Origin of the sequence: Apibacter sp. B2912, from assembly GCF_009827835.1 — a bacterium.
Classification (GTDB): Bacteria; Bacteroidota; Bacteroidia; order Flavobacteriales; family Weeksellaceae; genus Apibacter.
On sequence record NZ_WINV01000007.1, the window covers coordinates 1 to 42,059 of the forward strand.

Annotated in this window: 41 protein-coding genes and 1 other RNA gene; 18 read left to right on the top strand and 24 right to left on the bottom strand. The window is 31.2% G+C overall.

Annotated elements, in window-relative coordinates; translation table 11 throughout:
• Positions 1 to 26: 26 nt before the first annotated feature.
• The 3 genes from GFV01_RS09600 to ssrA form a co-directional block, all read right to left on the bottom strand.
• Positions 27 to 1,256, bottom strand: coding sequence for a hypothetical protein (locus GFV01_RS09600; RefSeq protein WP_160567030.1), 1,230 nt, complete (start codon positions 1,254 to 1,256; stop codon positions 27 to 29).
• Positions 1,253 to 3,160, bottom strand: a complete 1,908-nt coding sequence (locus GFV01_RS09605) for a type VI secretion system Vgr family protein (protein WP_160567033.1) — start codon at positions 3,158 to 3,160, stop codon at positions 1,253 to 1,255. Before GFV01_RS09605 ends, GFV01_RS09600 begins: the two co-directional genes overlap by 4 nt.
• Positions 3,161 to 3,583: 423 nt before the next feature.
• Positions 3,584 to 3,984, bottom strand: a transfer-messenger RNA (tmRNA) gene (gene ssrA / locus GFV01_RS09610).
• A 448-nt stretch (positions 3,985 to 4,432) separates the two neighbouring features.
• On the opposite strand from ssrA, the gene dnaN reads away from it, so the two are divergent.
• From dnaN to trpS, 9 genes are all read left to right on the top strand, one after another.
• Positions 4,433 to 5,548, top strand: coding sequence for a DNA polymerase III subunit beta (dnaN, locus tag GFV01_RS09615; protein WP_105297308.1), 1,116 nt, complete (start codon positions 4,433 to 4,435; stop codon positions 5,546 to 5,548).
• Positions 5,549 to 5,636: 88 nt separating this feature from the next.
• Positions 5,637 to 8,057 carry a phenylalanine--tRNA ligase subunit beta gene (pheT, locus tag GFV01_RS09620; protein WP_160567036.1) on the top strand — a complete coding sequence of 807 codons (2,421 nt, stop codon included), beginning with the start codon at positions 5,637 to 5,639 and terminating at the stop codon, positions 8,055 to 8,057.
• 10 nt (positions 8,058 to 8,067) lie between these two features.
• Positions 8,068 to 8,844, top strand: coding sequence for a Rossmann-like and DUF2520 domain-containing protein (locus GFV01_RS09625; protein ID WP_160567039.1), 777 nt, complete (start codon positions 8,068 to 8,070; stop codon positions 8,842 to 8,844).
• Positions 8,834 to 9,361, top strand: a complete 528-nt coding sequence (locus GFV01_RS09630) for an HAD-IIIA family hydrolase (protein WP_160567120.1) — start codon at positions 8,834 to 8,836, stop codon at positions 9,359 to 9,361. Before GFV01_RS09625 ends, GFV01_RS09630 begins: the two co-directional genes overlap by 11 nt.
• 345 nt (positions 9,362 to 9,706) lie before the next feature.
• Positions 9,707 to 11,206, top strand: coding sequence for a cardiolipin synthase (cls, locus tag GFV01_RS09635; protein ID WP_160567042.1), 1,500 nt, complete (start codon positions 9,707 to 9,709; stop codon positions 11,204 to 11,206).
• A 232-nt stretch (positions 11,207 to 11,438) separates the two neighbouring features.
• Positions 11,439 to 14,834: an isoleucine--tRNA ligase gene (gene ileS, locus GFV01_RS09640; RefSeq protein WP_160567045.1), complete on the top strand. Its 3,396-nt coding sequence runs from the start codon at positions 11,439 to 11,441 to the stop codon at positions 14,832 to 14,834.
• 2 nt (positions 14,835 to 14,836) lie between these two features.
• Positions 14,837 to 15,214: a TraR/DksA C4-type zinc finger protein gene (locus tag GFV01_RS09645; RefSeq protein WP_105297303.1), complete on the top strand. Its 378-nt coding sequence runs from the start codon at positions 14,837 to 14,839 to the stop codon at positions 15,212 to 15,214.
• Positions 15,215 to 15,219: 5 nt separating this feature from the next.
• A complete protein-coding gene (locus GFV01_RS09650) occupies positions 15,220 to 15,861 on the top strand; it encodes a lipoprotein signal peptidase (RefSeq protein ID WP_160557437.1) in 642 nt (213 codons plus the stop codon).
• Between the two features lie 133 nt (positions 15,862 to 15,994).
• Positions 15,995 to 16,960: a tryptophan--tRNA ligase gene (trpS, locus tag GFV01_RS09655; protein WP_160567048.1), complete on the top strand. Its 966-nt coding sequence runs from the start codon at positions 15,995 to 15,997 to the stop codon at positions 16,958 to 16,960.
• A gap of 180 nt (positions 16,961 to 17,140) precedes the next feature.
• Here the strand turns inward: trpS and GFV01_RS09660 are convergent, their stop codons facing one another.
• The 7 genes from GFV01_RS09660 to GFV01_RS09685 form a co-directional block, all read right to left on the bottom strand.
• Complete coding sequence (locus GFV01_RS09660) at positions 17,141 to 17,809, bottom strand: GIN domain-containing protein (RefSeq protein ID WP_160567051.1); 669 nt, start codon at positions 17,807 to 17,809, stop codon at positions 17,141 to 17,143.
• A gap of 99 nt (positions 17,810 to 17,908) precedes the next feature.
• The gene (locus GFV01_RS09665; RefSeq protein WP_160567054.1) at positions 17,909 to 18,268 is read right to left on the bottom strand and encodes an arsenate reductase family protein; all 360 of its coding nucleotides are present in this window, start codon (positions 18,266 to 18,268) and stop codon (positions 17,909 to 17,911) included.
• 436 nt (positions 18,269 to 18,704) lie between these two features.
• Positions 18,705 to 18,866, bottom strand: a complete 162-nt coding sequence (locus GFV01_RS09670) for a hypothetical protein (RefSeq protein WP_160567057.1) — start codon at positions 18,864 to 18,866, stop codon at positions 18,705 to 18,707.
• A gap of 423 nt (positions 18,867 to 19,289) precedes the next feature.
• Positions 19,290 to 19,592: a hypothetical protein gene (locus tag GFV01_RS09675; protein WP_160567060.1), complete on the bottom strand. Its 303-nt coding sequence runs from the start codon at positions 19,590 to 19,592 to the stop codon at positions 19,290 to 19,292.
• Between the two features lie 416 nt (positions 19,593 to 20,008).
• Positions 20,009 to 20,917, bottom strand: coding sequence for a hypothetical protein (locus tag GFV01_RS09680; protein ID WP_160567064.1), 909 nt, complete (start codon positions 20,915 to 20,917; stop codon positions 20,009 to 20,011).
• Positions 20,918 to 21,209: 292 nt separating this feature from the next.
• The gene (locus GFV01_RS10090; protein WP_185150349.1) at positions 21,210 to 21,383 is read right to left on the bottom strand and encodes a hypothetical protein; all 174 of its coding nucleotides are present in this window, start codon (positions 21,381 to 21,383) and stop codon (positions 21,210 to 21,212) included.
• 175 nt (positions 21,384 to 21,558) lie between these two features.
• Complete coding sequence (locus GFV01_RS09685; RefSeq protein ID WP_160567068.1) at positions 21,559 to 21,747, bottom strand: hypothetical protein; 189 nt, start codon at positions 21,745 to 21,747, stop codon at positions 21,559 to 21,561.
• Between the two features lie 103 nt (positions 21,748 to 21,850).
• Here GFV01_RS09685 and GFV01_RS09690 point away from each other — a divergent pair, with 103 nt between their 5' ends.
• From GFV01_RS09690 to GFV01_RS09700, 3 genes are read left to right on the top strand one after another with little or no spacing between them, the layout of a single operon-like run.
• Positions 21,851 to 22,453 carry a sigma-70 family RNA polymerase sigma factor gene (locus GFV01_RS09690; protein ID WP_160567071.1) on the top strand — a complete coding sequence of 201 codons (603 nt, stop codon included), beginning with the start codon at positions 21,851 to 21,853 and terminating at the stop codon, positions 22,451 to 22,453.
• Positions 22,443 to 22,844, top strand: coding sequence for a hypothetical protein (locus tag GFV01_RS09695; protein ID WP_160567074.1), 402 nt, complete (start codon positions 22,443 to 22,445; stop codon positions 22,842 to 22,844). The genes GFV01_RS09690 and GFV01_RS09695 overlap by 11 nt, the downstream gene beginning before the upstream one ends.
• The gene (locus tag GFV01_RS09700) at positions 22,834 to 23,643 is read left to right on the top strand and encodes an ImmA/IrrE family metallo-endopeptidase (RefSeq protein WP_160567077.1); all 810 of its coding nucleotides are present in this window, start codon (positions 22,834 to 22,836) and stop codon (positions 23,641 to 23,643) included. Before GFV01_RS09695 ends, GFV01_RS09700 begins: the two co-directional genes overlap by 11 nt.
• An 18-nt stretch (positions 23,644 to 23,661) precedes the next feature.
• Here the strand turns inward: GFV01_RS09700 and GFV01_RS09705 are convergent, their stop codons facing one another.
• From GFV01_RS09705 to GFV01_RS09725, 5 genes are all read right to left on the bottom strand, one after another.
• Positions 23,662 to 24,096: a hypothetical protein gene (locus GFV01_RS09705; protein WP_160567079.1), complete on the bottom strand. Its 435-nt coding sequence runs from the start codon at positions 24,094 to 24,096 to the stop codon at positions 23,662 to 23,664.
• 507 nt (positions 24,097 to 24,603) lie between these two features.
• Complete coding sequence (locus tag GFV01_RS09710; RefSeq protein ID WP_160567082.1) at positions 24,604 to 25,287, bottom strand: hypothetical protein; 684 nt, start codon at positions 25,285 to 25,287, stop codon at positions 24,604 to 24,606.
• Positions 25,280 to 25,870, bottom strand: coding sequence for a hypothetical protein (locus GFV01_RS09715; RefSeq protein WP_160567084.1), 591 nt, complete (start codon positions 25,868 to 25,870; stop codon positions 25,280 to 25,282). Before GFV01_RS09715 ends, GFV01_RS09710 begins: the two co-directional genes overlap by 8 nt.
• A 9-nt stretch (positions 25,871 to 25,879) precedes the next feature.
• Entirely contained in the window at positions 25,880 to 26,794 is a 915-nt protein-coding gene (locus GFV01_RS09720) for a hypothetical protein (RefSeq protein WP_160567087.1), read from the bottom strand.
• 100 nt (positions 26,795 to 26,894) lie between these two features.
• Positions 26,895 to 27,071 (bottom strand): hypothetical protein, encoded by a 177-nt coding sequence (locus GFV01_RS09725; RefSeq protein WP_160567090.1) that lies wholly within the window; start codon positions 27,069 to 27,071, stop codon positions 26,895 to 26,897.
• A gap of 323 nt (positions 27,072 to 27,394) precedes the next feature.
• Between GFV01_RS09725 and GFV01_RS09730 the strand changes: the two genes are divergently transcribed.
• Positions 27,395 to 27,862: a hypothetical protein gene (locus GFV01_RS09730; protein ID WP_160567093.1), complete on the top strand. Its 468-nt coding sequence runs from the start codon at positions 27,395 to 27,397 to the stop codon at positions 27,860 to 27,862.
• Positions 27,863 to 28,334: 472 nt separating this feature from the next.
• Here GFV01_RS09730 and mnmE read toward each other — a convergent pair whose 3' ends face one another.
• The 8 genes from mnmE to lnt all read right to left on the bottom strand — a co-directional run bounded on the left by mnmE (position 28,335) and on the right by lnt (position 34,231).
• Positions 28,335 to 29,708: a tRNA uridine-5-carboxymethylaminomethyl(34) synthesis GTPase MnmE gene (mnmE, locus tag GFV01_RS09735; RefSeq protein WP_160567096.1), complete on the bottom strand. Its 1,374-nt coding sequence runs from the start codon at positions 29,706 to 29,708 to the stop codon at positions 28,335 to 28,337.
• A gap of 20 nt (positions 29,709 to 29,728) precedes the next feature.
• On the bottom strand, positions 29,729 to 30,325 hold the full coding sequence (gene def, locus GFV01_RS09740; protein WP_160542724.1) for a peptide deformylase: 597 nt from the start codon (positions 30,323 to 30,325) through the stop codon (positions 29,729 to 29,731).
• A 4-nt stretch (positions 30,326 to 30,329) separates the two neighbouring features.
• Positions 30,330 to 30,812, bottom strand: a complete 483-nt coding sequence (locus GFV01_RS09745; protein ID WP_160567099.1) for a hypothetical protein — start codon at positions 30,810 to 30,812, stop codon at positions 30,330 to 30,332.
• 23 nt (positions 30,813 to 30,835) lie between these two features.
• On the bottom strand, positions 30,836 to 31,792 hold the full coding sequence (ftsY, locus tag GFV01_RS09750) for a signal recognition particle-docking protein FtsY (protein WP_105297294.1): 957 nt from the start codon (positions 31,790 to 31,792) through the stop codon (positions 30,836 to 30,838).
• Positions 31,793 to 31,884: 92 nt separating this feature from the next.
• Entirely contained in the window at positions 31,885 to 32,037 is a 153-nt protein-coding gene (locus tag GFV01_RS09755; RefSeq protein WP_105297293.1) for a DUF4295 domain-containing protein, read from the bottom strand.
• Positions 32,038 to 32,049: 12 nt separating this feature from the next.
• The gene (gene rpmG / locus GFV01_RS09760; RefSeq protein WP_055425117.1) at positions 32,050 to 32,232 is read right to left on the bottom strand and encodes a 50S ribosomal protein L33; all 183 of its coding nucleotides are present in this window, start codon (positions 32,230 to 32,232) and stop codon (positions 32,050 to 32,052) included.
• 14 nt (positions 32,233 to 32,246) lie between these two features.
• Positions 32,247 to 32,486: a 50S ribosomal protein L28 gene (rpmB, locus tag GFV01_RS09765; protein WP_055425116.1), complete on the bottom strand. Its 240-nt coding sequence runs from the start codon at positions 32,484 to 32,486 to the stop codon at positions 32,247 to 32,249.
• Positions 32,487 to 32,572: 86 nt separating this feature from the next.
• The gene (lnt, locus tag GFV01_RS09770) at positions 32,573 to 34,231 is read right to left on the bottom strand and encodes an apolipoprotein N-acyltransferase (protein WP_160567102.1); all 1,659 of its coding nucleotides are present in this window, start codon (positions 34,229 to 34,231) and stop codon (positions 32,573 to 32,575) included.
• A 47-nt stretch (positions 34,232 to 34,278) separates the two neighbouring features.
• Between lnt and GFV01_RS09775 the strand changes: the two genes are divergently transcribed.
• The 4 genes from GFV01_RS09775 (at position 34,279) to mgtE (ending at position 38,451) form a co-directional block, all read left to right on the top strand.
• On the top strand, positions 34,279 to 34,857 hold the full coding sequence (locus tag GFV01_RS09775) for a rhodanese-like domain-containing protein (RefSeq protein ID WP_160567105.1): 579 nt from the start codon (positions 34,279 to 34,281) through the stop codon (positions 34,855 to 34,857).
• A gap of 24 nt (positions 34,858 to 34,881) precedes the next feature.
• A complete protein-coding gene (locus GFV01_RS09780; protein ID WP_160567108.1) occupies positions 34,882 to 35,589 on the top strand; it encodes a hypothetical protein in 708 nt (235 codons plus the stop codon).
• A gap of 163 nt (positions 35,590 to 35,752) precedes the next feature.
• Positions 35,753 to 37,018, top strand: coding sequence for a DUF2130 domain-containing protein (locus GFV01_RS09785; RefSeq protein ID WP_160567111.1), 1,266 nt, complete (start codon positions 35,753 to 35,755; stop codon positions 37,016 to 37,018).
• Between the two features lie 95 nt (positions 37,019 to 37,113).
• Positions 37,114 to 38,451: a magnesium transporter gene (gene mgtE, locus GFV01_RS09790; protein ID WP_160542736.1), complete on the top strand. Its 1,338-nt coding sequence runs from the start codon at positions 37,114 to 37,116 to the stop codon at positions 38,449 to 38,451.
• 2 nt (positions 38,452 to 38,453) lie between these two features.
• Here the strand turns inward: mgtE and GFV01_RS09795 are convergent, their stop codons facing one another.
• Positions 38,454 to 39,500 carry an ABC transporter substrate-binding protein gene (locus GFV01_RS09795; protein ID WP_160567114.1) on the bottom strand — a complete coding sequence of 349 codons (1,047 nt, stop codon included), beginning with the start codon at positions 39,498 to 39,500 and terminating at the stop codon, positions 38,454 to 38,456.
• Positions 39,501 to 39,930: 430 nt separating this feature from the next.
• On the opposite strand from GFV01_RS09795, the gene GFV01_RS09800 reads away from it, so the two are divergent.
• A partial coding sequence (locus GFV01_RS09800) for a leucine-rich repeat domain-containing protein (protein ID WP_160567117.1) occupies positions 39,931 to 42,059 on the top strand: 2,129 nt, incomplete at its 3' end.

The following is a 42,059-nucleotide window of genomic DNA, read 5'->3' on the forward strand; positions in this document are numbered from 1 at the left end:
GTAAAATAAGAAAAATTTTATTTTTTTCATAATGTTAAATAATCTAACGATTGGTAAATAATTTCAGTTTCAAAAGGCTGATAACCGTAATGGTGTTGTAACCAAAAAAATGCTGATAGGCTATGCACGCTCCCTTTTATGACTCCATTAACGTCATCCCAATCTGCTCCGTACCAATCGCCTATATACATTTTTGTTTTTACCAAACATATCCCCGGCTTATCTTCTTCAATTTCCAAGTCTACCTTTATGGTTTGAGTTCCTCCCATCAATCCATAATAGTCATAACCTATAATATGCCAAGGTTGATTGAAATTAGGAAGAGCTTTAAATTTAATCATATCTTGAAATATTTTCATAATTTCATTACCATTTTTTGTATATAAGGTACGCTCTTTAATCAAATATTTAATTACTTCTAAATATTTATCAAAATATTCCCTAAAGGGTCCGTATTCTTTTAAGTCTTTGGAAATTTTAGAGTTTTCATCAAAGCTTAGTTTTTTTCCTTTGCCATTATAAAAGTTATTAATTACCTTATCCGCTACCTCTTTCGATAGAACCCTGCGGGTTCCTAATAATAAATTTTCATAACTTTCTTTTATACTTTTCAGAGACTTATTCCTTACACTATTTATATTCACCCAACCCAATCTATTTGCATGTTTTTTAATCTGTTCTTCTGTTATTTTTCCATACTCTGTAGCAAATCCGGATTGCAATTTACCCCAATTCTTTATTCCTTTATAATAAAATTTCTCTATTCCAATTTTTAGAGATGATTGTTCCAATCCCACATGACCTATATTATAGTAAGCATAAACTATTATGTATGAAGATTTAATATTTCGATCAACATTAATTATAATTTCTTCCTTTCCGTTGACTTGCGGATAATTCCAAAATATTGACTGATTTTCATACTGTGTTGCCCAACGGATTTGATGCCGTTCTATCGAAGTTGGAGAACGATTGTATTTTACTATTTTAAATTTATAATAAATTCCTTTTTTAATGCAAGAAACTTTCTGTCCATTTTCATCAAAAGGTCCGTCCAGTTTTACCACGCGCAAAGGTAGTGGAGGGGTATAATCATTTAGATATTCAACTCCGCCCTGCTCTCCTATCATTTCTACTTTTTTGGCGGAATATAAAGTCAAATTATCATGGGTTGCCTCTAATATAAGAGATTTTTTTGCCCTTTTTATACTCTCTCCCCCTATTTTGCGTACGATATTTCCTCCTCTAATTGTCATTTTAAATCAACTTGTTGTGCACTATTTGATTGTACTGTTTTTCCACTTCTTAAACGCAATTTTTCATCTTCGCTTCCGTATATTCCTTTTTTTGAAGTTTCTTCAATATTTAAAGCATCTGAAGTTCTACTTTGTCCTGCAGCTTCATAAATATTAGCGGCGGTCAAACTATAATCTTCTCCCACCATCAGGGATACATTTTCTCCTGCATTCATGGTTATATTTTGAGAAGCATTTACCGATATATTCCTGGCGTCCATATACAAAGTTTCTGGGGCATATACTTTGATATTCCCTTTTCCATCCAAAAAAATTCTATTTCCGCTTGGATCTTCCATTAGTATCGTTCCCTCGGAATCATTAAATATTATCTTAGTCCCGCTTCGGGTTTGTATCACTTTAATATCATTTCCTTCACTATAATAGGCGGCTATTTCTCCTCCATTATAAGCCGTTCCTAATACTACGGGTGCTTCGGCATTTCCTCCTTGAAAGGCACACAAAACGGTCTCTCCTTTCTCCGGATTCATATAGGTACCTTTTCCTCCTCCCGCATGAAGCTGTATTACCTGTATCCACGGGGTTTGACTGTTGCTTTCTTTCTGCCAACTAAACTGCACGCGCACTCTTCCCATTTTCAACGGATCTTGATTATCTGTAACCGTAGCATGTTGTATTGAAGCTTTCGGATAGGCTCTTCCGTTGTAAAACGGTGGAACGGTCATGTCCTTGGGAATGCCTGTAAAGGTATTTTCATAGCCCTCTCCGTCTGCAAAGCGGTGTTCAATTTCGATGATCTTATATGATTCAATCGGTATTCGACCGTCTTTAAATATTTCATGTTCAGGTATCCACACCATCATCTTGGCTACATCTCCGATCCGCAATTGGGGATTGTTACTCACTCCTTCTACATAAACTAAATTTTGTCTTTTCTTTTTTTCAACCTCCATTGAATCTTCTATTTCCTTTGAACCGTTTGGTAATAAGCTTTGTTCATAATGGAATTGAGGTACTGTGTGATACAGGTTTTTTGAATAGGCTAAGGCATGTTGTTGAAAGGGATTGGTTGAACCGGGATGAGATTTAGGATTAGCGGTTAAAATATGCTCTGTTTTCTGTAGGGAATCATAGGCCGTAAATTTAAAATTCTGAGGTCCGATTCCCAGTTTTAACTCATATTCAAATACGTCTTCACCTTCCATTAATTCTATGACCCTTCCCCCCCATGAACTATAGCAATATTCTTCACCATTGTAATAAAAATATTCACCATAGCGTTCGCTAAGTTGTTGGATAAAGGCTAAATCCGTACAATTGTACTGTACGGTATAAGGTAATCGTTCTTTTTTATTGGGATTGAATTGAAAGTTTATTAAGTTTCGGGAATAGGGTTTTATTATTTCTTTTATAATTTCTTCCTGGGTTTGGTTTTCAAAACTTCTGCATTGTAATCCGCTTTCCATCAATACCTCGGGAGACGTACCCCGAAATACCAGCTGACGTATGCCTTGTTTTTTGGGTAGAGATATTTGTGTAATCAGGCCCGTAAAAAGAGAGGCTGTTTTTCCATACTGGCGAAATTCAAAAGTTATTTTTTTTCCTAAGTATTCTTTAGTATTTTGGTAGATATATGTCTTTTTATTTTCTCCGAATTCGTCCGGATCACAATAGAGTGTAAAAGTGTGTAGCTGATTAAGCTTTTGCTTTAGCTCTAATTTTATACTGGTTTTGGTAAAATATTCAATTTCGTTGATACGTATTTTCACGGATACTAAATGAGTTTTTCCATAGACCTCTTCTTTAGTTCCTCCGTATTTTGCATAATATCTAACCTCTTTTTGAGGCGGGTTTAATTGAAAGGAAGGCTCTGTACCTTCTTCATAATTTGGAGTGGTTTTCATATAATAAGTAGTTTGTTTTGTTATTAAACAATAATAAACAAAGATACTAAATATTTAGTTATTGAAATAAATATATTTGAAAAATAGAAATAAGTAGTGGTAAAAATGCCAATTATATGGTTTATGAGATAGCAATAAGATCATTTTATATGTATGTGTTTTTTAATCAAACAATCTAAAAAGTATAAAATTTAAGTATAGGATAGGATCAATATTAGTTATTCTTTAAACAAAAAGTGAAATTCAAATCTTACTTCTTTCGGTATTATAAAAAAGAACTTGACGAATACGAAAAAATCGTGAGTCTCATTGAATCTATTTAAAAATGTAAAAAATAATTAAGAATAATAGTATTCCCGAAGATGAAAAACTTATCTAAAAAACCATAAAAAACGAAAAAACCCGTTATTTAAACGGGTTAAAAAGTGGAGATGGAGGGATTCGAACCCTCGTCCAAACAAGCAATACGCAAGCTTTCTACATGCTTAGTGAATTATTAATTTTCGGCTGATTGCTGAGAATTCACACCCCACAAGCAGCTTATCATCTAAATTTTCGAACAGAACCCGATGCGTGTCCTGTTCTATCTCCGCATTCCCGTGCCTCTTAACCAAACGCCGCAGAGAAGGGCTTTTGAGAGACATTTAGCTTCCTTACCTGGTAAGGAGATCGCTTGGACTTACTATAATTCGGTCGTATTAAGCAGCTAAAGCGTATTCTTCGTTGCCAGTTATAAGTTTGTAACGGAAGTTTAACGAGATTACCTTACGTGACTCGACATGCTTACTTACCCATTGATCTTGCTGTCAAAACCGGTCATCCCCAATGGATAAATCTTCAATATTAATTGGCAAATATAATCATTTTAACTTAATTATAGGTCAAAATGGATCCCGTATTCCTTTAAGCACTATATATATTCAATTATTATTTTTAAATAAATTAAAGATTTGAAAACAAAATAAGATATAAAACCATACATCTAAGCTTTTACTAAATCAATTAAAAACAGGGAGATTGGTATTAAATTTCATCATAACAAAATTGACAGTAAAAAATAATTTTCTAAATATTTTTAAAAATAGAAATTATCTTTTTATTATAATTATAAAAATTTAAATCCCTAAAAATAAAACAATATATCATAAAGAATTTATAATTTATATATTTTTTAAAATAGATAATATGATTTTTTCAATAAAAAATAAAAAAAAAGAGTTTGATTTAGAATGAAAAAAACTAATTTTGTAACTATTAAGAAAAAATTCATATATGAAATTCATAGTTTCAAGCGGAGAATTATTAAAAGCATTACAATTAATAAGTGGAGTTACCGGAGGAAACTCATCTTTACCTGTATTGGAAAATTTTTTATTCGATCTGGATTCTGATAAATTAACCATCTATGGATCTGATGGTGAAACAACCATGAAAACCAGTATTGAAGTTCAAAGTACAGATAAAGGAAAAATTGCGGTTCCTTCAAAACTGCTTACCGATACAGTAAAAACTTTTTCCGAACAGCCGCTTTCCTTTTCACAAGAAGGAAATCAACTCGAAATTGTGGATGAAAAAGACAACTACTTCATAGCATTGGATGATGTAGACCAGTACCCTACCCTACCCGAATTAGACACAGACAGGTCTATTACCATGAAAGCCTCCGTTTTAGGAGAAGCGGTCGCCAATACTATATTTTCAACCGGTAATGACGCCATGCGTCCCGTGATGACCGGGGTATTATTCCAATTTACTAATTCGGAATGTCGATTTGTAGCAACCGATGCTCATCGATTGGTAAAATATACTCGTAAAGATGTATCGGCCAATGAAGATATAGAATTCATCATGCCTAAAAAACCGCTTACACTATTGAAAAATGCCTTGATTGCATATGATGATGAGGTTATTATTGAATTTAATGAAACCAATGCTCGGTTCACTCACAATGAAACTCAATGGGTTTGCAGGTTGATAGACGGTAAATATCCAAACTACGATGCCGTAATTCCTAAAGAGAATCCGAACGTATTGACTATAAACAGGCAATTATTTTTAAGCTCTCTAAAAAGAGCCGCCCTTTTCTCTAATAAATCAACTTCACAAGTACGTTTAGCTTTAAATGGAAATTTACTTAAGCTAAGCGCTGAAGATGTTGATTTTTCAAATAAAGCGGATATGAGCCTTCCTTGTGATTACAATGGGGAAGAATTAAAAATAGGATTTAATTCCAAATTCTTAAATGAAATGCTTAACAACATTTCTTCGGAAGACATTACTCTTGAAATGTCTACGCCCAATCGTGCGGGAATTATTAAACCTGCAGACGGATTGGATGAGAACGAAGACATATTAATGTTGGTAATGCCTGTTATGCTTAATAACTAAATAAATTTTAAAATATAAACCACTTTTCTCGCTCTTATGTAAATAAATTATTTACATAAGATTTTTTTAATATAAATAGTTAAAATCAATGAAAATTTCTTATAATTGGTTATGTAAATATATTAAGACTGATTTATCTGTTGAAAAAATAGCTTCCATACTTACAGACACAGGTTTGGAAGTGGAAGATGTTGAAGAAATTGAATCTGTCAAAGGCAGTCTAAAAGGTGTAGTTGTCGGTGAAGTCATTGAATGTGAAAAGCACCCGAATGCAGACAAGCTGAAACTAACTAAAGTGAACTTAGGGGATCAAGTCGTTCAAATTGTTTGTGGGGCACCTAATGTAGAAAAAGGCCAAAAAGTACCTGTAGCCACTATTGGTACTTCCTTATATTCCGAAGACGGAAGCGAATTTAAAATTAAGAAAAGTAAAATACGAGGGGAAGAATCTTTCGGAATGATTTGTGCCGAAGATGAATTGGGCTTAGGCAAAAGCCATGAGGGCATACTCGTACTTGATTCTAATTTAAAAGTGGGTACTCCGCTCAATGAGGTGATCCCTGTTTCTAAGGATTATTGTATTGAAATAGGGCTCACTCCCAACCGTACGGATGCTATGTCTCATTATGGGGTAGCTCGTGATTTATATGCGGCGCTTAAAAGCAGAAAAATCAAGGCTGAATTGCAACCAATCATTTTCGAAAATTTCAAATTGGATGAAGCAAAAGGAAACCCAATTAGCGTTGAAGTGGAAAATCAGCAACTCTGCCCTAGATATTCGGGTATATATTTAAAAAATATTGAAATTAAACCTTCGCCGGATTGGTTACAAAACCAGTTAAGAATCATAGGATTATCTCCTATAAATAATGCAGTAGATATAACTAATTATATATTACATTCCTACGGACTTCCTCTTCATGCATTTGATGCCGATAAAATTGGCGGTCAAAAAATAAAAGTGGGAACAGTACCGGAAGGAACTGCGTTTACTACATTAGACGGAGTAAAAAGAAATCTATCCGATTCCGAATTACTTATAAAAGACGCTCAGGATACTCCTTTATGCTTGGCCGGTGTGTATGGCGGATTAGAATCCGGAGTTTCCAATGAAACTAAAAATATTTTTTTAGAAGCTGCTTACTTTGATCCGGTTTCTATTAGGAAAACCTCTAAAAAAGAAGGGTTAAATACCGATTCATCTTTCCGTTTTGAAAGAGGTGTAGACCCTAATTATACCCTGATTGCTTTGAAAAAAGCCTGTGAGCTTTTTAAAGAGTTAACCCATGCAACCGTTGTTGGAGAAATGATAGATATATATCCCAATCCAATAAAAAACGTAAATACTATTTTAAGGTATCATAAAATCGATCGAATATTAGGAAAGAAAATCCATAGAGAACAGATCAAAGAAATCTTAAAATCATTAGAGTTTACTATCATCAGCGATACAAACGAAGTTTTGGATCTTATAGTACCGGCTTATCGTGTAGATGTGACGAGGGAAATAGATGTTATTGAAGAAATTGCACGAATCTATGGGTACAATCAAATTGACATTCCTGAAAAGTTTTCGTTTGCTTATGAAAATAAAAATGCCTTTGATGAAGAATTTCTTGAAAACACGATTGCTAACCAATTAAAATATAATGGTTTTAACGAAATCATCAACAATTCGTTAACGTCTCGTAGAGATGAAAACACCCAATACGTGGAGCTGGTTAATCCTTTAAGCACAGATTTGTGTGTAATGAGGCAATCCCTGGTATATGGCGTATTACAAAGTATTTCATTTAACAGCAATCGTAATCAGAAAGAAATTAAGTTTTATGAATTCGGAAAAACCTATTTTAAAAATTCCGCGGGAACTTATATTGAAAATAAAAAACTTTCGGTAGCTTTATTCGGAAATTTCCAGGAAAATAATTGGATTATTCCTCAAAATACTTCTACTTTTTTTCATTTAAAAGGAATTGTAAGCCAATTACTTACCGGTTTTAACATATCCATTGATGAAAAACCATTAGAGTCTTCTTCTCTGTATAAAGACGGCATCGAACTTTTTGTAAACGGATCTTCTTTAGGTAAACTAGGAAGTATCAATCCTAAGCTTTTAAAAGAATTCGGACTAAAAGGTAATGTATTTTATGCAGAATTGGAATGGGAAAAATGGGTGGATCTTGCCTCTAAGAAAAAACCTTATAAATTAGCTGAAATTCCTAAATTTCCGGGCTCAACCCGAGATTTAGCCCTTTTACTGGATAAAGATATAAAATATTTTGACTTATATAAAGCGGCCTTTGAAACAGAAAAAAAATTGCTTCAATCCGTAAATCTTTTTGATGTTTATGAGGGCAAAAATCTACCTGAAGGCAAAAAATCATACGCATTGAATTTCTTCCTTCAAGATGAAAATAAAACCCTTACGGATCAAGACATTGATAAGGTTATGAAAAAATTGTTAGATCGTTTTTCAACCCAGTTTCATGCCGAATTAAGAAATAATTAATGATGAAAATATGCATAAAAATGTTGTAATTCTAGGGGCCGGAAATGTTGCTTATCATTTAACCAGAGCCTTACTTGAAAATACGGTGAATGTCGTACAGGTTTTCAACAGAACTCTGGATAAAGCACAAAATTTTGCAGAAGATTATAATATTAATTATACAGATAAAATTTCAGAAATTGTTAAGGCAGACATCTATATTATCTGCACTTCAGATAAGGCCATTTCCGAAATATCTTATTATGTACCATTTGAAGATTGTTTAGTTGTCCATACTTCCGGATCGATCCCCTTATCTGCGCTTAAGGGTAAATACAGAAAAGGAGTCTTTTACCCTTTGCAAACCTTTTCAAAAAAAAGAGCGTTGGAATACGATAAAATTCCTTTTTTTATTGAAGCAGAAAATAAAGACGATGAAACTATTCTTTTAAATTTGGCTAAAAGAATTTCTGATGAAGCCTATGTTGTAGATTCAGAAAAGCGATTGAAAATACATATGTCGGGCGTATGGGCCAACAATTTTACCAATCATCTACTTTACATAGCCAATGAAATTTGCCGTAAACAAGATATACCTTTTGAGATTTTAAAACCTTTGATAAAGGAAACTTTTGAAAAAATAAATGATGACATTTCTCCGTATGACGCTCAAACAGGACCGGCAAAAAGAAATGACCAAGTTGTTATCCAAAAACATTTATCTATCTTAGAGTCTGATTCCAATTTATTCCAAATCTATTCTCTACTAACTAATTCCATTTTAGAAACTTACCATGATAAATTATAAAGAAAAGCTCAATCATATTAGCGCATTCGTTTTTGATGTAGACGGAGTTATGACCGACGGATCCATCATTCTCATTAATAACGAAATGATCAGAAATATGAATACTAAAGATGGATTTGCCTTACAGTTTGCTGTAAAGAAAGGTTATAAAATTGCCGTAATTACCGGAGGAAAGGATGCCTCTGTAGTGAGCCGACTCAACTATTTAGGTATAACTGACATCTATCTTGATTCTAAAGATAAATGGGATGATTTGGAAGATTTCCTTTACAAATACGGATTGAAACCGCATGAAGTTTTATATATGGGAGACGATCTGCCCGATTATGAGGTGATGAACCAAGTGGGAATTGGAGCAGCTCCCAAAGATGCTTGTCCCGAAATTCTTTCCATTGCAGACTATATTTCACCTACTAAAGGCGGAAAAGGTTGTGTGAGAGATGTGATCGAACAAGTTTTAAGAGTAAATGGCGATTGGGATTATCTCGAAACAAAAGACACTACTGCTTCTATATAAACAACTTATTTACATAAGTTTTAGGATGTAAAATTTTTTTAGATCCCTAAATAAAATAACCAATCTTGTTAATCTATTTGTTAGCAATGGATAAAATCATACGCTTTCAATCAGGTTGTTCAAATTTAATTTCCATCCTATTACCAAAATTTTTACACCACCTACCATCTCCATCAACTATGTTGTTTTAATATAATTAGATGTATTACAAATAAAATTTATCATAAAATAATTAGTATTCACCAAACATACAATCTATAAACCGCAAAATTTGAATTATAAATGTTAAAAATTATTAAATAATTATATTAATTAAATTTATAAGAAAATTTTCGTTTCAAAAATATGGATAAATTTATTGCATGGTTTAAATCTTTAAACTTTGAATATCTTTCAATACTAGGGGCTGTTCTTTATATACTTGTTATTATTTATACCATCTTTAAAATAATCAAAAATACGGAAAATCCATCCAAAGCTATCGGTTATTTACTTATAGTTATAATCCTTCCCATTATAGGGGTAATATTATATTTTTCGATTGGAATGAACTACCGATTGGAAAAATTGTATAAAAGAAAATATACACACGATCGAAACTTCTATCAGATACTCAGAAATCAAATAAATGAACATACCGAAAAGAGAATCAACAAATACAATAAATTACTGGAGGGTAAAACTCACTCAATAAGAATGTTATTAAAAGATACTTCTTCTGCTCTTTATGTAGCCGACAATACCAAGTTGCTTATCAATGGTGAAAATAAATTTAAAGAGGTTATTGAAGAATTAAAAAAAGCAACGAAACATATCCATATTGAATATTATATTTTTGCTGATGACCGTATTGGAAACGAAATTAAAGATATTTTAATACAAAAAGCCAAAGAAGGCGTAACCGTACGATTTATTTATGACGATTTTGGAAGCCATTCCTTGAACAAAAGAATGATAAAAGAACTGCGTGAAGGCGGCGTACAAGCCGCTGCTTTTTACAAAATTAAACTTTATGCTTTTGCCAACCGAATGAATTATCGCAATCACCGTAAAATAATAATCATTGATTCTAAAGTTGGTTTTATTGGTGGAATTAATGTTGACGACCGATATATTAATACTCCGAACAGCAAACTATTTTGGCGTGATACCCATTTTATGGTGAAAGGAGAAGCGGTGAACGGACTTCAATATAATTTCATAACCGATTGGAATTTTTGTTCCGGAAATGACGTCGATCCTTTTGACAAAGACTACTTTCACGCGTCTAAAGATATCACCACTAAAGACGAAAACCCCGAACTTCTTCAGATTGCTGCCAGTGGTCCGGATAGCGATCGAGCAACTATAATGCTTGTATACAACGGAATTATAATGTCCAGCCGAAAGAGGCTTTATTTAACAACGCCTTACTTGATCCCTAATGAAACTATTGTTAATGCTTTAAAGTACGCAGCTTTAAGCGGAGTGGACGTTCGGATTTTGGTTCCGTATAAATCGGACAGTATCATTGTGAATGCAGCTTCGTGCGCCTATTATAAAGAGTTATTAGCCTCGGGGGTTCGAATTTACAGGTATACGAAAGGATTTGTACATGCTAAAACCATAATTTCCGACACCAATCTTTCCGTTATAGGATCAGCCAATTTGGATATGCGGAGCTTTGATTTAAATTTTGAAATTAGCGCCTTAGTTTACAGCGAAACCATAAACCGGGAACTTTACGATGCTTTTATGGAAGACATTGAAAACAGCACGGAAGTTTCCTATAAGGAATGGTTAAAACGAAACCGATGGGTAGATTTAGGTAATTCCATAGCTAAACTTATATCACCCCTTTTATAAAAAAATGATTAGTTAATTCTTCAAGGTTAACAAATATTTTAGGGTATAACAATCCCTATATACGGTAATTTAATTGATCTGTATTTTTAAAAAATATGAGTTTTTTTTTAGTTATAAATCGCTGATTGTAATACAATAAATTAGTTTTACTATACAATTAAAGTCCATTTAAGATAGACTTTTTTTTCGTATATTCGCAAATCAATTTTTTTCGCATTTGTTTTAAAAGAAAATGAGCAATAAATTTCAAGAATATAAAGAATTAAATCTAAATAAATTTGCAGACGAAATTTTAGAATTTTGGAAAAAAAATAATATTTTCCAAGAGAGTATAAAATCTCGTGAAGGCAATCCCCAATTCGTATTTTTTGAAGGACCTCCTTCAGCTAACGGAATGCCGGGCATTCACCATGTAATGGCTCGTACCATTAAAGATATTTTCTGCCGATACCAAACATTAAAAGGAAAACAGGTCAATAGAAAAGCCGGTTGGGATACCCACGGTTTGCCCGTTGAACTTGGAGTTGAAAAGGAATTAGGTATTACCAAAGAAGATATTGGTAAAAAAATAACTGTTGAAGAATACAACAAGGCTTGTAAAGAAGCAGTTATGCGATATACCGGTGCTTGGAACGAACTAACTCAAAAAATAGGTTATTGGGTAGATTTAAATCATCCTTATATTACTTACGATCCCAAATATATGGAAAGTGTTTGGTGGTTGTTGAAACAAATTTACGATAAAAATTTACTTTATAAGGGTTATACCATTCAACCCTATTCTCCTAAAGCTGGAACAGGGCTTTCCAGTCATGAGTTGAGTTTACCCGGTGCATATAAAGATATTACAGACACGACCATTGTTGCTCAATTTAAAGCAATTAAGGAAAGCACTACTTTATTTAACGATATTCAGGGCGATGTATATTTCTTGGCTTGGACTACCACACCGTGGACTTTACCTTCCAATACGGCGTTGACTGTAGGAGGATCTATTGATTATGTATTGGTAAAAACATTTAATCAATATACTTTTGAACCCATCAACGTTATACTCGCTAAAGAATTAGTAGGAAGTCAGTTTTCAGGTAAATTCGTGCCTGCTGAGTCTGATGTCGATTTTCAAGAGTATACATCTGAAAATAAAAAAATACCTTATCGAATTCTTGCCGAATACAAGGGGAAAGATTTAGTTGGAATAAAATACGAACAACTCCTTTCTTGGACATTACCGTATGTAGATGCGGATAAAGCTTTTGTAGTAATAGATGGAGACCATGTGACTACTGAAGACGGTACAGGTATTGTTCATACTGCTCCTACTTTTGGTGCAGACGATGCGAAAGTTGCAAAAGAACACGGGGTACCCGGTATGTTGGTTCTTGATGAAAATCAAAATCCTGTTCCTTTAGTGGATTTACAGGGTAAATTTATTTCAAGTTTACCTGAACCTTTTGCGGGAAAATATGTTCGCATTGAATATTATAACGATAACGAAGCTCCGGAACGTTCAACTGACGTTGAAATAGCCATACTTTTAAAGACCGAAAATAAGGCTTTTAAAGTAGAAAAATACAATCACAACTATCCTCATTGTTGGAGAACAGACAAACCTATTCTTTACTATCCTTTGGATTCTTGGTTTATAAAAATTACGGAAGTTCGTGATCGAATGACCGAATTAAATCAAAGTATCAATTGGAAACCTAAATCAACGGGAGAAGGTCGTTTCGGTAATTGGCTGGAAAATGCTAATGATTGGAATCTTTCCAGATCAAGATATTGGGGTACTCCCCTTCCTATTTGGAGAACTGAAGATGCTAAAGAAGAAATCATTATTGGTTCTATTCAGGAATTGATTGATGAAATGGAAAAATCCGTAAAAGCCGGATTTATGTCTAAAAATATTTTTGAAGATTTTATTGTAGGTGATTTTTCCGAGGAAAATTACAATAAAATAGATCTTCATAAAAATATTGTGGATCAAATAGTTCTTGTTTCAGAGAGTGGAAAGCCCATGAAGCGAGAAAGTGATTTGATTGATGTATGGTTTGATTCAGGAGCTATGCCATACGCTCAATGGCACTATCCTTTTGAAAATAAGGAATTAATAGACGAACGAAAATACTATCCGGCAGATTTTATTGCTGAAGGAGTAGACCAAACTCGCGGTTGGTTCTATACTTTACATGCAATCGGAACCATGATTTTTGACAGCGTAACTTATAAAAATGTTGTTTCCAATGGGTTGGTTTTGGATAAAAAAGGAAATAAAATGTCCAAAAGTAAAGGAAATGCTGTTGAGCCTTTTGAAACCTTAGCTATGTATGGGCCGGATGCTACTCGATGGTATATGATTTCCAATGCTCAACCTTGGGATAATTTGAAATTTGATTTGGAGGGCATTGACGAAGTACGCCGTAAAATATTCGGAACTCTATATAATACCTATTCATTCTTTGCTTTATATGCCAACGTGGATGGATTCAGTTATAAAGAGGATGATATACCTTTTAAAGAAAGAAACGAATTAGATCAATGGATCCTATCCGAACTTAATCTTTTGATAGATGAAGTGGATTCTTTCTATACCGATTATGAGCCAACCAAAGCTTTACGAGCAATTAATACTTTTGTTATAGATAATTTAAGTAATTGGTATGTGCGCTTATCAAGAAGACGTTTTTGGAAAGGAGAATATTCCAATGATAAGATTTCTGCTTACCAAACTCTTTATAAATGTTTGGATACTATTGCTAAATTAATGTCTCCGGCAGCACCTTTCTATTCCGATAGATTGTATCAGGATTTAAATGCAGTTACGGGAAAAGAACCTTATGCATCGGTTCATTTAGCTTATTTTCCGATCAAACAGGAAAATGAAATCGATTATTTATTGTTGGAAAGAACTCATTTAGCGCAAAAAGTTACCACTATGGTATTTTCTTTGCGTAAAAAAGAAAATATAAAAGTTCGCCAACCGTTGCAAAAAATTATGATTCCTGTTTTAAGTAAAAATGACAGGGAAAATTTAGAATCCATAATACCTATAATAAAACAAGAGGTCAATGTAAAAGAAGTTCAATTATTGAACCCTGAAGAAGCTTCTGATATTATTGTAAAAGCCGTAAAACCTAATTTTAAAACGTTAGGACCTAAATTAGGTAAAGACCTTAAAGCCGTTAGCCAACAGCTCCAACAATTATCTTCTTCTCAAATTGAAGAGTTGGAAAAGTACGGAACTATAACTCTGTCCGGCTACGAACTAAACTTGGATGATGTTGAAATTCGCACACAAGATATTACGGGATGGTTAGTTGCCAATGACGGCAAATTAACCGTTGCACTCGATATCACTATCACACCTGAATTAAAATCTGAGGGAATTGCTCGAGAATTGGTAAATAAAATTCAAAATCTCAGAAAAGAGAATGGATTGGAAGTTACCGATAAAATATCTTTAGAAATTCAGGCGAATGAGGAAATTGAAAAATCCGTTAACGAAAATATGGAATATATATGTTCTGAAACATTAACACAGAAATTAACTTTTGTAAGTAACACTACCGATGGGACGGAATTAGACATTAATGAAATTAAAATTAAAATCGTACTAAAAAAAGTGTAATTATGACTGAAGACAGACTTAGATATTCTGACGAAGAACTTGAAGAATTCAAGATACTTATTCTTGATAAAATTGAAAAAGCGGAAAATGATTTAACTATGCTGAAAGAAGCGTTTGTTAATGATTTAAATAACGGAACGGATGATACCTCTCCTACTTTTAAAGCTTTTGAAGAAGGTTCGGAAACCATGAGTAAAGAAAGTAACTCCCATTTGGCGGCTCGTCAAGAAAAATTTATCCGTGATTTGCGAAATGCTTTAATACGAATTGAGAATAAAACATACGGAATTTGCAGGATTTCCGGGAAATTAATAGGTAAAGAAAGATTGAAAGCGGTTCCTCATGCTACCTTAAGTATTGAGGCTAAAAACAATCAATAGTAAGAATGAAGAAAGTCTTATGGATAACATTTTTTATCCTTTTATTAGATCAAGTATCAAAAATTTACATTAAAACTCATTTTCATCTTCATGAGGAAATAAAAGTTTTCGATTGGTTTTATCTTACGTATGTTGAAAATCCTGGTATGGCTTATGGAGTGCAACTTGGAGGATTCATAGGTAAAATAGGCCTGAGCTTATTGCGTTTGGTATTAATAGGCTTAATGGCTTATTATATCAACAAATGGTCTAAAAAGGCTAATACTTGGTATTTTATCATTCCGGCAGGATTAATTTTTGCGGGTGCAATCGGGAATTTGATTGACAGTACTTTTTATGGAGTCCTTTTCGATTCGGGTACAACTTATAACTCGGTTGTGAAGGATTGGTACGGATATTCGGGAATTTCCAAGCTTAATTTTAAAGGATATGCTCCTCTATTCGGAGGATGTGTCGTGGATATGTTTCGTTTTCCTCTTATAGACACTTATTTGCCTGAATGGTTTCCTATTTGGGGAGGTGAAAGGATTCAATTTTTTAATTATATATTTAATGTTGCCGATTCTTCCATCACTCTTGGTGCGATATTTCTCATAGGTGTTTATTTCTTCAAACCCGGTATGTTTCCTAAAGAATGGATGAAATAGTCCTGTGTAAAAAATTACTCCATTTTGTATTCTCATGCGGGGTCTAATCTTTATATGGTGTAATAAAAATGCATAAGTTTTTGAACTTTATATTTTAAATGTAAATTTGCATTTTATCATATAAAATATACACATGAGAGTTTTAACAGGCATACAAAGTACGGGTACTCCACATTTAGGCAATATATTAGGAGCCATTGCACCGGCTATTAAGCTAAGCAAGGATCCTTCTAATGAATCATTTTTCTTCATTGCCAATTTGCATTCCATGACGCAAATCAAAGATGCTGAAGTCCTTAAACAAAATACGTATGAAATAGCGGCAACCTGGCTCGCATGTGGTTTGGATATTTCCAAAACTTATTTTTACAGACAATCAGACATCCCCGAAGTAACGGAACTTATGTGGTATTTGCTTTGTTATTTCCCCTATAGCCGTTTGGCTTTGGCACATGGTTTTAAAGATAAAGCCGATCGTTTGGAAGATGTAAATTCCGGGCTGTTTACTTATCCTATGCTTATGGCTGCGGACATTCTTTTATACGATGCACAAATCGTTCCGGTAGGTAAAGATCAATTGCAGCATTTGGAAATGACTAGAGACGTTGCTCAAAAATTTAACCATGTACACGGCGATGTTTTGGTAGTCCCTGAAGCCAAAATTCAAGAAAATACGATGTATGTACCCGGAACTGATGGAAATAAAATGAGTAAATCCAGAGGAAACACGATTCAAATTTTTGCTCCTGAAAAAGAGTTAAAAAAACAAATTATGTCTATTGTAACCGATTCTACTCCACTGGAAGAACCTAAAAACCCGGATACATGTAATGCGTTTTCAATATTTAAATTGGTAGCCACTCCTGAAGAAGCGGAACTTATGAGAGAAAACTACTTAGCCGGTGGTTACGGATACGGACATGCAAAAAATGAATTATTTAAAGTTCTTCTACGTGAATTTAGTGAAGCCAGGGAAAAATATAATTACTATATGAATCATATTGAGGAACTTGAGAATATTCTTAAAGAGGGAGCTGAAAAAACTAAAAGCATAGCATCTGAAACACTGAAAAGAGTTAGAAAGTCTTTACAATTTTAAAATTTTTCAAAAAAAATTGCAGCAAAAATATCTTTTGCTACAATTTAAACTAAACTAATTAAACTAATATTTAAATTCTTGTGTAAAAGGATACAATTTTAGTTTAATTATTTTTTTCCTGCAATTCTTTATAATAGATTTTATCTATAGCTGTATTTAATATTTTTATATAAGTCATATTTAGTATATATTCACATATCCGCCCTCGATATCTTTTTTAACTACTTCCGCTCCTCCATAGACATTAATATCTCCCCCATCTTTTATTTTGGTTTCAACTAATCCATTAGAATAAACAGATGCTGTTCCTCCGGAAGTAACTGCTACTGCAATTTTGTTTGAGCCCACTTCTTTTGCATCGTAGGTGCCCCCGGATGTAATTTGAATATTTTGATGGTTTGCCAATCCTGAAACTTTGATTTCTCCTCCTGATTTTAGCTTGGCATGTATTTTGTTTACTCCAACAAGAACGGTAATCTTCGAACCTTCAGTAGCCCCGATATTTAATAGATTTTCTTCTAATTTATCATGACCGGTTATTGTTGATCCTTCGTAAGCATGTATATTATTTAACTTTTTATAATATACCTTTACGTTTACCTCATCGTCGTTCTCTAATTTCAACGTATCCATTCTAATAATTAATTCTCCGCCTTTTTTAACGATTTTTACGTCATCTTTTTTTACTCCGCTGATCTCTACTTTTTCTTCCGGTGAGGAAAGTAACGTCACAGGAATTTTATCATAAACACGCAAAACGGTAAAACTTCTTAAATTTTTAACTATTGCCTGAGCAGAAACAATCTGTATAAAAATTATCCCAAATAAAACAAATAAAAATTTCTTCATATACTTTTTTGAGATAGAATTCAATAATTAAGCCATAACTTCATTATGATTACTATATTATCAATAAGTATATTCTTATAAGGGGTATTGATGATTAGTTTAGCCTAGTAATGCTTTTCTCCATTCTTCTTCTTTAAATCCTACTAAAATAATAGAATCACTTATCACTAAGGGACGTTTTACCAACATTCCGTCGGTAGATAGAAGTGATAAGAGTTCGTCTTCGCTGCTTGTTTTTACTTTTTCTTTAAGGTTTAATTCTTTATACAGTTTGCCTGATGTATTAAAAAATTTGTTAAGCGGCAATCTTGATTTTTGATACCATTCTTTTAATTCTTCTTTCGTTGGTCGTTCTTTTGCTATATTTCTTTCTTTAAATTCTATGGTATTATCTTGCAACCATTTGATTGCTTTTTTACATGTGCTGCATGTGGGATAGCATAAGATTGTTATTTTCATATCTTATATTTTTATGAAGTCAAATTTACTTTTTTTATGTGTCTAAAGTCTATTAGTAATAGTTTAAAAATTAACAAAGGGGAAATTATTTAAATTTAGCTGGATCATTAGCTTTCAATTAAACCGGCTTTAAGTATTGCTGGATTGATCAAATGAAGTAAATCTTATTAAATGAGAATTACTACAATACATAATCGGTTTTTTGTAATGTGAACATTAATGATCCGCGTTATAATTTTAAGGTAAAAAAGTTTATAAAAATTGAATGCAGGAACTTTCTTTTAAAATGTAAAATTCAATAACTAACCTTTTTCTTATCATCTATCTTCTTTTGAAAATGTGGCTCTATTTATACCAGATAATTTATCAATATTTCCTTTATTTTACCCAACCACTCATACATTCATTGTAGTAGAATTTCAACTTATTTATTAATTTAATCTAATTCAACTACTTTCATTGATTTTACCCTTATACTTCCTTCATATAATTCTATTTTATATAAAAGATATTTAGGTTTTTCCATAAAAGATTCATAAATAACAGGAATTACTATATTTGCTTTATTTAGTAAAACATTAGCTTTATAAATTTTCATCCAACTGTCTAAAGGTTCTTATATTTTGATAACATCAAAACATTATCACATATATCCTTTTGTAAATTTCTTTTGGCATATAAACTCTACATTCTTTGCAATTGAGAAACAAGTTCATACCCTTGATTTGTAATTGAGAATTTATCTTCAATGAAATAAATCCTATAGTTTTTAGATAATGAATATCTCAAGTTTAATATTGATACACTATCCTTCTCTTTTTTTATATTAAAGAAAACTATTTGACTATTTAAACCCATATTAAGAGAAGTTGGTTGTACTATAACTATATGACATTATTCATCACTTTGTAATTCTTTAGAGAAAAGAATTGATTTATAAACCTCTTCTTTAGCCTTATTTACATAAGATAATTTAAGTGTATCTATTTGCCCATATAAAAATATATTTATCAAAATAATACTAAGAAAAATTATAAATTTCATCTTTCCCATTATATTTTAGCTTTATAACGTAATTCATTTGAACTAATTTTAAGTAATTGTTTTCATTAATGATTCCTATACCTTGATTTTTTGGATATTTTTTAGGTGGACTAGGATAATTAGTATCTCGACTATCTATTTCAGATTTATATAATTCATCACTTCCATTTAAAAAACCAAATTTCATTTCAACATTTCCCGCCTGACTAACATTTACGGCACAACCAACATATGATTTTTTATCAGGAATTCCTATTTCTCTTCTTTTTACATTACACAATTTAGCTTATGTTGGTACTGGACCTAAAGTATTTTTTCTTTCTGTGTTAACATACCATATTGATCAGTTAACTTTAATAATATATGTTCAGTAAATTAATATTAATGGAAAAGTCGAAGTTATAGTATTTAGAAAATTTAACTTTCTTAATAAATCATTACATCAATCTAAAACATAATTAATCGAGCCTTTTATATTATTCGTATTTTAAAATTTATCCTACTACCTTTTCTTTTAATAAAATATGTTTCAGAAAAAATTAGTAAATACCACAAAGATTTCTTTACCTTAAAGAACTTGGATATAAAAATGAATTATAAATACAACAACTTTCATTATAAAAGTAATTGTGTAAAGCTTAAACTTTAAAACGATATATTTAAATTTGATAAATAATGCATAGAATATGGGGTTTATTATTCCAAATCGCTCAAGTCAAGTTCTGGATAATGTTCTTTTGCATATCTAACAAACTCATCAAGCGACCCTTGAAATCTTATAACAAACTCAATAAGTTCATCTTTCGGTTTTCTATATGCTTTGTAAATTTTCTTTACAATAGCTTTTTTAGTACCATCTTTCATCTGTGATATAAATTTAGCATCGGAAGGAAGTGGATTCTTATTATTCAGTATTTCAATTGAAAGATAATTTTTCGCTATAAACCAATTATATAAATTTGAATATTCACGTCCACCACTTATGATAAATTTAGGTAATAAAATAATGTATTTACCTTTGTAAAAAGGTAGATTAACACTTTTAACTTCCCATTTTTTAGTTATGGCATTATAGAATTCAATAGAAACAGAACTTACTGATATTTTATATTTTTTGCATATTTCAGAAGTGAAACTGGCAAAAATATCTCTACAAACATTTGCTATAATATCAGACATTATATCCTGTCCAATACCTTTTACTAAGAGTAGTACAAAATGAGCATCATTCGTAACGTTAACATTTTGTTTGGCAAATCGGTTATTTCTTAATGCATCAAAAATAGTGACTGCCCTTGTATTTGAAACTGCTTTTCCTTTGTTTGTTCCCGAATATCCTAAATGATATTCATTAGGCTCGTGTAAATGAGATAAGAATTCCTTACCCTCAATTGATTTATTTGGCTTTATAAAATCGCTATTTAGCTTGGATAAAAACTGGTGCATTTTCTCATAAATATCTAATGCTAATTTATTTCCTAACTTATTGTTTTCAATTAAGAAGGGACAAATAAATGCTGTTAAATCCTCATCTATTGGAATATTTACAAAATCAATATCTTGTTTCTTCAATTTTGTAAAATGACTGTTAAAAGTATTTTTCATATTAGTAATTCATTAAATTTAATTTTTATTAAAAAGGGGCGTTTCACCCCAATCATTTTTTTATTTGTTCTTGATGATACTAATAATCCGATAAATAACAACATTACAAAATCTTTGATTGCTAATAATTTTGCATTTACAACTATCAAATAAATGTAACTATATTCATATCAAAAAATTACATCATCTTTAATTTATAAAAATTTCTGTATAAACAATAATTTTTAAATTTATCAATATGCTTTTCACTTCTGGTTGAAAAACTTAACCAAACACTTTCTAAGTTGTATCACTACTTTTCTTTACGGACACCATTGAATGGTTTGTTGTTAGAAGTTTTAACATCCATAAATCTACCCGTGTTTGTGTCACGTTTTACCCAAGAATTAGTTTTTGGGTTGTAGGTTTGTGAACGTTCTCTAACAGCTCCTTTTCTTGAATTGTCCCTTGGTGGATTTGTCGCCATCGTTTACATTCTTTTTGTTAGACAATCTCCATTCAGAGTCGTGGAGTTTCACTCATGATTTCTAATATATGATATTAAGTTATCTAAATAATTTTTATCAGTTTTATTTCTGTCTTTTTTCAAATATTCAGTTATACCCTCTTTAACATAATATACATTTGCTCCTCGTTGCCATTTAGGATTCCTCCCATAAAATGGTTTTTATAGAATATCCTATTTTTAATAAATAAATCACTTCTTCTTCAGTTCCTACGCTACCCGACGAAACTGTTTCTCCATAAACAATATGAGGTAAAACTTTCATTACATTTCCATTTGAATCTCTATTTACGTGAGATATTAAATAATCAGCCCATATAGCCATAACAAATTCTTTTTTATTATGTTACATATTGTAATGCTATTTAATTTTCATAAATTGCCATATTATTGGAAATTTTTAAAGAACTTTTAGCATTATATTGTAAATGGGTATAAATAACCGAGAAATAGCTACTTCTAAAGAAATATGCGCTGCCATTGAGAAAGCTATGACAAAAGAGTTTTATGAGTTACTAGTAAAGTATTCTCTAAAAAGATTAAGTACTTTTTTCAACATTAAATATAATTTTGAAAAAGGAATAAGAGGAATTATGATTCAAGATATGATTCAAGAAACTTTAGAAAGATTAATAAAGGAAGGAGGGAGAAATTGGTATAAAGATAGATTTAAAGATATTAAACGGCAAATCATTAGTTCACTTGACAGTGTTATATATAATACTGTTTCTACACATTTAAAGAAAGATAATGAAACATTTGAAATTCTTGAAAACAGTGAAATTGAGATAACCGATAATGAAGAATATAACAATCTTCTTGAAATTTGTCATAATGAACTTAAACGATTAGATTTAACAGACCATGAAATATTACTATTTGAACCTTACATAATTCAAGGAATGAAAAGACAAGTCATATCTGAATTATTAGGAATTTCATTAAATGAACTTACAAACATTAAAAAAAGGTTAGATAGAAAATTACCATTACTAAAAAATAAATTAAAGGGATTGGGATATGAAAAGTAATTTTATAAAAAAGATAGACAAAGTAATTATTAATCAAACTTTAGAAAATGATTTCACATCTTTAGATGCTGAATTAGAGTCATTGGAATATAATATAGATGAGATAAATAATTTTTCTGAAAAGATGTATAAAAGACAATCATTTTTATTGAAAGGAATAATTAACAAGCAAAAAGATATAAATCTTTTAGATAAGGCTTCTCTTATGCTTCAACAAGCAATAGAGGAAAATATTGATAAGCCTGTGAGTTATTTAAAAAATTTAATTCAAAATAATCAATTTCAAATTCAATATAGAAATCTGGAAAGTTTAACAATTGATGAAATTAAGGAAATCATAAAAGACCAAAACTTATTAGAATTTATAGAGAAATTAGAAAATGAAGACTAATAACAGAGGAACTCTAAAAGCAAAAGAGTTACTTGAAGAAATTGGATGTGATGATATTTCTGATTTATCAATGGATATACTGGCTTCGGGTCTTGGTGCAACTTTAATTATGGAACCACTAAAAAATTCTGATGGAAAAATAATAAGAGGGAATAGTAAAACTTTAATCAAAATTAATTCTGAAATCCCTTACAAAGAAAGGATTCGGTTTACTATAGCCCACGAATTAGGTCATTTTTTACTTCATGACAAATTAAATTTAGAGGTTCACAATGATAATAATAATACATTAAACTGGTTCAAATCAACTGAACAACAAGCAAGAAAAGGAATACAGGAATGGGAAGCTAATGATTTTGCATCAGAACTATTAATGCCCGAAAAAGTGTTTAGGAAATTTGTGGAAAATAAAAAATTTTCGCCATACCTAGTAAAAGAAATAGCTTCATATTTTAAGACAAGCCTTACTTCTGTTGTTTATAGATTAGTTTCTTTAAACATTTATCCGTTATTCATCGTTTCAACTCATAATGGGAAAGTATCTTATTGGAATAAATCTGAAAATTTCTGGATTCATGTTAAAGATATTACAAAATTAGCACCTCCTAAAAATTCGGTTACACAAGAATATATTGAAGCTGATTATGATTTTATTTACAAAGACACTGAAAAAGCACAACTCATTTCAAAATCTGTATGGTTTGAATTAAAATCTTTTGAAGAGGATTCTATTTTTTATGAATATTGCATTCCTACAAAACAATACAAATCAATTATTAGTATAGTTTGGGAAGATTGATTACTTTACAGGTTTAATTTAAAGTTTATCTTCTTCTCCTTCTATCTTAATTTCATTAGTACTGTTAACTAGTTCTGACAAAACTATAAATTCATATCTTTTTATGTATTTACCTAAAGTTGAATATTTCACCTTTAAATTCTCTTTTTTTAATCTTAATGTCCCATCATTTTTTATTTTCTTCTCTATCTCATCAAATTTATATCCATATTCAGACTTATCAACATAATATATTGAACAATAAACATCATTTTTTATCCCTATTCCTTGTGTGGTAGTTTCTCCTAAACCAAAACCAACTATATATTTATTTGTTACATCTACTTTATAATCTTCACATAATTCATATATCGCATTAATATTAGAATGCCCATCTAGTTGAATCACTCCCGTTAAATCACCATACTTTGTATTAACATATTTTTTTATTAAATCTAATTTATTAGAATCCATAATTTTACAATATTTAATTTTTAATAATTTTCTATTAACAAGGTAAAAATATTATCTTATTTGAGCAAATTTTTTTTTATACTATAATATTTTATAAATTATAATTCATTCAGATTAGATGCTATCATTTTTCCTTCATAATTTTTGCCTGAATCATCGGAATAAACCATTTTTACCATAACAACAAGACTATTTCAAGAAATCACAAATTATTTCACCTTCCGATAACCTTAGAATTCTATTTATTAATTTACAAAAGAACAAACTAAGAAAAAGTAAAGCTTTCTTATTGTACATCATTTTAATCCACAACTTTTACTGATTCAATCTTTCCCTTTTTTAGAAAATGCGTCCTTATTAAGCATATATTTTTTCTATTTCTTTATTTTTTTATTCAAGTAAATAATCATAAGACTCACTTTCAATAAGTTTTTAAAAAAAATAAAAATATATAGCTTAAATTTATTAACAATTAATATAAATTATAATATATAATGAAAATGCTTTTTATCTTATTATATCTCTTTCCTCTTTTCCACCACTTATCATTTCTTTGAATATTTCTAATTTACCTTTATCGTTATATCCTATCTTAATTTTGAATAAATAATATTTTTCTTTTTCAATCGATCTATTTCCATTTGATAATATTTCATATTTCACAGGTATTAAGACTTCTGAATTATAACTTCTATCATAGTATTTTTCGTAAAAATCTATCCATTTATCAAGGGGTGCATATATTTTTATAATGTCAAAACTAAAATCACATACATCGGGTTCAAAATCAATATTTTTAGGCAAATATTCAATATTATTTTTTTTAAGATTATAAATATAATCTGCTCCAACTTGAACCCCGAAAAACCTATCCGAATCTTCAAATATCCAGTATTTTTTTGGTAATTCTTTTCTTAATTCTTTCACTGATATAGTATCCTTTGTTATATGAATATCTTTATATAAATATCCATTTGATCCCCCTGTAGCAAAACCTGCTGTATATCCGATATTTAATGAGAGTCCATTAATTCCAATTATATGACATTTTTTATTGCTTTTAAATTCTTTAGAAAGTATAATTGATTTATAAACTTCCGTTTTAAAAAAATCAATAAAACTTATAACTGCATCTTCTTCTTTACTTATTGATTGTCCGTGAAATTGGTTTATTAGAAAAATATTAATCAAAATCAAAAGTTTTTTTATGCACATCATATTTTATGGTTTTATAGTATTTTATTGTCAATAATTTGTCTACATCATTCCTATTAATTTCAAACCTTCCATGGTCTTTTGGAAATTCTGGAGGATGATTTATTGTTCTATACCCCCTTTCTTCATCAAATATTATAATAGGTTTAATATTGGGATCTGGATCATTAGAACCATTTAAATATCCAAAATTCACAGAAAGAGAATCTTCCCTTTTAGATATATAAATTATTCTATCAGGTAAATTAATTTCTCTTCTGATAATGTTTCCTAATTTTGCTTCTACAGGAACAGGACCATTTATTTCTTTTTCTTTTTCAGCTAATTCATGAGCTTTATCGCTTAATTTTAAAATAGCATGTCCTATAAATTCATGTTCTAAAATTCTAGGCAAATTAAAATAACGATCAATTTTAGGCAAATCTATTTTGCATTGTTTGTATTTGTTCTCTAATGTATATATATACTTCCAACCCTTTTGATTCAAATTATCATTAAAATCAGCTAAATCGATAAAAGCAATATCTCCTATTTTTATACCTGGAGAAGGTTCTTTCATTTTTAACTCTTATACTACTTGCATATTTACCTCAGGTACTCCCGGTACAATCCCTGAACTTACAGCTCCTTCTTCTTTTTTTAAATAAAGAACATTCCCATTATCATCGAAGTCATTAAAAGAATATTTTTTATATCCAGACCAATTATTACTGATAGGTTCAGCTCTTATTTTATACCCAAAATTATACCCAAATAACAATTTACCCTTAGATATTTGATCTCTGCTTAATTCTCTTTTCCAATGTGCAATTGCAGTTGGAGATATTTTTTCATAGGCTGGAGCAAATTCGCCCTTATAGTATAGCATTTCATTTTCTTTGTCATAGGCAATCTTGATACCGTATTCTTCATTAAATGCTTTTTGTAATTTCTTAGGTATGTCATATATCTGTTGCCCCTGTTCATCATAAAATCGGGTATGTATTCCTCCTTGTTTGGTACTTACATTTACTTCACATTTCCCTTCTTTTTTCCAATTGGAAATATAAGCATATATAGTAATTTTATCCAAAGAATCAGTTTTCGAAATGTCTAATGTTACTTCTTGTTTTTCTAAAGTTTTAGCCGATAATTGTACTGCATCTTCATTGAGCTGTAACGACCATTTAATTTTCATGAGTTCTGCCGGCGATTTCAATTCCCTATTAAATTGAGTAATTTTAATTTTATAGGATTTTCCTTTTTCCACTGTTGAAACCTTTTCTCCTTCTTCATTTAAAGGGCCCTCTATATGAATTACTTGCAAAGGCTCAGGCGGTTTATAATCATTCAAATATTCTACCCCACCTTGCTCCCCTGACATAACCACTTGCTTGGCGGAATAAAAGATCAAGTTATCATGGGTTGACTCTAATATAAGAGATTTTTTAGCTCTTTTAATACTTTCTCCGCCTATTCTACGTACAATGTTACCGCCTTCCATTTTTTACTCTTTTTTAAATTTATTATATAGCTTTTGTGTCTTAGTTATGAATTTTTGTGTCGAAATACTATCAACTGATTTTAAAGTCTGATCTATTTAATCAGCTTTTCAAACGGATGTTTACTTCTGGTTTGCTTGCCGTATAGGTGGTAAAAAAGATCTTTATAAACTTAATATAAAGAGTTTGAGGTTTTAAAAATTTAAGTAAGTAATCTAAATTTTCTGCTGTTGTAAAAAGAATTTTTTCTCCATAGACAGCCTGAATGGTATATTTCATAGTACTCTGATTTAATAAATAGGCTCAACAAATATACTAGTATTTTTTATTTTATTTTATATTTTTATGCTATATATTTTGCCTGTTTTACTATAAATACAGTTTTTGTACGATTAATATAACAAATTACCTTATTTAAAAGAAATATTCAATAAATTCAAATATGTAGCATAAGTAGTGTTATGAATTTATTCTATATAGCCTTGCTTTAAAAGAATTGGATAGTAAAAATTGGAATCGACTAATCTTGGGGATACAAATAAATTTTTCTTATATAATATAATTGTTTTAGTTTTAGAATATATTATAAAAATTTAATTTATATGATTAAAATTTGGAAAGGAGTTAATTTTTTAATTGTAATATTTTTAATATTAATTTGTTTACTAGGGACATTTTATAAACATATTTCATTTGGTTTAGGATTAGGCGATATCATTTTTGGTTATATACCATTATATTTTATAACCATTACACATATATATTTAACCATTATTTTAAGAAAAAAAGGTACTAAAACATTTATTTTGCTAAGTTCTATATTTTTGACATTAACACTCTTTATCTGTTTAAAAGCAACCCTATGGAGAGGTCCTCAATATCGTTGGAATGGAAATATATTTTACATTCCATGTGGTAGCAAAATAAACATTAGAAATCAGAATATAAATAAAACTGTATTAGTTGAAATGTGCACCGGCGATTATATCTCCGAATTTACTGCTGAATGGGATGGAAAATTTATGAAAATTGTAGATGGAAATTTAAATCTTCCTAAAAAAATTAAATAAATACATAGATTATCCTATCAAACATGTTAAAATCGAAACAGAAATTTTTAAAAATTATAATGGTGTTGTTGATTATGTAAAAATAGATACCTTAAAAATAAATCATCAATATAAATTAAAAGGAAAAATAATTAAAATACAAAATAAAATTCCTGTAATTAAAGTTACTATTTATTAAAAATATAATAATACATAGTTTACTTTCTTTGTTTCAAGGATTTTAAATACTATTAGATTAAATATCATTTACTAAAAATGATTATTTTATACATATGAAATCTTTAATCAATATTCTTTAATTTAGTAATATAAATGCTAATCAAACTCCCCACTTACAAAACAGTTGGATTCTTAATAACTTAATCTATATTCATTTTTTATTTTAAAAGATAAAGAAAATATTTATAAATCCATAAATAAATCTCAATTCTTTGCACTTTAAACCTATTAAATACGTTTAACAAAATATAAATTATTTACCGATACAAAATTTACCAAAAATATTTCCTAGCAGTTCATCATTTGAAACTTGTCCCACGATTTCCCCGAGGGCTTCCAACGCACGCCGTAAATCAATGGCAATCAATTCGCTGCTTAATCCGCTTTGTAAACCTTCTTTACATAAAAGTAAAGATTCTCGTGCTCGAATCAAAGCATTCACATGACGTACATTAGTTACAATTGTTTGAGAGGTAGACTTTTGAGATTCTATATACGAATACATGTTTTCTTTAAGTTCTAAAAGATCAGGATTTTGCTTAACAGAAACCATCAGTACTGAATATCTCTGCAAAATTTCATCGGGAATTTCAGAAACAGTGAATTTACTATTCTTATCCAGCTTAGTTAAACATACAATGATAGATACGTCTGCTCTCTGAAATTTAATAAGATCAGATTTTATCTCTTCCCAATTTAACTCAGTTACATCTGCCAAATATAATATAATTGAGGCTTCTTTGGCCTTTTCCAAAGCCTTGGCTACTCCTATAGCTTCTATTTGATCTTCCGTTTCCCGTAATCCCGCCGTATCTATAAATCGAAATTGAATACCATTAATAACTAACGATTCTTCAATGGTATCTCGAGTAGTTCCCGCAATATCGCTGACGATGGCCCTTTCCTCCTGCAATAAAGCATTTAACAAGGTTGATTTTCCTGCATTTGGCTTTCCTAGAATAGTAACCGGAACCCCGTTTTTAAGAGCATTTCCGTAAGAAAATGATTCGATTAAAGGATTAATAACCCCTAAAATCTTATCCATCAATTGTACTAATTGTGAACGATCGGCAAATTCAACATCTTCCTCTGAAAAATCCAATTCCAGCTCTAAAAGTGAGGCTAAATCCAATAATTCAATTCGTAATTCCTTGAGAAGAGAGGAAAATCCCCCCCGCATTTGAGATAAGGCCATGTCGTGACTGGCTTTATTTTCGGCAGAAATTAAATCGGCAACTGCCTCGGCCTGACTTAAATCTATACGTCCATTAAGAAAAGCACGTTGTGTAAATTCACCTGCCAGAGCCAATCGACACCCTTTTTTAAGTAATAAGGAAAGGATTTGCTGTTCAATATATTGGGAACCGTGACATGAGATTTCCACCAAATTTTCTGCCGTAAAAGTTTTAGGAGCTAAAAAAACGGAAACCATCACTTCATCAATCGTTTCATTTTCATCTTTAATAAAGCCATAATGAACCGTATGAGAAGGTACCTCATTTAGATTTTTACCCTTAAAAACAGAATTAACTAAAGAAATTGAATTTTTACCGGAAACCCTGATAATTCCTAATGCCCCTGTTCCCGGTGGAGTAGCTAATGCACAAATAGTATCTTCAAACAACATTAATATAGATAATAAAAAAACTAGTTAGGTTTACAAAGTTTATCAATATAAAGCTTTCCTTGCAGGTGATCGAATTCATGTTGGAAAATAGTACCGGTATAATCTTCGGCACGACTTCCGCCTAAAAATTTATGAGTAACCTTTTTTTCATTTTGGTCCGTATATTCCACCTCAATCCAGGCATAACGTTGCGAAGTTCCATATCGGTTAGGTACGGATAAACATCCGTCATTCTGAAAACATAGTAATTCGGTGGAATGGGAAATAATCCGTGGATTAATAGCAACTTCTACCGTTTTTTCTTCCTTATCCAATCGATAAAATAAAAAAACATTTCGATTTACTCCTATTTGAGGTGCTGCAATTCCTACTCCGTTTTCTTCCAACATAGTTAAGTACAGCTTCTTTATCAGCTGCTCCAAGTCTTTATTATTGTGTATTTTTTTTATTCGTTTAGAAGGTTTTCTAACAATCAGCGAATCCTCTTTGTGATTTATCTTTAAAACTCTTGCCGGAGAATCGGGTGACTGATAAATAATTGCTTTCTCTGAAGAGGTAAAACAACTTCCACATGATGTTAGTATGACAAACAATGTCAGATATGCTATTTTATACATTTTTTTAAGGTTTGAGTTTTTTTTGGTTGTTGATTTTTATCAGTATTTTATTTTTACTATCCAGAAGTGTAGAAAAAAACTCGCTCATCTTTTGGTACTCTTCCGAATCCTGAGGATTTATAAATGAATATTCCTTACCGGAACATAAGACTATCTTGTATTTAGTATCTTTTCCATCATACAAACGTTTACTCTCACCGCTTTTAATTTTTTCAAGTAAATGAATATCTAAAGTAGATTCTAATTTTTCCCAAACGTCTTCAGGCGTTTTTTCCAGCTCTTTTGCGCTTGTGTTCGTTCTTCTGATAATTGAATGATACGAACTATTCTCTTGAGTAATCATAAAAGATTCTTCCCAACCATTCATCCCTCCGTAATTAGAATACTCAACTTTGCAAAGCTTATCCTTGCTAACCGTTTTAGGTTGCTGAGATTTACAAGCAAAGCAAGTAACCAGCATGATAACTAAATAGATAATTCTTTTCACTTTAGAATGAAATGCTTAAACTTTTAATTTTTTTTGAAAAAGCTGTCTACAAACTCATATTTATTAAAGGGTTGGAGATCTTCCATTTTTTCGCCCACTCCAATATATTTTACCGGAATTTTAAACTGGTCGGATATACCGATCACTACTCCTCCTTTGGCTGTACCGTCCAATTTAGTAACCGCTAAAGCACTAACTTCTGTGGCTGCCGTGAATTGTTTGGCCTGTTCAAATGCATTTTGTCCGGTGGAACCGTCTAATACCAATAATATTTCATGAGGAGCATCGGGAATTACTTTTTGCATAACCCTTTTTATTTTACTAAGCTCATTCATTAAATTAACCTTATTATGCAAACGTCCCGCAGTATCAATTAATACCACATCGGCACCTTGCGCTTTGGCAGATTGAACGGTATCAAAAGCCACAGACGCAGGATCTGATCCCATGCTTTGTTTAATTATTGGAACCCCTACCCTTTCAGACCATATGACTAATTGATCTACGGCTGCCGCTCGGAACGTATCCGCAGCTCCTAATATAACTTTCTTTCCTTGTTGTTTAAATTGATAAGCAAGTTTTCCTATAGTCGTTGTTTTTCCAACTCCATTAACTCCCACTACCATGATAACGTACGGTTTTTTATCCTCCGGAATTTCAAATTCAGAATCAGAACTTTTATTTTCTGCCAATAAATTCATAATTTCTTCTTTTAGAATTTGATCTAATTCCGAAGTGTTCATAAATTTATCTCTGGCAACCCGTTCTTCTATTTTTTTTATTATTTTAAGTGTGGTTTCAATCCCTACATCGGAAGAAATCAGCACTTCTTCCAATTCATCAAGAACCTCATCATCGACTTTACTTTTTCCTGCAATAGCTCTCCCAATTTTATCAAAAAAAGATCGGCTAGATTTTTCCAATCCCTTGTCTAATGTTTCTTTTTTCTCTTTTCCGAAAATTTTCTTAAACCAACTCATATAGGATATATAATATAACAAAAATAAAAAAAAAATCATTCACAATGAAGTGAATGATTTTTTTAAAACCTTAAAAACCTATGTTATGAAAACTATTTCTGTTTTAAAAATGTGTCTACGTTATCCGCATTCACAACTTTTTCTTCAAAAACGTAAGCTCCGGATTTAGGAGACTTAACCATTTTGATCACTTTGGTCATTTTTTTAGATTCTGTACGTAATGTTGCTACAACCTTCTTTGCCATGACTAAAATTTATTATTTAATTTCTTTGTGTATAGTATATTTTTTTAACACCGGATTGAATTTTTTCAATTCAATTCGTTCCGGAGTATTCTTTTTGTTCTTAGTTGTTATATAACGAGACACTCCCGGCATTCCACTCTCTTTATGCTCAGTACATTCTAAAATTACTTGTACTCTATTACCTTTCTTTGCCATTTTAATTTTAATTTTTAGTAATTGATAAGACCTTGTTTACGAGCTCTAGCTACAGCTTCTTCAATTCCTATTTTATCTATAATTCTTAAACCATGTGCAGATACTTTTAAAAATACCCAAGCATCTTCTGATGGTAAATAGAATTTTTTCTCCATCAAATTTATTTCAAAACGTCTTTTTGTTTTGTTATTGGCGTGCGACACATTATTTCCTACCATTGCACGCTTTCCTGTTATTTGACAAATTCTAGCCATTATCTTAAATCTAAATAATATTCTTTTTCCTTGAATCGGGTTGCAAATTAACAAATTATTTTTGACTCTACCAACTTTTTTACTTTTTATTTTTTGATATTGTGTTTCCTTTTTAGGGCATTCTTATTTATTTTATTTAAAAAGGTTTTGGATATCGCATAAGCCAATAATATTCCCGCCAGCAGCAATGCCAATCTGGCGATTACATCGCCGTATTTTACATAAGTTGTAAGTGAAGTATTTAAATTAATGTCCCCCCTTAAAGCCCCCCGTTTTCCATAGTCTAATTTTTCTACAATATCTCCCCGTTGGTTTATAAATGCTGAAATTCCACTATTGGCTGAGCGCCCTATATCTCTTCTGGTTTCAATGGCTCGTAATCGCGCATAAGCCAATAACTGCTTATGTCCTTGCGAATCACTCCACCAAGAGTCATTGGTCATTATAAATAATGCGTTAGCTCCTTTTTTCACGAATTCTCCGACGTATTCTCCATATATGCTTTCATAGCATATTATGGGAGCGGCTTTTAATCGGTTCTTCGAATTTGTGAATATAGTCGGATGGTCTTGTACTCCTAAACTTTCCATAGATCCGCCAAAATTCATCATATATTCTCCTAGTATAGGCTTTAATACGGATGCATAAGGGAAATGTTCTACTCCTACCACTAATTTTGACTTATTATAATATTGAACCGGATCATTCAAATTTACCTGTACGGCAGAATTATAAAGATCAATCCATTGGTTATACTGTTTGAGATAACGGGCTGTAGGAGTTTGTTGTTGGGTAAAATATTCAGCTAACGATCCCCCCGATACCAAACTTAATTGAGGGTAATTTTTCAGCCATTGCTTTATTTGAGTTATGTAGATATCGTTTTCAAGATTGTTTACCATTACAAATCCATTTCCCGGAAAAGCGGTTTCAGGAGCAACTACAAATTGTGTGGCAGGGGTTATTTCTCTATCTACTGTTTGTAATAATTCTTGAAGAATTACAGTCCCGTCCAAACGATACTTATCGGCATATGGGTCAAGTGCCGGTTGAGCTAAAACCACTTCTATTTTTTCAGAAGCTTTTTCATGATACGATTGATATCTAAGGAGGGAAATAGCCAGGGGAATTCCTATAATGGCCAGGTTATAGCATAGAGATTTCCATATATAGGTTTTATTACGCGTAACTTGATAAGCTCGTAGGTAATAAAAGAATATCAGGTTTGATGTTAATACCCATAAAGTTCCGCCCAAAGTGCCGGTTACTTCATACCATTGAATGACTTCAGGATAATTAGCAAAGGCATTTCCTAAATTAAGCCAGGGCCAGGACATTTCCCAAGTTAGATGAAATTTTTCAAAACAGATCCAAAGGGTTGGAAAGAAAATAATCCCGAAGCGAGTACCTGTTTTTCTTTTTACAAAATGAAAAAAAGTAAAAACGAAAGACATTAACAAGCTGTTTACGAAAAGAGGAAATAAAAATGCCATCCAAGAATGAGACCCGTCCGGATTTTGGGCGAAATGCAGCCATTGGGTTGCTCCCCAGTTCCAAAGGAAAAAGGCCAAATAGGACCATCCAAAAACCTTCCAATCGGAGAATTTTTCTTTTTTTACAGTAATATCATGTTCAACCAATAAAAGGGGAACAAAAGCAATAAACAGCAAAAAGGGAAAGCCATATGCAGGCCAAGACAGTGCAAGAAGCAATCCACTGACTATTGCCGGAATAAATCTTTTCATATACTTGTAAAAATAGTTATTTTTGAGTTTTTAAACGCTTCAAATCTATGAATAAATTATTTTTTATAGTTCTGCTCTCTTTGATTTTACTTTCGTGTAAAACTCATTACAGGGAATCAGTAAATACCTATACTACCCCACCCGAAGTAGGAATTCTTACTTCCGATTTACCCAGATACAGCAAACCTCCGGCATCCGTAAATTCTGTTAAATTAGATGAGTCTCTTCCTTCTTTAAAAAAAGACAGCATAGTTACTTATAAGGATACCGTTTCTTCTCCCTCCCACACAATTAATAGAGAAAATCCTTTAATTCAAACAGTTCCGGTATCCACCTTTTCATGGGAAATAGGAATACGCCAAACGCAGATTGTTGATGTACGAACACTGGTTGAATACAAAAGTGGCCATATATATGATGCAGTTAATATGAGTGTAGACGATCCCAGCTTTGAAAACCAAATTCAAGAATTAGATAAAAACAGTCCGGTAGCCGTTTATTGTAAATCCGGAATACGAAGTTTTTATGCGGCTAATGTTTTAAAAGATCATGGGTTTCAAATCATTTACAATTTAGACGGCGGGCTTAACAGCTGGTTGAAAAATGGAAAGGAACTTGTAAAGTAAAAAATAATTATAATCATTAAATATATGAAGTCTATCTCAAAAATCTTAATTCTATGTTATTCAATTGTTTTACTAATAAGTTGTTCCATACGCGAGGAAATTACGTTCAATCCTGAAGGCAATCTTACGTATTCTTATTTGATTGATGCCGGTGAATTTATGAAAATTATGCCCGATAGTCTGAATAAAGGTATTTATAAAGACACTCTAATTTCATTCAACAACTTACTTACTCAAAAAAAGGATAGCATATCAAAATTATCTCTCGAGAATCAAAAAAAGTTAGAAGCACTTAAGCCTCTATTTATCAAAGTGCACCAAGATGAAAAGAAAGGGGAATTTTATGTATTGATTTACGGAGATTTCACCAATAGTGCGTCTTTAAATTCCGCTCTCACCGCTTTAAATTCTATTGATAATTCAAAAAACAATCCTTCTAACAACATGGAATTTCTCACCAACTCAACTTTTCATTGGAAGGGCAACGTATTTAGTAAAAAATCCGTGAAATCCGAAAGTTTAAAAAATGATTCTGTGGCTCAAAGCATTCTCCCCTTATTTACCGGTGGTACTTTTAAAACCATTTATACGTTTCCCAAAGAAATAAAGAAAGTAAACAATTCTTCGGCCGTAATTTCTCAAGACAAAAAAAGTCTTTCTATGGTATTTGATGCTTCCGAGTATTTGGCTGCTCCTCAAAAAACGGATTTAAAAGTGGAGCTGGTAAAATAATTACATAAAATTAGTACTTAGTACAATTTTTATTTTATACTTCTTGCAATGAAGTAACATGAAGCCGGTTTCAGTTGTCAAATCTAAGACAGCCTCCTAATAACTCATTTACATTTATTTACATATTTTGTACCTTTGCGTTGTTAAATAGTAAATGTGTACTATGAATTCTCAAACTCAGATAAAATGCCCGAATTGTGGAAATGTAATTGATGTAAATGATATTCTTAAACATCAATTAGAGGAATCCATAAAGAAAGAATACCAAGAAAAATTTCTTTCTTCTCAGAAAGAACTTCAAGAAAAAAACAATTTATTGGAGCGGCAAAAAGAAGAATTTGAGGCCAAGAAGAAGAAAGAGAATGAAATTTTTCAGGAAAGACTCTCTAAAATAACCAAAGAAAAGACTCTTGAAATTGAAAATTATTTAAAAAAGAAAATTGAGGAAGAGAATCAAGAACGCATTTTTCTTTATGAAAAAGAATTAGCCGAAAAATCTGAAAAGCTTCAAGAGTTAAATAAGATGCAAGCGGAAATTTTCAAATTAAGTAGAGAAAAAGAAGAGTTGAAAGCCGTTTTTGAAGCAGAAGCTCAAAAAAAATTAAATGATGAACTTCTACGAGAAAGAGAAAAAATTCGCAAACAAGAAAATGAAAAAAATGAGTTAAAGTTTAAGGAGTTACTTAAACAACTGGAAGATCAGAAAAGGCTCACCGAAGAAATGAAGCGAAAACAAGAACAAGGATCTATGCAATTGCAGGGAGAAGTTCAGGAATTAGCTATTGAAGAATGGTTAGCTCAAAATTTTCCTTTAGATACTATTAACGAAATAAAAAAAGGGGTCCGTGGTGCCGACTGCCTTCAAATTGTAAATACCCGTGAAATCCAAAATTGCGGTTCAATTTATTATGAAAGTAAAAGAACAAAAGATTTTCAAAACTCATGGATTGAAAAATTTAAAAACGATATCCGTGAGAAAAAAGCAAATACCGGGGTTCTTATTACTGAAGTAATGCCTTCAGACATGGATCGAATGGGAATGAAAGAGGGCATTTGGATTTGTACCTATAATGAATTTAAGGGGTTGAGTGCCGTTTTAAGACATTCCATCATTCAATTCAGCACCATTATTAAATCCCAAGAAAATAAAGGCGATAAGATGGAAATGCTCTACGATTTTCTTACCGGAAATGAATTCCGTTTACGAATAGAGGGTATTGTTGAAGGATTTACTCAAATGCAAGATGAGCTTAGTAAAGAAAAAAGGGCTATGATGAATATATGGTCCAAACGAGAAAAGCAAATCGAAAAGGTAATTGAAAATACTATTTCCATGTACGGCTCCATTAAAGGAATAGCAGGAAATGCCATTCAAAATATACAAGCTTTAGAATTAAATACTGACGAAACCTTAGGCTTTGATGAATAAATAAAATACACAATACTAAAAAATATGCTTCTTTATATATAATTTAGAATTATATTTGCAGTACTCTTCAATAACATAACCTAAAAAAAAAGTCTATGGAAAAAAATATCTTTGAAGGCACTCCTATTGAAGATCTTCACCCAAATGACATCGCAGAACAACTTGAAGAGCTTTCCGAAAAAGATCGGATTTTAAACTTTTTTCTGCTTCCTCGTAATCAAAAAACGGATGTTTTTACGTATTTAGATCCTAAAATCCAACAAGAATTGTTGCATGGTTTAGGTAAAAAAGACATTGCCGACTTGTTAAACGAAATGGCTCCGGATGACCGTACAGAATTTTTTGTGGATCTGCCGGACGATCTTATTAAAAACACCATAAATTTATTAGACGAAAACGAGAGAAAAATTGCTTTACAGCTTTTAGGATATCCGGAAGACAGCGTAGGACGTTTAATGACGCCCAATTATATACAAGCTAAAAAATACTGGACGGTAAAACATACCTTACAACATATTAAAAAATATGGAAGGAAAGCAGAAACTCTAAATTTCATTTACATTGTCGATGAGAATGACAAGTTACTGGATGACATCAAAATAGGAAAGTTATTACTTGCCGATGATGACAGTAAATTGGAAGAATTGGGAGATGACAATTTCATTGCTTTAAAAAGCATGATGAACCAGGAGGATGCCATTCGCGTTTTTGAAGATTATGACCGAAGCACCCTTCCCGTTATTTCCGAAACCGGGGTATTGGTTGGTATAGTTACCGTGGATGATATCTTGGATATTGTTAAAGAACGAGATACGGAAGATATACAAAAATTTGGTGGTGTGGAAGCTTTGGATATTCCTTATCGTGATACTCCACTCTTAACTTTATTTAGAAAACGGGCCGGATGGTTAATCATACTTTTTCTTGGAGAAATGCTTACTGCCAGTGCCATGGTCCATTTTGAAGAGGAAATTGAAAAAGCCGTGGTTTTAGCCCTTTTTGTACCTCTAATTATCTCCAGTGGGGGAAATTCCGGATCTCAAGCAGCTACCCTGATTATACGGGCTATGGCTTTGCATGAAATCAAATTGAAAGACTGGTGGTACGTTATGAAAAAAGAGATTTTTTCGGGTCTGTTATTAGGGATCACTTTAGGAGTAATTGGTTTCATCAGAATACTTATATGGCAAAATCTTAATTTTTACGATTATGGGCCTCATTGGCTGCTCATCGGAATTACGGTAGCCACTTCACTTATCGGAATTGTATTATGGGGAACCCTTTCCGGTTCTATGATTCCTTTCATTTTACGTTTATTTAAATTAGACCCTGCTACCTCCTCCGCTCCTTTTGTGGCAACGATGGTTGACGTAACCGGATTAATTATTTATTTTACAATCGCTTCTCTTATTTTAAGCGGTGTGTTACTCTAAATTTATTCTAATTTACGTAAATACGTTAATTCGTATTCAGGAACTAGTTCGGGATGTATGATTTTAATGAGATCCGATAATACTTTATCCGCATAAATGCTACCGTATTCATAGTAGTCATTAGCGAGTGATTGGTTTTCTTTGTTATTTAATGCATAAACGTTTCCTGATTGATACGCTTTAAACCATGCATAGTTTGTATTGGAATTTAACAAATCTCTTTTAGACTTAAAATTACTGGTTCCTATCCATAAATCGGCATTTTTAGCTTTACTTAGTACTTCTTCAAAAGTCATGGGAACCGATCCTGAATTTTTATTATCCTGCCATAAATAATGAGCTCCTGCATCTCTGAAAAGAGTAGCTAGAAAGCTTTTTCCTCCTGCCATATACCAGGAATCTCCATACATAATTCCGGTAAAAACGGTGGGTTTCGTACTAATATGAGCCGATTTTTCTTTTAATTTTAAATAGTTTTCTTTTACTATAGAAAAGATGCTGTCGGCCTTTGGGAGCTTTTTAAAAACTGTTCCGAATAGTTTTAAATATTCTGTTTTTCCTAATGGATGTAATTCCATAAATTCTTCTACATAAAGAATTTTAATACCCTGCTTAGACAGTTGATTCAAAATTTTTTCATAATTGGGGTTATGTCCGGATATAATTAAATCCGGTTTTAAAGCTAAGATTTTTTCAAAATTCAACGTTCCGTCATTTCCTATATCTTCGATGGTTTTGTTTTTAATTTTTTCTATGATTTTTGGATTATAGAAATAATTGGGTGAACAAACACCTACAATGGAGTTAATCTCTCCCAATGCATCAATATAGGCCGAGGCGGAAGTAGTAGTAATTACACATCGTTTACTTTTATAATGCTGGGGGAAAACTAAACGACTGCCCGCAGATATTATAATTAGTTGATAATTTTCATTTTGAATAGAAAAATTAGTCGCATATTCGTTTTTAGAAGCAACGGATTTTTCTAAAGATTTTCTGCAAGAAAATAACACAATTGCAAATACACAAAAAATGAATATTTTCCTCATAAACTATTCATGATTTTCGTTACAAAACTACTTAAAGTAAACATTTTTTTAATTTATTATTACACATATTTTTATTTTATCAGTATATCGATTCAAATCTTATATATTATCCCAAAATTAAGACTTCCTATTTTGAACTTTCTGTTATAAACGTTTTTTATTCACTACTATTTTAAAATTTAAAATCTTTAATTATATATACATAACATAGAATTTACATTAATTGTTTAAACAAAGATTTAATGCACTTATAAACATTTTATTTATTATTAAATATTATTATTTTTTTATTCCTTATTCATTATTTTTTAACATATATTTTATGATATCAATCATTTTTAATTAAATTATACGTTATTTTTTAAATATATTTGCTTTTACAACTCTACTGTTTTTAATTTATTATTCAACGGTTTAACATTTATTTTTTATGAAGAATTTTTTACTTTTTTTATTTTATTTTTTATCCATATTTTTTTTACAGGGTCAAGTAAAGGTCATTGATATGGAAGAACCCGGTAGCTTATCTAAGCTATTAGGTAATGAGGTTAATACGATTACCAATTTAACGATTAATGGAAATATAAATCCTGATGATATAAAAACGTTAAATAATATGAAAAAATTAACGGTTTTAGATCTTTCCAATTCTTCGGTTATGGACGAAATACTTCCTACAGGTGCATTCCAAAGTAATTCCGTTCTAAAAAATATAATTCTCCCCTCCAATATTACTATTATTTCTAAAGAAGCTTTCGAATATGCGTATAATATCAACGTGGATGCTTCTAAATGCTTTAATCTTAAAAATATAGGCAAATATGCTTTTAATGGTGTTAAGGGGAAAGTAGTGCTTCCCGACCAGCTGGAAACATTATCTTACTTGTCTTTTGCTAAGTTTGATGGTATTGTTAATCTTCCTAAAAATTTAATAACTATTGGGAAAGAGGCTTTCGAATATGCATATAATATCAGCGTGGATGCTTCTAAATGCTCTAATCTTAAAAATATAGGCGAATATGCTTTTGATGGTGTTAAGGGCAAAGTGAGTCTTCCCGACCAGTTGGAAACATTACCTTACAGGTGTTTTGCTAATTTTAATGGTACAATAAGTCTTCCTAAAAATCTGAAAACTATAGGACAAGGGGCTTTTTATAAAGCCAGTATGAATACACTGGACCTTAATCATTGTCCTCTTTTGGCAACTATTTCTAAAGAAGCTTTTGAATACGCATATAATATCAGCGTAGATGCTTCTAAATGCTCTAAACTTAAAAATATAGGTGAATATGCTTTTAATGGTGTTAAGGGGAAAGTAGTGCTTCCCGACCATCTGGAATCTTTACCTTATAAATCTTTTGCTAACTTTAATGGATCTGTTATTGTTATACCTAAAAATTTAAAAACTATTGGGAAAGAGACTTTTTATAATTCAAATGTTAAAACTTTGGATCTATCACATTGTTTTCAACTGGAAAAATTAGCCGATTACGCTTTTTATGGTATTAAGGAAAAAGTGATCCTTCCAGATCATCTGGAATCATTACCTTACAGGTCTTTTGCTAACTTTAATGGATCTGTTATTGTTGTACCTAAAAATTTAAAAACTATAGGACAAGAGGCTTTTTATAATTCAAATATTAAAACTTTGGATCTATCACATTGTTTTCAACTGGAAAAATTAGCCGATTACGCTTTTTATGGTATTAAGGAAAAAGTGATCCTTCCAGATCATCTGGAATCATTACCTTACAGGTCTTTTGCTAACTTTAATGGATCTGTTATTGTTATACCTAAAAATTTAAAAACTATAGGACAAGAGGCTTTTTATAATTCAAATGTTAAATCTTTGGATCTGTCACATTGTTTTAAACTGGAAAAATTAGCCGATTACGCTTTTTATGGTATTAAGGAAAAAGTGATCCTTCCAGATCATCTGGAATCATTACCTTATAGGTCTTTTGCTAATTTTAGTGGATCTGTCATTGTTATACCTAAAAATTTAAAAACTATAGGACAAGAGGCTTTTTATAATTCAAATGTTAAATCTTTGGATCTGTCACATTGTTTTAAACTAGAAAAATTAGCCGATTACGCTTTTTATGGTATTAAGGAAGAAGTGATCCTTCCAGATCATCTGGAATCTTTACCTTACAGGTCTTTTGCTAACTTTAATGGATCTGTTATTGTTATACCTAAAAATTTAAAAACTATAGGACAAGAGGCTTTTTATAATTCAAATGTTAAAACTTTGGATCTATCACATTGTTTTCAACTGGAAAAATTAGCCGATTACGCTTTTTATGGTATTAAGGAAAAAGTGATCCTTCCAGATCATCTGGAATCATTACCTTATAGGTCTTTTGCTAATTTTAATGGATCTGTTATTGTTGTACCTAAAAATTTAAAAACTATAGGACAAGAGGCTTTTTATAATTCAAATATTAAAATTTTGGATCTGTCACATTGTTTTAAACTGGAAAAATTAGCCGATTACGCTTTTTATGGTATTAAGGAAAAAGTGATCCTTCCAGATCATCTGGAATCATTACCTTACAG

Excerpts from the sequence above, each read along its gene's own strand:
- GFV01_RS09600 (WP_160567030.1), bottom strand. The coding sequence starts at position 1,256 with ATGACAATTAGAGGAGGAAATATCGTACGCAAAATAGGGGGAGAGAGT.
- GFV01_RS09605 (WP_160567033.1), bottom strand. The coding sequence starts at position 3,160 with ATGAAAACCACTCCAAATTATGAAGAAGGTACAGAGCCTTCCTTTCAA.
- dnaN (WP_105297308.1), top strand. The coding sequence starts at position 4,433 with ATGAAATTCATAGTTTCAAGCGGAGAATTATTAAAAGCATTACAATTA.
- pheT (WP_160567036.1), top strand. The coding sequence starts at position 5,637 with ATGAAAATTTCTTATAATTGGTTATGTAAATATATTAAGACTGATTTA.
- GFV01_RS09625 (WP_160567039.1), top strand. The coding sequence starts at position 8,068 with ATGCATAAAAATGTTGTAATTCTAGGGGCCGGAAATGTTGCTTATCAT.
- cls (WP_160567042.1), top strand. The coding sequence starts at position 9,707 with ATGGATAAATTTATTGCATGGTTTAAATCTTTAAACTTTGAATATCTT.
- ileS (WP_160567045.1), top strand. The coding sequence starts at position 11,439 with ATGAGCAATAAATTTCAAGAATATAAAGAATTAAATCTAAATAAATTT.
- GFV01_RS09645 (WP_105297303.1), top strand. The coding sequence starts at position 14,837 with ATGACTGAAGACAGACTTAGATATTCTGACGAAGAACTTGAAGAATTC.
- GFV01_RS09650 (WP_160557437.1), top strand. The coding sequence starts at position 15,220 with ATGAAGAAAGTCTTATGGATAACATTTTTTATCCTTTTATTAGATCAA.
- trpS (WP_160567048.1), top strand. The coding sequence starts at position 15,995 with ATGAGAGTTTTAACAGGCATACAAAGTACGGGTACTCCACATTTAGGC.
- GFV01_RS09660 (WP_160567051.1), bottom strand. The coding sequence starts at position 17,809 with ATGAAGAAATTTTTATTTGTTTTATTTGGGATAATTTTTATACAGATT.
- GFV01_RS09665 (WP_160567054.1), bottom strand. The coding sequence starts at position 18,268 with ATGAAAATAACAATCTTATGCTATCCCACATGCAGCACATGTAAAAAA.
- GFV01_RS09670 (WP_160567057.1), bottom strand. The coding sequence starts at position 18,866 with ATGAAAATTTATAAAGCTAATGTTTTACTAAATAAAGCAAATATAGTA.
- GFV01_RS09680 (WP_160567064.1), bottom strand. The coding sequence starts at position 20,917 with ATGAAAAATACTTTTAACAGTCATTTTACAAAATTGAAGAAACAAGAT.
- GFV01_RS10090 (WP_185150349.1), bottom strand. The coding sequence starts at position 21,383 with ATGGCGACAAATCCACCAAGGGACAATTCAAGAAAAGGAGCTGTTAGA.
- GFV01_RS09685 (WP_160567068.1), bottom strand. The coding sequence starts at position 21,747 with ATGGCTATATGGGCTGATTATTTAATATCTCACGTAAATAGAGATTCA.
- GFV01_RS09690 (WP_160567071.1), top strand. The coding sequence starts at position 21,851 with ATGGGTATAAATAACCGAGAAATAGCTACTTCTAAAGAAATATGCGCT.
- GFV01_RS09695 (WP_160567074.1), top strand. The coding sequence starts at position 22,443 with ATGAAAAGTAATTTTATAAAAAAGATAGACAAAGTAATTATTAATCAA.
- GFV01_RS09700 (WP_160567077.1), top strand. The coding sequence starts at position 22,834 with ATGAAGACTAATAACAGAGGAACTCTAAAAGCAAAAGAGTTACTTGAA.
- GFV01_RS09705 (WP_160567079.1), bottom strand. The coding sequence starts at position 24,096 with ATGGATTCTAATAAATTAGATTTAATAAAAAAATATGTTAATACAAAG.
- GFV01_RS09715 (WP_160567084.1), bottom strand. The coding sequence starts at position 25,870 with ATGAAAGAACCTTCTCCAGGTATAAAAATAGGAGATATTGCTTTTATC.
- GFV01_RS09720 (WP_160567087.1), bottom strand. The coding sequence starts at position 26,794 with ATGGAAGGCGGTAACATTGTACGTAGAATAGGCGGAGAAAGTATTAAA.
- GFV01_RS09725 (WP_160567090.1), bottom strand. The coding sequence starts at position 27,071 with ATGAAATATACCATTCAGGCTGTCTATGGAGAAAAAATTCTTTTTACA.
- GFV01_RS09730 (WP_160567093.1), top strand. The coding sequence starts at position 27,395 with ATGATTAAAATTTGGAAAGGAGTTAATTTTTTAATTGTAATATTTTTA.
- mnmE (WP_160567096.1), bottom strand. The coding sequence starts at position 29,708 with ATGTTGTTTGAAGATACTATTTGTGCATTAGCTACTCCACCGGGAACA.
- def (WP_160542724.1), bottom strand. The coding sequence starts at position 30,325 with ATGTATAAAATAGCATATCTGACATTGTTTGTCATACTAACATCATGT.
- ftsY (WP_105297294.1), bottom strand. The coding sequence starts at position 31,792 with ATGAGTTGGTTTAAGAAAATTTTCGGAAAAGAGAAAAAAGAAACATTA.
- GFV01_RS09755 (WP_105297293.1), bottom strand. The coding sequence starts at position 32,037 with ATGGCAAAGAAGGTTGTAGCAACATTACGTACAGAATCTAAAAAAATG.
- rpmG (WP_055425117.1), bottom strand. The coding sequence starts at position 32,232 with ATGGCAAAGAAAGGTAATAGAGTACAAGTAATTTTAGAATGTACTGAG.
- rpmB (WP_055425116.1), bottom strand. The coding sequence starts at position 32,486 with ATGGCTAGAATTTGTCAAATAACAGGAAAGCGTGCAATGGTAGGAAAT.
- lnt (WP_160567102.1), bottom strand. The coding sequence starts at position 34,231 with ATGAAAAGATTTATTCCGGCAATAGTCAGTGGATTGCTTCTTGCACTG.
- GFV01_RS09775 (WP_160567105.1), top strand. The coding sequence starts at position 34,279 with ATGAATAAATTATTTTTTATAGTTCTGCTCTCTTTGATTTTACTTTCG.
- GFV01_RS09780 (WP_160567108.1), top strand. The coding sequence starts at position 34,882 with ATGAAGTCTATCTCAAAAATCTTAATTCTATGTTATTCAATTGTTTTA.
- GFV01_RS09785 (WP_160567111.1), top strand. The coding sequence starts at position 35,753 with ATGAATTCTCAAACTCAGATAAAATGCCCGAATTGTGGAAATGTAATT.
- mgtE (WP_160542736.1), top strand. The coding sequence starts at position 37,114 with ATGGAAAAAAATATCTTTGAAGGCACTCCTATTGAAGATCTTCACCCA.
- GFV01_RS09795 (WP_160567114.1), bottom strand. The coding sequence starts at position 39,500 with ATGAGGAAAATATTCATTTTTTGTGTATTTGCAATTGTGTTATTTTCT.